A 52,814-nucleotide genomic window follows, 5' to 3' on the forward strand; every position below is an offset into this window, starting at 1 on the left:
GCGCTCGCGAAGTCCTCGCGCCGCCTCAGCCGATTTTCGGGAGACAGCACGACGTCACGACCTGCGTGAGTTACGCGGAGAGGGCAGCGCGGCCCTTGCTGCGGCGGTTCGCCAGGATGGCGCGGCCGGCACGGGTGCGCATCCGCAGGCGGAAGCCGTGGGTCTTCGCGCGGCGACGGTTGTTCGGCTGGAAGGTGCGCTTGCTCACTCGGGGGCTCCAGAGAATGAATCGTTGTGGCGGGACATCGCCTGGCTGTCACCGTGCGCCCACGAGGAACTCGCGTGTTCGCCCGAGTGGCACCGCTCAACGACCACGATCAGTGATCCTCGCCCATCGGTAGGCAGGCGGCAGCAGCCATCGACAACTCGACCTCGTTACGGTACGCGCGGCTACGCCATCCGGTCAAACCGAGGCGACGCCGTCCCGCGCTGTACACAGGCTGTGGACAACGACTTGAACCCTACCGGTCGCGCTGACTACCGTTGTCTGACCCCGGATTTTTGTCCCGACCGTCCCAAAGAACCACACATTCGTGGGACCCCCTGTGAGAGAGCGTGCCCTGTGGCTGACGTACCTGCCGATCTTGCCGCAGTGTGGCCACGGGTGCTCGAGAAGCTCCTGGGGGAAGGACAGCAGGCGGTCGAGCCGAAGGACCAGCAGTGGGTCGAGCGCTGCCAGCCCCTGGCCCTCGTCGCCGACACCGCGCTGCTCGCCGTACCCAACGAGTACGGAAAGCGCGTCCTCGAAGGCCGTCTGGCGCCGCTGATCAGCGATGCGCTCAGCCGTGAGTGCGGCCGCCCCATCCGTATCGCCATCACCGTGGACGACTCCGTCGGCGAGCCCGCGCCGCCGCCGGCCCCGCCCGCCCCGCAGCGAGGCGAGTCGTACGAGCCGTACGGCGGCCCGCGCCCCGGCGGCCACCACGGTCCCGGGCCGGGCGACGACCAGCTGCCCACCGCGCGCCCCGCGTACCCGGACTACCAGCAGCAGCGCCCGGAGCCCGGCGCCTGGCCCCGTGGCGGCCAGCAGGACGACTACGGCTGGCAGCAGCCGCGCCACGGCGGCTTCCCCGAGCGCGACCCGTACGCCTCCCCGCAGCCGGGCTACCTCCAGCAGGCCGAGTCCGGCGGCTACGACCAGGGCTCCTACGAGCCTCAGCCGTTCGAGTCCTCCCCGTACGAGTCGCCGTACGAGCCGTCGGGCCCCCGCCCGGGGCCCGGCCGGTCCGCGCCCCCGCCGGCCCCGTCCGGGGGCTCCACCTCGGGTCCGCCGGAGCCGACCGCCCGGCTGAACCCGAAGTACCTCTTCGACACCTTCGTCATCGGCGCCTCGAACCGCTTCGCGCACGCCGCCGCGGTGGCCGTCGCCGAGGCGCCGGCCAAGGCCTACAACCCGCTCTTCATCTACGGGGAGTCGGGGCTCGGCAAGACGCACCTGCTGCACGCCATCGGGCACTACGCGCGGAGCCTCTACCCGGGCACCCGCGTGCGGTACGTGAGCTCGGAGGAGTTCACCAACGAGTTCATCAACTCCATCCGAGACGGCAAGGGCGACGCCTTCCGCAAGCGGTACCGCGAGATGGACATCCTGCTCGTCGACGACATCCAGTTCCTGGCGAGCAAGGAGTCGACTCAGGAGGAGTTCTTCCACACCTTCAACACGCTCCACAACGCCAACAAGCAGATCGTGCTGTCCTCCGACCGGCCGCCCAAGCAGCTGGTCACCCTGGAGGACCGGCTCCGCAACCGCTTCGAGTGGGGCCTGATCACCGACGTCCAGCCGCCCGAGCTGGAGACCCGTATCGCGATCCTGCGCAAGAAGGCCGTACAGGAGCAGCTCAACGCCCCGCCGGAGGTACTGGAGTTCATCGCCTCCCGCATCTCGCGCAACATCCGCGAGCTGGAGGGGGCGCTGATCCGGGTCACGGCCTTCGCGAGCCTGAACCGGCAGCCGGTCGACCTCGGGCTGACCGAGGACGTCCTCAAGAACCTGATCCCCGGGGGCGAGGACTCCGCACCCGAGATCACGGCCTCGGACATCATGGCGGCCACGGCCGACTACTTCGGTCTGACGGTGGACGACCTGTGCGGCTCCTCGCGCAGCCGCGTCCTGGTCACCGCCCGGCAGATCGCGATGTACCTGTGCCGGGAGCTCACGGACCTGTCCCTGCCGAAGATCGGGGCACAGTTCGGCGGGCGGGACCACACCACCGTCATGCACGCGGACCGCAAGATCCGCGCTCTGATGGCCGAGCGGCGCTCGATCTACAACCAGGTCACCGAGCTCACCAACCGCATCAAGAACGGCTGAGCCGCAGCACCCGGAACCTGACACCCGCCACCCGGAACCTGACACCCGGCACCCGGCACTCAGCAGCCAGCACTCAGGGCCCGGCACACCCGGCACCGAGCACCCGCCGTCCGCATCCGCATCCGCATCCGCATCCGACGGGCCGTCAACGGCCCTTCGGCGCTTCGCCAAACGCATCCACGGGGCGCTTCCGGAGTAATCCGGGGGCGCCCTTCTTCATGTGCGCGCCCCTGGTCTGTTCGAATACGCCCCCTGTGGAGCAACTTGTCCACAGATTGCGGAACTTTCTTCCGTCCACAGGCTGGGGACTGGCTTGCTCGCCCACAATCTGTCCACAGGGCTTCTGACTGAGGACCCATCAGGCCAGGTCACAGGCCTGTGGAATTGTGCGTGAGGGATATCCACAGACTGTGGACGGGCGATTCATCCACAGGCCCGTCCACCGTGTTGTCCACCGCTCACCCACAGGTTGCCCCATCCTGTGCACAGGTTCCGACGGGTTACCCACATCGCTGTCCACTGTTCGGCAACCAGGCGCCCCTCTTCACCGCCCGGAGTGAAAGCCGTCACACGGAAGTCGACGTTTGGGCTGTGGAGTACTTGGGGAAAGCTGGGGACACACCTGTGGAGTAGTCCGGGTCACCTGGGGATGGCCTGTGCAGAACTTTCTGTTCTCCACAGCACCCCCCTGTTGTCCACCGGTGCCACCCACAGGGCATGGGGATAAAAAACAGTGCCTGACCTGCAGCGACGGGCTTATCCACCGTTTCCACAGGCCCTACTACTACCCCCATGGACAGTTAGGCCGGATTCGGTTTTCAAGCAGGTGCTGTGCACAACGTGGTCGAGAGGCCTCCCCGACACCTCGCTCCCGATTTGACGGGCGGCAGCACCAGCTGTCGGCGCCGTACGTCAGACTGGTTCCCGGCATCGAGGCCCCCAGCCCTCCAAGGCACCGGGCCCGACGGGCCGACGACGAAGGCCGGCAGACGGACGAGCGAGCAACAGCAGGAGGCGGTTCCGGTGAAGATCCGGGTGGAGCGCGACGTACTCGCGGAGGCGGTGGCCTGGGCTGCCCGCAGCCTCCCGGCCCGGCCGCCGGTCCCCGTACTCGCGGGCCTGCTGCTGAAGGCCGAGGACGGCACCCTGTCCCTCTCCGGCTTCGACTACGAGGTCTCGGCCCGCGTCTCCGTCGAGGCGGACGTGGAGGAGGACGGCACCGTCCTCGTCTCCGGCCGGCTCCTCGCCGACATCTGCCGCGCCCTCCCCAACCGGCCGGTGGAGATTTCCACAGACGGTGTGCGGGCGATCGTGGTCTGCGGCTCCTCGCGGTTCACCCTCCACACCCTGCCCGTGGAGGAGTACCCGGCCCTGCCCCAGATGCCGACCGCGACCGGCACGGTCTCCGGCGAGGTCTTCGCCGCTGCCGCGGCCCAGGTCGCCATCGCCGCCGGCCGCGACGACACGCTGCCCGTCCTCACCGGTGTCCGCATCGAGATCGAGGGCGACCGCGTCACCCTGGCCTCCACCGACCGCTACCGCTTCGCGGTCCGCGAGTTCCTGTGGAAGCCGGAGAACCCGGACGCCTCGGCCGTGGCCCTGGTGCCCGCCAAAACCCTCCTGGACACCGCCAAGTCCCTGACCAGCGGCGACACCGTCACCCTGGCGCTGTCGGGCTCCGGCGCGGGTGAGGGCCTGATCGGCTTCGAGGGCGCCGGCCGCCGCACCACCACCCGCCTCCTCGAGGGCGACCTGCCGAAGTACCGCACGCTCTTCCCGACGGAGTTCAACTCCATCGCCGTGATCGAGACCGCCCCGTTCGTCGAGGCCGTCAAGCGCGTGGCCCTGGTCGCCGAGCGCAACACGCCGGTCCGCCTGAGCTTCGAGAAGGGCGTGCTGACCCTGGAGGCCGGCTCCTCCGACGATGCACAGGCTGTGGAGCGCGTCGACGCCTCCCTGGAGGGCGACGACATCTCGATCGCCTTCAACCCGACCTTCCTGCTGGACGGCCTCAGCGCGATCGACTCGCCGGTCGCCCAGCTCAGCTTCACGACGTCCACCAAGCCGGCGCTGCTCAGCGGCCGCCCCGCGGTCGACGCCGAGGCGGACGAGGCCTACAAGTACCTGATCATGCCGGTGCGCCTCTCCGGCTGACACCCGTTGTCCACAGGGCCCGGTCCCGCAGTCCGCGGAACCGGGCCCGACGGCGTTCACGTCCCGGCCCTCCGGCATTCCCCGCGCCGCCCGCAGCGCCGCCGGGTGCCGCGCCCGGCCCCCGTACGGCGGGTGCCTGGAGCGCCCGTGGCGCCGGGCGGCACCGCCCGGCGTAGGCTCGGAGCCGGGTCTCCCCGAGAATCGGGGCAATCCGGCACAAACGGCCACAACGCTTAAGGAACCACCTGATGGAGCTCGGTCTCGTCGGTCTCGGCAAGATGGGCGGCAACATGCGCGAGCGCATCCGCCGCGCAGGCCACACCGTCATCGGATACGACCGCAATCCGGACCTCGCCGATGTCCACAGCCTGTCGGAACTTGTGGACGGCCTGCAGGCCCCCCGCGTGGTGTGGGTGATGGTCCCGGCCGGTGCCGCGACCCAGTCCACCGTCGACGAACTCGCGGAGCTGCTCTCGCCGGGCGACATCGTCGTGGACGGCGGGAACTCGCGCTGGACCGACGACGAGAAGCACGCCGAGGAGCTCGCCGCCAAGGGCATCGGCTTCGTCGACTGCGGTGTCTCCGGCGGTGTGTGGGGCCTGGAGAACGGCTACGCGCTGATGTACGGCGGCGAGAAGGAGCACGTCGCCGCGGTCCAGCCGATCTTCGACGCCCTCAAGCCGGAGGGTGATTTCGGCTCCGTGCACGCCGGCAAGGTCGGCGCGGGCCACTTCGCGAAGATGGTCCACAACGGCATCGAGTACGCCATGATGCAGGCCTACGCCGAGGGCTGGGAGCTGCTGGAGAAGGTGGACTCGGTCACCGACGTCCGCGAGGTGTTCCGGTCCTGGCAGGAGGGCACGGTCATCCGCTCCTGGCTGCTCGACCTGGCCGTCAACGCACTGGACGAGGACGAGCACCTGGAGCAGCTGCGCGGCTTCGCGCAGGACTCGGGCGAGGGCCGCTGGACGGTGGAGGCGGCGATCGACAACGCCGTGCCGCTGCCCGCGATCACCGCCTCGCTGTTCGCGCGGTTCGCCTCGCGCCAGGACGACTCGCCCCAGATGAAGATGATCGCCGCGCTGCGCAACCAGTTCGGCGGCCACGCGGTGGAGAAGAAGTAGCCGCCGCTGCGGGCGCGGTACCGCGCCCGCAGCACACAGCAGTACCGCAGTACAGAGCAGAACAGCAGGAAGCCGGGGGAGGTCGGCGCCGCATGCATGTCTCGCATCTCTCGTTGGCCGACTTCCGCTCGTACGCCCGGGCCGAGGTTCCCCTCGACCCGGGCGTCACGGCTTTCGTGGGCCCCAACGGCCAGGGGAAGACGAACCTGGTCGAGGCGATCGGCTACCTGGCGACGCTCGGCAGCCACCGGGTGTCCTCGGACGCCCCCCTCGTGCGGATGGGCGCGCAGCGGGCCGTCGTCCGCGCGGCCGTCCGGCAGGGCGACCGGCAGCAGCTGGTCGAGCTGGAGCTCAACCCCGGGCGGGCGAACCGGGCCCGCATCAACCGGTCCTCGCAGGTCAGGCCGCGGGACGTGCTGGGGATCGTACGGACGGTGCTCTTCGCACCGGAGGACCTGGCTCTCGTCAAGGGCGATCCGGGCGAGCGGCGGAAGCTCCTCGACGAGCTGGTCACCGCCCGCTCGCCGCGGATGGCGGGGGTCCGGTCGGACTACGAGCGGGTGCTGAAGCAGCGGAACACCCTGCTCAAGTCGGCCGCCATGGCGCGCCGGCACGGCGGCCGCTCCATGGACCTGTCGACGCTGGACGTGTGGGACCAGCACCTGGCGCGCGCGGGCGCGGAGCTGCTGGCCCACCGGCTGGATCTGATCGCCTCCCTGCTGCCGCTGGCGGACAAGGCGTACGAGCAGCTCGCGCCCGGCGGCGGGCCGCTGGGCCTGTCCTACCGGTCCTCGGCGGGCGAGGCGGTGGACGCCGGAGCGGCGCGGACCCGGGAGGAGCTGTACGCGGCGCTGATCGACGCGCTCGCGCAGGTGCGCAAGCAGGAGATCGAGCGGGGCGTGACCTTGGTGGGCCCGCACCGGGACGACGTGCTGCTGCGGCTCGGGGAGCTGCCGGCGAAGGGGTACGCGAGCCACGGGGAGTCGTGGTCGTACGCGCTGGCGCTGCGGCTGGCCTCGTACGAGCTGCTGCGCTCGGAGGGGGCCGAGCCGGTGCTGATCCTCGACGACGTCTTCGCGGAACTGGACGCCCGGCGCCGGGAGCGGCTGGCCGAGCTGGTGGCACCGGCCGAGCAGGTGCTGGTGACGGCAGCTGTGGACGATGACGTTCCGGATGTCCTGGCGGGAGCGCGGTTCGGGGTGTCCGGCGGTGAGGTGACCCGGCTGTGAACGAGGAAAAGCGGAATGCGCAGGAGCCGGGCGGTCCCCACCCTGGGCGCAAGGTTCCGGAGCTGTCGGGTGTGGACCTCGCGCGCCAGGCGCTGGCGGCGGCCCGGGAGCAGGCGCGGGCCCGCGGCACCGCGGCCGGCGGGCGGAGCGGCCGGCACCATCCCGGCCTGCGCTCGGGGGCGCGGGCGGACGGACGGGATCCGATGCCGCTGATGGCGGCGCTGGACCGGCTGCGGACGGAGCGCGGCTGGGAGATGCCGATGGCGGTGGCCGGCGTGATGGAGCGCTGGCCGCAAATCGTCGGCCCGGAGATCGCGACGCACTGCGAACCGGAACGCTACGAGGACCGTGAGCTGGTCGTGCGGTGCGACTCCTCGGCGTGGGCCGCGCAGCTGAAGCTGCTGGCCCCGCAGCTGGTGGCCCGGCTGAACGCGGACCTCGGCCAGGGCACGGTCCGGCTGATCAAGGTGCAGGGCCCGGGCGGTCGGCCGAGGCGGCACGGCCCCTGGCGCGCACCCGGCAGCACGGGTCCGGGCGACACCTACGGCTGAGGCCCGGCCGGCTGTCCCGATCTGCCGACCCGGCCGGCTTCCCGGCCGGCCGACCCGGTCGAACCGGCCCGCCACGGCGCCCGCCTGTCCGCCGCGCACGTGGCATCCACCCCGACCGGCGCGGCCAGTACCGACCGCAGCCGCACCAGCAGTCACATCCACCACATCAGCCACGGCAGACCCTTGGCGGAGCCCGTGTAGAGCCTTGGCCAAGGCTCCGCGGGCGGGCCCGCGCATCCCCCTGCCCGGGTGGCGTCCCTCACGGTAGTGGAAGGTTGACAGCCCGAAGCGCTGGATGCCCGCGTGAGCCTCTTTGAGCCCCGGTCCGAATATGGGGAGTCGGAGAGAGGAGGTTCAGGGCGGCACATGCGTACTCAGGTACCGGCAAACCCCCATTCATGTCCGTGGTGCCGGTAGACTGAAGCGAATCCCGCCTCGCCGCGGGATCCCGAAGAAAACACGCTGACAACGCAGATCGACGCAGCCGCTCCTCACCCGGCAGGCCTGCCGGCCCGGAGTCCGGCCTGTGCTGTGCCAGAAAGGGCGCTTCGTGGCCGATTCCGGCAACCCCAACGACAACCAGTCCACAGCCGGCGAGAACGGGGAGGTCACCGCCTCGTACGACGCCTCCGCGATCCAGGTGCTGGAGGGCCTGGACGCGGTACGCAAGCGGCCCGGCATGTACATCGGCTCCACCGGTGAGCGCGGCCTGCACCACCTCGTCTACGAGGTGGTCGACAACTCCGTCGACGAGGCACTTGCCGGTCACGCGGACACCATCGACGTGACCATCCTGGGCGACGGCGGCGTGCGCGTGGTCGACAACGGGCGCGGCATCCCGGTCGACATCGTCCCCTCCGAGGGCAAGCCGGCGGTCGAGGTCGTCCTGACGGTGCTGCACGCGGGCGGCAAGTTCGGCGGCGGCGGCTACGCCGTCTCCGGCGGTCTGCACGGTGTCGGCGTCTCCGTGGTGAACGCCCTGTCCACGAAGGTCTCGGTCGAGGTCCGACGCGACGGCTACCGCTGGACCCAGGACTACAAGATGGGTGCTCCCACCGCGCCGCTGGCCCGGAACGAGGAGACCGTCGACCACGGGACCTCGGTGACCTTCTGGGCCGACGGGGACATCTTCGAGACCACCGAGTACTCCTTCGAGACGCTGTCCCGGCGCTTCCAGGAGATGGCCTTCCTCAACAAGGGCCTGACCATCTCGCTGACCGACGAGCGCGAGTCGGCGAAGGCCACCGCGGGCGCCGACGACCCGGAGGCGGACACGGCCGAGCCCGTGGCGCGCACCGTCCGGTACCACTACGAGGGCGGCATCGTCGACTTCGTGAAGTACCTCAACTCGCGCAAGGGCGAGCTGATCCACCCGACCGTCATCGACGTCGAGGCCGAGGACAAGGAGCGGATGCTCTCGGTCGAGATCGCGATGCAGTGGAACTCGCAGTACAGCGAGGGCGTGTACTCCTTCGCCAACACGATTCACACGCACGAGGGCGGCACCCACGAGGAGGGCTTCCGCGCCGCGCTGACCTCCCTGGTCAACCGCTACGCGCGCGACAAGAAGCTGCTCCGCGAGAAGGACGACAACCTCACCGGCGACGACATCCGCGAGGGTCTGACCGCGATCATCTCGGTCAAGCTCGGCGAGCCGCAGTTCGAGGGCCAGACCAAGACCAAGCTGGGCAACACGGAGGCGAAGACCTTCGTCCAGAAGGTCGCTCACGAGCACCTGGCCGACTGGTTCGACCGCAACCCGGTCGAGGCCGCGGACATCGTCCGCAAGGCCATCCAGGCGGCCACGGCCCGCGTCGCGGCCCGCAAGGCCCGCGACCTGACGCGCCGCAAGGGCCTGCTGGAGAGCGCCTCGCTGCCGGGCAAGCTGTCGGACTGCCAGTCGAACGACCCGACCAAGTGCGAGATCTTCATCGTCGAGGGTGACTCCGCCGGCGGCTCCGCGAAGTCCGGCCGCAACCCGATGTACCAGGCCATCCTGCCGATCCGCGGCAAGATCCTGAACGTCGAGAAGGCCCGTATCGACAAGATCCTCCAGAACACCGAGGTCCAGGCGCTCATCTCCGCCTTCGGCACCGGTATCCACGAGGACTTCGACATCGAGAAGCTCCGGTACCACAAGATCATCCTGATGGCGGACGCCGACGTCGACGGCCAGCACATCAACACCCTGCTGCTGACCTTCCTGTTCCGCTTCATGCGCCCGCTGGTCGAGGCCGGCCACGTCTACCTCTCCCGCCCGCCGCTCTACAAGATCAAGTGGGGGCGCGACGACTTCGAGTACGCGTACTCGGACCGCGAGCGCGACGCCCTGGTCGAGCACGGCAAGCGCCAGGGCAAGCGGATCAAGGAAGACTCGATCCAGCGCTTCAAGGGTCTCGGCGAGATGAACGCCGAGGAGCTGCGCGTCACCACCATGGACGTGGACCACCGCGTCCTGGGCCAGGTCACCCTGGACGACGCTGCCCAGGCCGACGACCTGTTCTCGGTGCTGATGGGTGAGGACGTCGAGGCACGGCGCTCCTTCATCCAGCGCAACGCCAAGGACGTTCGCTTCCTCGACATCTGAGTCGGCTCTTCACGGCCGCCCGAAAGGATTTCTGACCAGCAATGGCCGACGAAACCACCCCCACCGCCGAGAACACCGCGGAGGAGCAGCAGATGCGCATCGAGCCCGTCGGGCTCGAGACGGAGATGCAGCGCTCCTACCTCGACTACGCGATGTCCGTCATCGTGTCCCGCGCCCTGCCCGACGTGCGCGACGGCCTCAAGCCGGTGCACCGCCGCGTCCTGTACGCGATGTACGACGGCGGCTACCGGCCCGAGAAGGGCTTCTACAAGTGCGCCCGCGTCGTCGGCGACGTCATGGGCACGTACCACCCGCACGGCGACTCCTCCATCTACGACGCCCTGGTCCGCCTGGCACAGCCGTGGTCGATGCGGATGCCGCTGGTGGACTCCAACGGCAACTTCGGCTCCCCGGGCAACGACCCGGCGGCCGCCATGCGCTACACCGAGTGCAAGATGGCGCCGCTGTCGATGGAGATGGTCCGCGACATCGACGAGGAGACCGTCGACTTCACGGACAACTACGACGGCCGCAACCAGGAGCCGACGGTCCTGCCGGCCCGCTTCCCGAACCTCCTGGTCAACGGATCCGCCGGCATCGCCGTCGGCATGGCGACCAACATCCCGCCGCACAACCTGCGCGAGGTCGCCGAGGGTGCCCAGTGGTACCTCGCCAACCCGGAGGCCCCGCACGAGGAGCTCCTCGACGCGCTCATCGACCGCATCAAGGGCCCTGACTTCCCGACCGGCGCCCTGGTCGTCGGCCGCAAGGGCATCGAGGAGGCCTACCGCACCGGCCGCGGCTCCATCACGATGCGCGCCGTGGTCGAGGTCGAGGAGATCCAGAACCGCCAGTGCCTGGTGGTCACCGAGCTCCCGTACCAGGTGAATCCGGACAACCTCGCGCAGAAGATCGCCGACCTGGTGAAGGACGGCAAGATCGGCGGCATCGCCGACGTCCGCGACGAGACCTCCTCGCGCACCGGCCAGCGCCTGGTGATCGTGCTCAAGCGCGACGCCGTCGCCAAGGTCGTGCTGAACAACCTGTACAAGCACACCGATCTGCAGACCAACTTCGGTGCGAACATGCTGGCGCTGGTCGACGGCGTGCCGCGCACGCTGTCGCTGGACGCGTTCATCCGCCACTGGGTGCACCACCAGATCGAGGTCATCGTCCGGCGGACGAAGTTCCGCCTGCGCAAGGCCGAGGAGCGCGCCCACATCCTGCGCGGCCTGCTCAAGGCCCTGGACGCGATCGACGAGGTCATCGCCCTCATCCGGCGCAGCCAGACCGTCGAGGTCGCCCGCGACGGCCTGATGGGCCTGCTGGAGATCGACGACATCCAGGCCAACGCGATCCTCGAGATGCAGCTGCGCCGCCTGGCGGCCCTGGAGCGGCAGAAGATCGTCGCCGAGCACGACGAGCTCCAGGCGAAGATCAACGAGTACAACTCGATCCTCGCCTCGCCGGAGAAGCAGCGCGCGATCGTCAGCGAGGAACTGGCGGCGATCGTCGACAAGTTCGGCGACGACCGCCGGTCGAAGCTGGTGCCGTTCGACGGCGACATGTCCATCGAGGACCTGATCGCCGAAGAGGACATCGTCGTCACGATCACCCGTGGCGGCTACGTCAAGCGCACCAAGACCGACGACTACCGCTCCCAGCGGCGCGGCGGGAAGGGCGTGCGCGGGACGAAGCTGAAGGAAGACGACATCGTCGACCACTTCTTCGTCTCCACCACGCACCACTGGCTGCTCTTCTTCACCAACAAGGGCCGGGTCTACCGCGCCAAGGCGTACGAGCTGCCGGACGCCGGACGCGACGCCCGCGGCCAGCACGTGGCCAACCTGCTGGCCTTCCAGCCGGACGAGCAGATCGCCGAGATCCTCGCGATCCGCGACTACGAGGCGGCCCCGTACCTGATCCTGGCCACCAAGGCCGGCCTGGTGAAGAAGACGGCGCTCAAGGACTACGACTCGCCCCGGTCGGGCGGCGTCATCGCCATCAACCTGCGGGAGCGGGACAACGACGCCGAAGGCACGGCCGACGAGCTGATCGGCGCCGAGCTGGTGTCCGCAGAGGACGACCTGCTGCTGATCAGCAAGAAGGCGCAGTCGATCCGCTTCACGGCGACCGACGAGGCGCTGCGCCCCATGGGCCGCGCGACCTCCGGTGTGAAGGGCATGAGTTTCCGCGAGGGGGACGAACTGCTTTCCATGAGCGTGGTCCGTCCCGGTACGTTCGTCTTCACCGCGACCGACGGCGGCTACGCCAAGCGGACGCCGGTCGACGAGTACCGCGTCCAGGGCCGTGGCGGTCTGGGCATCAAGGCCGCCAAGATCGTGGAGGACCGCGGTTCGCTCGTCGGCGCGCTCGTGGTCGACGAAACGGACGAGATTCTCGCCATCACGCTCGGCGGTGGTGTGATCCGTACGCGAGTCAACGAAGTCAGGGAGACCGGCCGTGACACCATGGGCGTTCAGCTGATCAACCTGGGCAAGCGCGATGCCGTGGTAGGTATCGCCCGTAATGCCGAGGCCGGTCAGGAAGCTGACGAGGTCGAAGAGACCGAGGCAGTCGAAGGACAGGCCGCCGAGGCCGCCGAGGGTGTGGAGCCCTCGGCCGGGGAGCACGAGGAGTAAGTCGTGAGTGGAGCCACGGGCGCCGGACCGGCCAGAACCGAGGAGGACGGTGCCCGTGGCCCCGCCGCGGACTCCGAGGGCGGTGCCGGCGCCTCCAAGGGCGGGGGGACAGCGGTGACGGACACGCGAGGGCCGGAGCAGAAGCCCAAGGCCAAGCAGAAGCCGAAGCCGAGGCAGGAGAAGCAGGGCGCCGAGCCGTACCACCCGCCGCAGGCGTACGCGGCCCCCTCGGGCCCGGGCGCGCCCCGGGGCGCAGGGGACACTGCTGCGCAGCGCAAGCCGCGTACAGGAGCCCGTGTGACGCCCAGGACGCGCAAGGCGCGGCTGCGGGTGGCCAAGGCCGATCCGTGGTCGGTGATGAAGGTCAGCTTCCTGCTGTCGATCGCGCTGGGCGTCTGCACCGTCGTGGCGGCGGCGGTGCTGTGGATGGTCATGGACGCCATGGGCGTCTTCTCCACCGTCGGTAGCACCATCAGCGAGGCGACCGGTTCGAGCGAGAGCAACGGCTTCGACCTCCAGGCGTTCCTGTCGCTGCCGCGGGTGCTGATCTTCACCTCGGTGATCGCCGTGATCGACGTCGTGCTGGCGACGGCGCTGGCGACGCTGGGCGCGTTCATCTACAACCTGTCGGCGGGCTTCGTCGGCGGTGTGGAGCTCACGCTCGCGGAGGACGAGTGACCGTCTGATGACCTGCGGGGACGTCTCCGTGCAGCGTCCGCAGGGGCTGCGTCCCCGGGGATTTTGGCGGGACCGTGTCTGTGCGCTAATCTTCAGGAGTCAGCGCGCAGCGCGGAGGGGCTATAGCTCAGTTGGTTAGAGCGCATCCCTGATAAGGATGAGGCCACAGGTTCAAATCCTGTTAGCCCCACAGTGTGGAAGACCCCCAGGCCGGATGGCCTGGGGGTCTTCGCCGTATGGCCTCCCGGGGGCTTCCCAGGTCACCGAACGGTATCGATCGGTGTGTATTGTTGGCCGCCGGAAGTACCCAACGACGATGAAGGACGAGGTCGCGCGGTGAAGAAGCTGCTCCTGGTCGCACTGGCCGCCATCGGCGGTCTCCTCGTGTACCGCCAGATCCAGGCGGACCGCGCCGAGCAGGACCTGTGGACGGAGGCTACCGACTCCGTGCCCTCCGGTTCGGGCGTGTGAGACCCCAAGGCTGATCCATGAAGCCCCGGCTGCCACTGCGGCCGGGGCTTCATGCTGTTCCGATTTGTAAAGATTTGCGGTGCTTGGGCAAAACCGGGGGTGGGTGTGATGGGGCGGATGCGGACTGCGGTGCCGGCCACGGCAGCGGTGACGGCGGCTCTGGGGCTGGTGGTGGGACTGCCGGGGGCCGGGTACGCAGCCGCCGAGCCGCTGCCCCCCTACCGGCCGGCGCAGGGCGCTCAGAAGGTGCAGGGCGCCGCGATCACGGCCGACGCACCGCAGGTGGAGCCCGGGAAGGTCTACACGGACACCCTGGCACCCGGTGAGCGCTTCTACCGGCTCAACCTGGACGACAGGTCCACCGTGTACGTCTCCGCGGTCCTGCAGCCCTCCCCCGGCGCGAGGATCGACTCCAGCGGCGACGGCATCAAGGTCAGCATCATGACCACCGGCGGCGGGGACTGCCCGGGCAGCTCCGGCAAGGCGGACTTCGGGTACGGCAGCGGTGGCCGCCCGATCGGCGCCGCGGGCGTGCGCAGGCTGGCGGAGGACGCCGAGTGCCAGCAGGCCGGCGTGTACTACGCGAAGGTCACCCGGGAGGCCGCCAAGGGCTCCGACCAGACGCCGTGGCCCGTGGAGCTGAAGGTGACGCGCGAGCCCGGCCTGAAGACCGGCAGCGCGCCCCTGCCCGCGCCGAGTTCCTGGCCGTCCGCCCCGCCGGTGGCCCCGGGCAGCGAGGCGGTTGCGCGGGAGGGCGGCACCGGCTTCAACGACGCCCGCGCGTTGGGGGCCGGGGTGTGGCGCGACGGACTGCGGCCGGGGCAGACGCGGTTCTACCGGGTGCCCGTGGACTGGGGGCAGCAGTTGGCGGTGAGCGCGGAGCTGGCGGGCGCGAAGCGGACCAAGGAGTACGCGTCGGCCAGCAGGGGGCTGCTGGTCAGCGTGTACACCCCGTACCGCGGCCTGTTGGCCGACAAGGACGGCAGCTACGACGGCAAGCAGGCGAGCCTGGCCCTGCCGCCGACGGCACCGGTGGCCTACGAGAACCGGTTCGCCTCCGGCGACGCGCTGCGCTCGGCGGGGACGGCGGGTTGGTACTACGTGGCGGTCACGCTGGGCCAGAAGGTCGCCGAGTTCACCGAGGACGCCACCCCCGTGCCGCTGACGCTGCGGCTGAACGTGGAGAACAAGGCCGTGCCCGCGCCCCCGTACACGGAGAACCCGGCCAAGGCGGGGTTCGCCGTCGAGGAGGACGACCGCGCGGCCGCCCGGGAAGGGCTGACGGAGCCTGAGGCGCTCGCGGCGGCCGACCGGCGCAGGACCATGGGCGCGGTCGCAGCCGGCGGCTTCGGCACCGGGACGGTGCTGCTGCTCGTCCTCGGCGGCTGGATGCTGCTGGCCCGGCGCGGGCGGAGCGCCTGAGCGGCGGGCAGAGCCGCAGTCGCCGACCCGCCGGCGGTGGTCAGAGCTGGGTGAGGGCCCAGGCACCCACCGCGAAGCACAGCAGCGCGGCGGCCAGGAGGGCCGCGGCGGCCTTCCGCGGCGGCGGGGCGATCCCGCCGGTCCGCGCGGCCGGAGCCGGGGCCGGGGCCGCCGGGTGAGGGGCGGTGACGGGCTCCGGCGGGGCCAGGTGGAAGCTGCCGGTCACGGAAGCGGCAGCGGCCGCCGGGGCGGCCGGGGCGGCCGGGGCCGGGCCCGGCTGGGGGAAGGGGCCGGCCTGCACCGCTGTGGCAGGGGTCGGCGTGCCCCGCGGGTCGGTGCGGGTGGGCTCCGCCGCCACGGTCGCGGCCGTGACCGCCGCCGTCTGGGAGGGCTCGGCAGCGGGAGGCGCCGGCTGCGCCGGCACGGCGGAGGCTGTCGGGGCGCCAGGAGCCGACGGCTCCGAGGGGGCCGGCCCGGCCGCCTTCTGCGGTCCCTGCGGGCCGAAACCGGGCGGCAGGGGACCGAGTTGGTCGAAGACCTCCACCGGGTCGTCGCCGGGCGGGGCCGACGGCAGCAGCTCGACGGCCTCGGTGAGGGCCCTGCGGACCCCTGTGGCGGTCTTGAAGCGGTTCTGGGGGTCCGGCTGCAGGAGGTTCGCGATCACGTCCCAGAGGGGCGTGGGGACGCCCTCGGGCGCGTCCGGGACGCCGTGTGCGAGGAACTGCTCCACGAGCGCCGCGGAATCGGGCTTGCGGCCCGTGAGCAGGTAGAGGGCGACCAGGCCGACGGCGAACAGGTCGGCGGGGAAGTCCGGTTCCGCTCCCTGCAGTTGCTCGGGGGCGAAATAGCCGGGCGTGCCCACCACGTAGTGGGTCTCGGTCAGGCGCGGTTCGCCCTTGCGCATCGAGATGCCGAAGTCGGACAGCCGCAGGTGCGGCCGTCCGGTTCCCGTGGCCTCCATCAGGATGTTGGCAGGCTTGATGTCGCGGTGGATGACGCCCTCCGCGTGCACCGCCGCCAGCCCCGACAGGAGCTGGTCGAGCAGGGTGCAGACAAATCGCGGCGGCAGCGGGCCGTAGTCCCCGATCACGTGCGCGAGGGACCCGCCGGAGACCAGGTCCATCGTGAACAGGACCTTGTCGTCGTCCGCCGCCCAGCTGGCCGGGGCCAGGACGTGGGGGTGGTCGATCCGCAGGGCCTGCTCACGGACGAACCGGAGCAGCGTGTGGGCGTCGCCCTGCTGGAGCACTTTCGCGGCCACGTACCGGCGGCGTCGCTGGTCCCAGGCACGCCACACCGCGCCCGCCCCGCCGCGGCCGATCGGATCGATGAGTTCGTACCGGCCGGCGAAGACCTCACCCATTGCTGCGTCCGTCCCCCGTTGTGCTCGTTCGCCGTACGTGCGCCGGTGCCGTGTGCGCCGCTGCCGTGCGTGTCAGTTCTGGTGGGCCTCGTAGTGGGCCACCGCGTCGGCCGTGCGTCCCGCGCCGTACACCTTGAGGAACTCTGCCAGTTCGGGGTGGGTGGCGGCGAGACTGTTCGCCGCGTCGATGATGTCACCGGCCGCGGAGACCGAGCGCAGCAGCGACTGGATCTCGCGAACGACGCGCTTGACGGTCGGTGCGCCGGAACCGGTGCTGGTCTGACCGCTGTTGATCAGGACGGAGCCCCCCTGGGTCCGCTTGATCTCGTCCATCCGGTCGGTGGCCTCGGCGGCGCTGACGCTTCCGTCCGCCACCTGGCTCGCGAGGTCCTGCAGCGCCTGGACGCGTTGGACCACGGCCGGGTTTCCGATCTTGGCGCGCTGGCCGCTCATCAGCTGGGACAGCATGGGGGCCGAGAGGCCGAGGACGGCAGCGAGGCGGGCCTGGTTCAGGCCGAGGTCGTCTATGAGCCGGCGGAACAGCGCGCCGAGGGGTTCCCCGTACCAACTGCGCTGAAGTTCTCTGGCTCTGGCTGTAGCCTCTTGCTGTACTGCGTCCACGCGTCCTACTCCCCTTCGCTGGTGCGAACCTCGCGAGCATCTTACGGAGAGTGGTCGCGCGGTGGGAGTCCCCAACATTTTGCGGGATGAGGGGGAGGACCCGGTACTCTGTTCTGCGGAACGACCACTCCTTCGCGGGGGATGGGCGTGTCCTCCCTTTCGGGGCTTTAGCTCAGTTGGTAGAGCGCTGCCTTTGCAAGGCAGATGTCAGGAGTTCGAATCTCCTAAGCTCCACTTTTTCACCCCTTCTGACCTGCGGAAACGCAGACCGGAAGGGGTTTTCTCATACCGCTGGGGCGATGTTTCACGTGAAACGACGAGCCCCCGGGGCCGTGCACGTCCCTCGGATGGGCCGTTCGCAGGGCCGGGCGGCGTCTTCTGGCCGACAGTGGGGACAGGCGCCGAGCCAGGGGCCGAGACCACGCCGGAGGTGCACAGCCATGGGACTCTTCGACTTCCTCAGGTCCGAGAAGAAGAAACAGGCCGCCGCCGAGAAGGCGGCCGCGACCCCGACCGCCGACTATGCGACGACGTACGCCGACGCGGTTGCGGCCACCAAGGAGGCCGCCGAGCGCATGGCCGCCGCGGCCGGGTCGAAGGCGGCCCCCGCCCCGCCCAAGGCCGCCCGGGCCCCGCACAGGCCCGCGGCGGTCGGCCACCCGCCGCACACCCCGACGCCCGCGTCCGCCGCGCACAAGGCGGTTCCCGCGGCTCCCGTGCCGGCGGCCGCGGCGGGAGCAGTGAAGCGTACGTACACCGTTCGGGCCGGTGACTCGCTGACCTCGATCGCCCTGCGGGAACTGGGCAACGAGGCCCGCTGGCGCGAGCTCTACGCCATGAACCGGGGCGTGATCGGAGTCAACCCCCATCTGATCCACCCCGGCCAGGTGCTCACCCTGCCCGGCCGGCTGCCGGGTTGACTCACCCGTCAGGCGGTGACACCGCGCGTGGGGCCGGATCCGAGGGATCCGGCCCCACGCGTCACGTTCCCGGCTACTCCTCGTCCGTCTCGCCCGCCTCGCGCTCCTTCGCGGCCAGTTCGTCGTCGAACGTCGCCTGTGCCTCGTCGCGCGAGGACAGTTCGGTCGCCGCGGGCGGCTCGACGAGCCAGTCGGGGTTGGACTGCTGGTCCCACCACCGCCAGGCCAGGTACCCGGCGCCGGCCAGTACGCCGGCCACGACCACGCCCTTGAGCATCCGGTTCCGGCGCTGCAGCCGCTCGTGGTGCCTGACGAGCTTCTTCACCTCCTGGGCCGACATCTGGCCGCGCAGCGCCGCCAGGGCCGCGGCGGTGACCGCCGCGGAGCGCAGCAGGGCCTCCTCGGCCACCGGCCGGCCGGCCGCGATCGCGTTCTCCAGCTTCGGCTGCGTGTAGTCGGCGGCCTGCCGGGCCATGCGCCGCGTCTGGTGCACCGCCTGCGTGGCCGCCCGGTCGACGTTCGGCGGCACGTGGCCGCGCGCTGCGACCATCCGGGGATGCAGGTGGGTGTCGTACGCCGTACGCGCCTGGCGGGAGGCCTGCTGGGCGGCATGCGAGACCTTCGGGGTCAGCCGCTCGTTCGCCTCGTGCGCGTAGTGCACCGCCGCGTCCTTGGCGGTTTCTGCGTACGGCGCCACCAGCTCCGCTGCGTGCCTCATCGTGTCTCGGGCGCTGTCGGCGACCAGGCGCACGCTGTCGTTGCGAGTCACGGGATCCTCCTCCTCGGTGGCGGACACAGTTCACCTTTCCACCCTTTGTCGGATCATGCCTGCCTTGGGGTCGGGCGGCATGCGCGACAGGGCATCCGGGTGGGGGATTTCCGTGACGTACGGCCCTCCGTGGGAGGATCGGGCACCGACAGTGCTGACTATGGAAGGCAGATCCGTGGCCGAGAAGCTCTACGCCACCCTGAAGACCAACCACGGCGACATCGAGATCGAGCTGCTGGAGAACTTCGCCCCGAAGACCGTCCGGAACTTCGTGGAGCTCGCCACGGGCGCCCGTGAGTGGACCCGCCCCACCGACGGCCAGAAGACCACGGACCCGCTCTACGACGGCACCGTCTTCCACCGCGTGATCAGCGGCTTCATGATCCAGGGCGGCGACCCGCTCGGCAACGGCACCGGCGGCCCCGGCTACCAGTTCGCCGACGAGTTCCACCCGGACCTGGCCTTCACCAAGCCCTACCTGCTCGCGATGGCCAACGCCGGCCCGGGCACCAACGGCTGCCAGTTCTTCATCACTGTCGCCCCCACCGCCTGGCTCACCCGCAAGCACACGATCTTCGGCGAGGTCACCGACAAGGGGAGCCGGTCGGTCGTGGACTCGATCGCCGGCCTGCCGACCAACCCGCGCACCGAGCGCCCCCTGGAAGACGTGATCATCCAGTCCGTCTCCGTCGAGAAGCGCTGACCGGGAGCGCCCGCCGGGCGGCTCCCGGCCCGCCCGGGAACCTTCCGCCCGGGAACCTTCCACCCGGCCCGTCCGTCCTGATGGCATACCGGACCGGCGGGTCGTCGCCGTTCCGCCGCTGACCGAGGGGACCGATGGACACCGACCGTCTGCCGGGCTGCTACCGCCATCCGGACCGCGACACGGGGATCCGCTGTACCCGCTGCGAGCGCCCCATCTGCCCCGAGTGCATGATCAGCGCCTCCGTCGGCTTCCAGTGCCCCGAATGCGTCCGCGAGGGCTCCGGAACCGGCCACCGCCAGGCCGCGAACGCTCCGCGCACCCTCGCGGGCGGTGCCGTGGCCGATGATCCCCACCTGGTCACCAAGGTCCTCATCGGGATCAACGCCGCGGTCTTCCTGGCCGGCCTGCTCTTCCCCCCGCTCGTGGTGCAGCTGGAGCTGCTCGGCCGGTACGTCGACTACATCGGCGGCCCCGTCGAGGGCATCTCCACCGGCCAGTACCACCGGCTGCTGACCTCGGTGTTCCTGCACGCGGAGTGGTGGCACATCGCGGGGAACATGCTGGCCCTGTGGGTGATCGGCGGACCGCTGGAAGCGGCGCTGGGCCGGGTCCGCTACCTCGCCGTGTACCTGCTGTCCGGTCTGGGCGCGAGCGCGTTCGTGTACCTGCTGACCGAGCCGAACACCCCGACCCTCGGCGCCTCCGGGGCCGTCTTCGGGCTGCTCGGTGCGACCGTCGTGCTGGCGCGCCGGCTCCGCTACGAGATGCGGCCGGTCATCACGATGGTCGTGCTCATGCTGGTGCTGACCTTCGTGCCCTTCGGCGGCCGGCTGTCGGTGTCCTGGCAGGCCCATGTGGGTGGCCTGCTGACCGGCCTGCTGCTCGGGCTGGCGATGCTGGCACCGGGACCCGGGGGAAAACGGGCCTTCGCCCAATGGGGGACGTGCGCGCTGGTATTCCTGCTGGCAGCGGGCCTTGTCCTGGCCCGGACGGCCGAACTCACCTGATCACACCGGCGTCAACGCTCCACAGAGTTATCCACAGATGGTCTGTCTTTTCCTCAGGTGTGGATGACGCTGTGGATAACTCCTGGGGAGAGCTTGCGGGGCGGCCGCATCCTGTGCTGGCAGCCCCGCCTCACCTCATGAGCCGCTTACTTCCACTGCGTGGAAACGCCGAATCCCGCCGCAATGAACCCGAATCCGACTACAATGTTCCAATTTCCGATGGACTCGATCGGAAGCTGGGTTTCACTCACATAGAACACGACGATCCAGGCCAGGCCGATCAGGAAGAGTGCCAGCATGACCGGAGCGACCCAGCTGCGGTTGGTCAGCTTGATCTGCTGCGCCTTCGTCGGCGGCGGCGTGTAGTCGTCCTTCTTGCGGATACGTGACTTCGGCACGAGGGGCTTCTCCTGTCGATGCGCTGGGGACCTGCCTGCCCCGGGCGTCCGTTAGCGTAGTGGACCTCTGGCGTTGAAGGAGAAGGGTACGTTGAGCAATTCCGACGACTCCTCCGCGGGTCCCCGCCGGCGGTTCCGGCCGGTCCGGCTGCTCACGGCCGCCGTCTTCGCACTCGCGGGCCTGATCTTCATCACCAGCTTCAACACGTCCAAGGGTACGAACATCCGGACGGACGCCTCGCTGCTCAGGCTCTCGGACCTCATCCACGAGCGCAGCCAGAACAACGCGGAGCTGGAACAGACCACCGCGGCCCTCCGCGGCCGGGTCGACGCCCTCGCCGACCGCGACGACGGCAGCACCAAGGCCGAGGACGCCAAGCTGGCCGCCCTGCGCACCGCCTCCGGCACCGAGGCCCTCTCCGGCAAGGCGCTGACCGTCACCCTCAACGACGCCCCGCCCGGCGCCACGGCCCGCATCCCCAACGTGCCCGAGCCGCAGCCCAACGACCTCGTGATCCACCAGCAGGACCTCCAGGCCGTCGTGAACGCCCTGTGGCAGGGCGGCGCCCAGGGCATCCAGGTCATGGACCAGCGGCTGATCTCCACCAGCGCCGTGCGCTGCGTGGGCAACACCCTGATCCTCCAGGGCCGCGTCTACTCGCCGCCGTACAAGGTGACGGCGGTCGGCGACCCGGCCGCCCTGCGCAGGGCCCTCGCGGCCTCCCCGGCCCTGCAGAACTACCAGATGTACGTGACGGCGTACGGGCTCGGCTGGAAGGTGGACGAGCACAAGGAGCTGACACTGCCCGGCTACTCCGGCACAGTGGACCTCCACCACGCGAAGCCGGTCGAGAGCTCCTCCGCGACGAGCACCCCCTGACGCCGGGCCTCTGGCTTTAGTCTGTGTGCGTACCGCCCCCGCGGTGCGTGAGCGAAAGGGACGCGGACGGCATGTACGGCTGGATCTGGCGGCATCTGCCGGGCAACGCGTGGGTGCGCGCGCTGATCTCCCTCGTACTGGTCCTCGCGGTGGTCTTCGTGCTGTTCCAGTACGTCTTCCCGTGGGCCGAGCCGCTCCTTCCGTTCAACGATGTGACCGTGGACGAGGGATCGGGAGCCACTCCGTGAGCGCGCGCATTCTGGTGGTCGACAACTACGACAGCTTTGTCTTCAACCTGGTCCAGTACCTGTACCAGCTCGGCGCCGAGTGCGAGGTGCTGCGCAACGACGAGGTCGCGCTCTCCCACGCCCAGGACGGCTTCGACGGCGTGCTGCTCTCTCCCGGGCCCGGCACCCCGGAGGAGGCGGGCGTCTGCGTCGACATGGTCCGCCACTGCGCCGACACCGGCGTCCCCGTCTTCGGCGTCTGCCTCGGCATGCAGTCGATGGCCGTCGCGTACGGCGGCGTCGTGGGCCGCGCCCCGGAGCTGCTGCACGGCAAGACCTCGCCGGTGGTCCACGACGGGCTCGGCGTCTTCGAGGGGTTGCCGTCGCCGTTCACCGCGACCCGCTACCACTCCCTCGCAGCCGAGCCGCAGACCCTTCCGGACGTCCTGGAGGTCACCGCGCGCACCGAGGACGGGATCATCATGGGTCTGCGGCACCGGGAGCACGATGTGGAGGGCGTGCAGTTCCACCCCGAGTCGGTGCTGACCGAGCACGGCCACCGGATGCTCGCGAACTGGCTCGTCCGCTGCGGTGACAAGGGCGCCGTCGAGCGCTCGGCGGGGCTGGCCCCGGTGGTGGGCAAGGCCGTCGCGTGACCTCGCTCGCGCCGTCCGTGCCCCCCGAGGGCCGGGCTGCGCGGCGCAGGGCCGCCCAGGAGGCCGCGAGACGGGCACGGCGGCGGGGCAGCGGGCGGCGGCGCAAGCAGCCGGCTTCGGGCGGGCCGATCGTCGTCGCGAGCCGGATCCTCGGGGAGCTGTTCATCACGATGGGCGTGGTGATGCTCCTGTTCGTGGCCTACCAGCTCTGGTACACGAACGTGCTCGCGCAGCGCACGGCCGACGGGGCCGCGGGCTCGCTGCTCCAGACCTGGGAGCAGCAGCCGGGGGGAGCCGCCGCCGCGCCGCCGGGGGCCTTCGAGCCGGGGCAGGGCTTCGCGATCCTGCACATCCCGAAACTGGACGTGAAGGTGCCGGTCGCCGAGGGCGTGAGCAAGCCCAAGGTGCTCGACCGCGGAATGGTGGGGCACTACGGGGACGGCGCGCTGAAGACCGCGATGCCGGCCGACAGGCAGGGCAACTTCGCGGTGGCGGGCCACCGCAACACCCACGGCGAACCGTTCCGTTTCATCAACCGTCTGGTGCCGGGCGACCCGATCGTGGTCGAGACCCGGGACGCGTACTACACGTACGAGATGGCCTCGATCCTGCCGCAGACGCCGCCGACCAACGTGGCCGTGCTGAAAGCAGTGCCCGAGGGCTCGGGCTTCACCGCCCCGGGCCGCTACATCACGCTGACGACCTGCACCCCGGAGTTCACCAGCACCTACCGCATGATCGTATGGGGCAGGATGGTGGACGAACGCCCGCGCGGCCAGGGCGCTCCGCCCGCGCTGGCCGCCCGATAGGCCGGTGGCAGCCGCCGCCCCCGCTCGAAGGACGAACCGCCGTGTCCCGTACCGCGCCTCCCCGCCGCAGCAGCGTGCTCGCCGGGTTCCTGAGCCTGCTGGGAGAGTTCCTGATCACGGCGGGCCTGGTGCTCGGCCTGTTCGTGGCCTACTCGCTGTGGTGGACGAACGTGCTCGCGGACCGGCAGGCCTCGGCGCGCGGCGACGAGGTCCGCCGCCAGTGGCAGAGCGCGCCCGCGGCGGGCGCACAGGCGGGGCCCGGCGCGCTGGACACCCAGGGCGGTATCGGCTTCCTGCACGTGCCCGCGATGAAGAGCGGCGAGGTGCTCGTCAAGCGGGGGACGTCACCCGAGGTCCTCAACGACGGCGTGGCCGGCTACTACACGGACCCGGTCAAGGCGGCCCTGCCGTGGGAGAAGCAGGGCAACTTCTCGCTGGCCGCGCACCGCGACGGGCACGGGGCGAAGTTCCACCACATCGACAAGGTCAAGAAGGGCGACGCCGTCGTCTTCGAGACCCGCGACACCTGGTACGTCTACAGGGTCTTCGCGGAGCTGCGCCAGACCTCCAAGTACAACGTGGACGTGATCTCGGCCGTTCCGAAGGAGTCGGGAAAGACGGCGCCGGGCCGGTACATCACGCTGACCACCTGCACGCCCGTGTACACCTCGAAGTACCGGTACGTCGTGTGGGGCGAGCTGGTGCGCACGGAGAAGGTCGACGCGAAGCGGACGCCGCCGGCCGAGCTGCGCTGACCGCTGGAAAGCCACCGGGTCACCGCAGTACCTGAAGCGGTGTCCCCGCGCTCCACGCCTCCAGAAGGCCCCGGTGGACCGCGGTGACGCCGCCCTGGGCGGCGATGGCCAGGGCTTCGCGGGTGAAGGCGCAGGTGGCCACGCAGAGGGCCACGTCGGCGCGGTGCAGGACTTTGGCGGCGCCGAGGAACTTCTGCATCTCACCGCTGGGCACGTGCCGCAAGGATGTGACGTTCTTGCACTGGACGGCGATGGTGCGGCCGTCGGCGGTGCGGGCGGTGATGTCGATGCCGAGTCTGCCGCCCTGGCCGCCGCCGTGCACGTCGACGTCCGTACAGCCGTCGCGGCGGAGCAGGCCCGCGACGTGGAGTTCGAATTCCTGCCGGTTCATGGCGGTGATGGTTTCGATGACCCCGGTGCGGGCCCGAGCCTCCCGGCCGAGCTGGAGCCGGCTGATGGCGATGTCGTGCTCGACGAGCTTCGCCTGGATCCGTGTGACGTCCTGCCGGAGGGAGACCAACTCGCGGCGGTGTTCGCCGGAGGCCTCGATGAGCACGTTGAGCATGGGGACGACCTGCCTGCCGGCGGAGGATCTCCGTGGCCTCCCCACCCGGGGCGGTCCGGGGGAGGAGGTTATCCACAGGATGGGCGCGGACCTCCTGCTCGGTGTCGAGGAGGTATGCACGTACCTGACGTGCGATTTCGCTGTCGCGGAGGAGCATCCCGACGTTCAGGACGGCCCGGCGGGAGAACAGGGCGAGTGCCGCTGTGCGTGACGGTGAGGAACTGAGTGCCTTCAAGGCACTCAGTTCCTCACCGGTCACCACGTGGTAGCCGCTGGCCTCCAGCTCATCGCGATGGTCCGCGACGAGCGAGCGGACCGCGGTCACGCTCACCTCGTAGTAGGCCGCCATCATCGCCGTCGTCACGTGAAGTCCGTCCGGCAGGAGCGACAGCGCCTTCACCTTGTCCAGGACGTGTGTACGGTCCAGGACGCTCGTGCGCAGTGTCCGGGATTCCAGGAGTACCGATTCGTTGACCATCGTTCCGCCTCTCCCGGGCGGAACCCGCTGTCCCACCCCGACCGGATCAACGATTCCCGACATATGAAGACACGATCGGTTTTCGTGGAAATGTGCGGAGGCGGGGCGGAGGGCCCGGACCCTCCTGCCACCGCCCCGCGCTGAGCACGCGAAGGCCCGGCCGCCCTTCCCTCGGGAAGGGCGGCCGGGCCTTCGCGTGCTCAGCGCGGGGCGGTGCCGGGGTCAGCGGCCTCCCAGGCCGGGGAGGATCCCGCCGTTGTTGCCGCCCTGCTGGTTGCCGCCGAACGTCTGCACGTTCACGACCGTGCCCCCGGGGACGGGCGTGCCGGGGTTCGGGTCGCTCCTCACGACGATCGCGTTGTCGTCCGCGGGGCCCGACAGCACCTGGCCGAAGGTCAGTCCTCGGGCTGCGAGTTCTTGTTTGGCCTGGCCGACGGTTCGTCCGGCGAGGTTCGGGACCTGTGTTTGCGGTGCTCCTTTTGAGATGGACACGTTCACCGTGGTGCCCGGGGCCAGCTGTTCGCCCGGGTTGTACTGCTGCTGGACGACCGTCTTCGGCGGGGCGCCGGGGGAGTCGATCTCGGTGGTGCTGCCCAGCTTGAGCTTGGCGTTGGTGAGGCGCTTGACCGCCTCTTCCTTGGTCGCCCCGAGGAGGTCGGGCATCGTGGACTTGGCCGGCTCCTTGGCGACGGTCAGCGTGACCGTCGAGCCCTTCTGGGCCTGGCCGTTCTTGGGGCTCTGGTCCAGGACGGTGCCGGGGGTGCGGTCGGAGTCCTGGGTCTTCTTCTCGACCGCGAAGCCCTTCTCCTTGAGTGCCTTCTCCGCTTCCTCGAAGCTGATGTTGACGACGTTGGGGACGGCTACCTGCGGGGCGCCCGAGGAGATCGTCAGCTTGACCGTGGAGCCCTCGTCGGCCCGGGTGTCGGGCGCGGGGTCCTGCTTGCAGACGTTGCCCTTGGGCTGGTTGTCGCAGGGCTCGTCGGCCGTCTTCTCGACCTTGAGGCCCACGTTGTCGGCGTTCTTCTGCGCCTGCTCGAAGGTCTCGCCGATCAGCTTGGGGACGACGGGCCGGTTGTCGGCGCCGCCGTTGAACAGCGAGCGGCCGATCAGGATCGCGCCGACCAGGACGAGGACGCCGGCCGTGACCAGCAGGATCGTCGAGGCCTTGCTCTTCTTCTGGTTCTGGCGGCGGCCGTGGCCCTGGTCGTACCCTCCGTGGCCCTGGTCGCCGTAGCCGCCGTCGCCCGGGGGCATCGGCGGGAGCATGGAGGTCTGGCCGGCGTCGGAGGGGCGCAGGGCGGCGGTGGGCTGGTCGTAGCCCTGGTGCCCGTAGCCGCTGCCCGGGTCCGGGTAGCCGTAGCCGGAGGTGCCCATGGCGGCGGTCGCGGCGACGGGCTGGCCCTCCAGGCAGGCCTCGATGTCGGCGCGCATCTCGTCGGCCGACTGGTAGCGGTAGTCGGGGTCCTTGACCAGCGCCTTCAGGACGATCGCGTCCATCTCGGGCGTGATCTCGGGGTCGAAGTTCGACGGCGGCTGGGGCTCTTCCCGTACGTGCTGGTAGGCGACGGCCACGGGGGAGTCGCCGATGAACGGCGGGCGGACGCAGAGCAGTTCGTAGAGCAGGCAGCCCGCGGAGTAGAGGTCGGAGCGGGCGTCGACCTGCTCGCCCTTGGCCTGTTCCGGGGAGAGGTACTGCGCGGTGCCGATGACGGCCGCGGTCTGCGTCATGGTCATGCCGGAGTCGCCCATGGCGCGGGCGATGCCGAAGTCCATGACCTTGACCTGGCCGGTCCGGGTCAGCATGACGTTGGCGGGCTTGATGTCGCGGTGGACGATGCCGGCGCGGTGGGAGTACTCCAGGGCCTGGAGGATGCCGATGGTCATCTCCAGGGTGCGCTCGGGCAGCAGTTTGCGGCCCGAGTGCAGCAGTTCGCGCAGGGTGGAGCCGTCGACGTACTCCATCACGATGTACGGGATGGAGATGTTGTCGACGTAGTCCTCGCCGGTGTCGTAGACCGCGACGATCGCCGGGTGGTTGAGCGACGCGGCCGACTGGGCCTCGCGGCGGAACCTGGCCTGGAACGACGGGTCGCGGGCGAGATCGGCACGCAGGGTCTTGACGGCGACGGTACGGCCGAGCCGGGTGTCGTGGGCGAGGTACACCTCGGCCATGCCACCGCGGCCGAGCACGTGGCTCAGCTCGTACCGGCCGCCGAGGCGACGCGGCTCTTCCATAACGTTCCAGCCCTCTCCCGTCAGTCCCGACCGCACCGGTGTGTGGTCCGGCGGTGTGCTGTTCGCGCAAAGGCTACCGGGCGATCGTCGGTGATCGGTTGGTGACCACAGCCTGATACAGGACCGGTACCGTACGCTCGGTTCCGGGCGGGATCAGTGCCCCTCGTCACATCGGACAGGGCCTTCACGCGTCGTCCCGTTGCCATTGTCCGTGCCGCCGGTCAGCTCTTGCTGCCCAGGACGGCTTCCATGACGGCCTTGGCCACGGGGGCGGCGAGGCCGCCACCGCTGATGTCCTCGCGGTCGGCGCTGCTGTCTTCGATCACCACGGCGACCGCGACGGGAGAGCCCTTGTCGGTCTTGGCGTAGGAGATGAACCAGGCGTACGGGCGCTTGGCGTTCTTCTCGCCGTGCTGGGCGGTACCGGTCTTGCCGCCGACCTGGACGCCCTTGATCTTGGCCTTGCCGCCGGTGCCGTTCGGGTTCTCGACGACGTTGACCATCATCTGCTGGAGCTTCTGCGCGTTGGCGGGGGAGAGCGGGCGGCTCATCTCCTGCGGTTCGTGCTTCTCGATGACGTCGAGGTTGGGCGCGGTGAGCTGGTCGACCATGTACGGCTTCATCAGCTTGCCGTCGTTGGCGATGGCGGCGGCGACCATGGCCATCTGGAGCGGGGTGGCCGCGGTGTTGTACTGGCCGATCGCGGAGAGCGAGTTGCTCGGCCGGTCCATCGTCTTGTCGTAGATGCTGGCGAACGCGCGGACCGGGGTGTCGATCTTGTCGTTGTTGAAGCCGAACTTCTGGGCCGTCTCCAGCATCTTGTCCCTGCCCACCTTGTCGGCGACGTTGGCGAAGACGGAGTTGCAGGAGACCTGGAGCGCGAAGTCGAGGGTGGCCTTCTCGCAGTTCTTGGCGTGGTTGACCATCGGGGTCTTCGTGTTCGGCAGGAGGTACGGCTCGGGGGTGTCGGTCGGCGCGTTGATGTCGGTGACGACACCGTGCTCCAGGGCGGCGGCGGCGGTGACGACCTTGAAGGTGGAGCCCGGCGGGTAGGTCTCGCGCAGCGCGCGGTTGACGAGCTTCTTCTCCGGGCTGTCCTTCAGCTCGACCCAGGCCTTCTCGTCCGTCTTGGAGTTGCCGGCGAAGGCGGACGGGTCGTACGAGGGGGTGCTGACCAGGGCCAGGATGGCGCCGGTGCGCGGGTCGATGGCCGCGACCGCGCCCGAGGTGGTGCCGAGCTTGTCGTACGCCGCCTTCTGCACGTCCGGCATCAGCGTGGTGACGACGTTGCCGCCGGCCTTCTTCTCGCCGGTGAACATGCCGATGGTGCGGTCGAAGAACAGCCGGTCGTCGTTGCCGGTGAGGATCTTGTCCTCGAGGGACTCCAACTGCGTGGAGCCGAACGCCTGCGACGCGTAGCCGGTCACCGGGGCCCACATGGGGCCTTCGTTGTAGACGCGCTTGTACTTGTAGTCGCTGCCCGGCGTCTCGACGGAGCCGGTGATGGACTGCCCGCCCTTGACGATGATGTTGCCGCGCTGGGTGGCGTACTGGGCGATCTGGACCCGTCGGTTCTCCTTGCGGGTGCTCAGCTCCTCGGCCTGGACGTACTGGAGCCAGTTGGTCCGGATCAGCAGGGCGAGGACGAGCAGTCCGCAGAAGAGCGAGATGCGGCGCAGCGGCTTGTTCATGACGGGCGGACCACCTGGGTCATCTCGGAGTCGGGGGACGGCGCGGGGGCCGGCGCGGGGCGGCGGGCGGTGTCGCTGATCCGGATGAGGATGCCGACCAGGGCCCAGTTGGCGAGGACGGAGGAACCGCCCGACGCCAGGAAGGGCATGGTCATGCCGGTGAGGGGGATGAGGCCCATGACGCCGCCGGCGACGACGAAGATCTGGAGCGAGAAGGCGCCGGAGAGCCCGATGGCGAAGAGCTTGCCGAAGGGGTCGCGGGCGGCGAGCGCGGTGCGCACGCCCCGCTCGATGATCAGGCCGTAGAGCAGCAGGAAGGCCATGACGCCGGCCAGTCCGAGCTCTTCGCCGACGGTGGAGAAGATGAAGTCGGAGTTGGCGGCGAAGCCGATGAGGTCCGAGTTGCCCTGGCCCCAGCCGGCGCCGAGAACGCCGCCGGAACCGAAGCTCATGATCGACTGGCCGACCTGCTCGCAGGCGCCGGACGTGGTGTAGCAGCCGAAGGGGTCGAGCCAGGCGTTGACACGTGCCTGCACGTGGCTGGCGAACGTGCCGACGACGACGGCGCCGCCGACGCTCATGAGCAGGCCGATCACGATCCAGCTGGTGCGCTCGGTGGCGACGTACAGCATGATCACGAACATGCCGAAGAACAGCAGCGAGGTGCCGAGGTCGTTCTCGAAGATGAGGACGAGCAGGCTCATCGCCCAGATCATCAGGATCGGGCCGAGGTCGCGGCCGCGCGGCAGGTAGAGGCCCATGAAGCGGCGGCTGGCCAGGGCCAGCGCGTCGCGCTTCACCATGAGGTAGCCCGCGAAGAAGATCGCGATGACGATCTTCGCGAACTCGCCGGGCTGGATCGAGAAGCCCGCGACGCTGATCCAGATCTTGGCGCCGAAGACGTCCGCGCCCAGACCCGGGATGACCGGCAGGATGAGCAGGACCAGCGCGCCCGCCATCGAGATGTACGTGAACCGCTGCAGGGTGCGGTGGTCCTTCAGGAGCAGCAGCACGGCCGCGAACAGGGCGATGGCCACCGCGGTGTACATCATCTGGCGCGGCGCGGACTCGGAGAAGTTGCCGAAGCTGCGCTTGGCGAGGTTCTGCAGCCGCTCGGACTGGTCCAGCCGCCAGATCAGCACGCAGCCGAGCCCGTTCAGGAGGGTCGCGATGGGCAGCAGCAGCGGGTCGGCGTATTTCGCGTAGCGGCGTACGACGAAGTGGGCGATGCCCGCGAGCACGGCGAGGCCGCCGCCGTAGACGAGCATGCCGGGGGGCAGCTCGCCGTGGATCGCGAGCCCCACGTTGGCGTAGGCGAAGATCGAGATGACCACGGCGAACACGAGCAGCATCAGCTCGGTGTTCCGCCTGCTCGGCAGCTCGATGGCGCCGATGGTGGTCGTGTTGGTGACAACGCTCATGGTGTGGCGGGCCCCCTGTGCCCGCGTATGACTACTGCTTCCCGCACAGGCCCACCAGCTGCTGCTCTGCCGCAGTCAGGCTGCCGGGGCCCGGTGTCTGGCTGTTCTGCTCCGCGTTGCGGCGCTCCTCGTCCTTCTTACACGCAGAAACCTGCACGCCGAGTTCATCGATCTTCTGGCGGGCTCCGTCGAGGCTGGTTTCGCTGATGGTCGCCTCGACCTGCTTGCGCTTGAAGGGCGGCAGGTACTTCAGTTCGATGTCGGAGCGGTCGGCCTCCACCTTGGAGAGCTCCAGCGGGCCGAGCTTCTGGCTGATGCCGCGGAAGAGCGCCACGTGGTCGCCCTTGACGCCGACGTAGTACTGGGTCTGCGTCCAGCGGTGGGCGGCGTAGAGGCCGCCCCCGACGACTCCGGCCACGATCAGCAGGATCAGGGTGCGGACGGTCCACTTGCGCCCTTTGCTCCGCCGCCTGCGGGGGTGGTCGTAGGTGTCGTCGAAGCGGGCGTCGTCGTCGTACGGCTCGGGGTCGCCGAAGCTGCCGTACGCGCCGCCCTGGCCGTGGCTCTGGTCGGGGTAGCCGTAGCCGGGGGCGTCGCCGCTGCCGGGCGGCCCGAAGGCGCCGGCGGGCGGCGGGACCTGGCGGCCCAGGCCCGCGGCGCGGCCCGCCGGGGTCTGCATGGCGCCGCCGTCGAAGAGCTGGTGCTGGTTCTCGGCGACCGCGCCGACGACGACCGGGGTGTCGTTCAGCTGGGCGGCGAGGGTGTCCCCGCTGTCGGTGTCGAGGACGTCGGCGACGATGCAGGTGATGTTGTCCGGGCCGCCGCCGCGCAGGGCGAGCTGGATCAGGGACTGCACCGTCTCGTGGGGGCCGTGGTAGTCGGCGAGGGTCTCCTCCAGGGTCTGGTGGGAGACGACGCCGGACAGGCCGTCGGAGCAGATCAGGTAGCGGTCGCCGACGCGGACCTCGCGGATGGACAGGTCCGGCTCGACGGTGTCGCCGCTGCCCAGGGCGCGCATCAGCAGGGAGCGCTGAGGGTGGGTGGTGGCTTCCTCTTCGGTGATCCGGCCCTCGTCGACGAGGCGCTGCACCCACGTGTGGTCCTGGGTGATCTGCGTCAGGACCCCGTCGCGCAGCAGGTAGGCGCGGGAGTCGCCGACGTGCACCAGGCCGAGGCGCTGACCGGTCCACAGCAGGGCGGTCAGGGTGGTGCCCATGCCTTCGAGCTGGGCGTCCTCCTCGACCATGAGGCGCAGCTGCTCGTTGGCGCGCTGCACGGCCGTGCCGAGCGAGGTCAGGATGTCGGAGCCCGGGACGTCGTCGTCGAGCTGCACGAGCGAGGAGATCACCTCGGAGCTGGCGACCTCGCCTGCGGCCTGGCCGCCCATGCCGTCGGCGACCGCGAGGAGACGGGGGCCGGCGTAGCCGGAGTCCTCGTTGCCCTCGCGGATCATGCCCTTGTGTGATCCGGCGGCGAACCGCAGGGACAGACTCATGTGCACCTGCCCTGTCGACGCTTCCTGGGGGTACAACCGGTCTCGAGCCACACTGCCCACCCTCCGGTCGGGAGCGCGCCCGGGTCCGCGTCCTGCACGGGACGGACTGCCGCGGCTCGCTCGCTCCGCTCGCTCATTCTCGTACTACTTCCGCAGCTCGATGACGGTCTTGCCGATGCGGATCGGGGCGCCCGGCGGAATGGGCGTCGGGGTGGTCAGCCGGGTCCGGTCGAGATACGTGCCGTTCGTGGACCCGAGATCCTCGACGATCCACTGGCCGTCCCGGTCGGGGTAGATCCTGGCATGCCGGCTGGAGGCGTAGTCGTCGTCCAGCACGATCGTGGAGTCGTGGGCGCGGCCCAGGGTGATCGTCTGGCCGGCGAGGGCCACCGTGGTGCCCGTCAGGGTGCCCTCGGAGACCACGAGCTTCGTGGGCGCCCCGCGGCGCTGGCGCTGCTGCGGGGGCGTGGCGGCCTGCCGGCCCGCCTGCTGCGGCGCCCCGCCGCTGCTGCCGCGGCGCGAGCCGCGCTGGGTGACGCGCGTACCGAAGAGGTCGCTGCGGATGACCTGGACGGCCACGATGACGAACAGCCACAGAACGGCCAGGAAACCCAGCCGCATGACCGTCAGGGTCAGCTCTGACATTGCCCCCGCTTCACCCTTCGGCTTGCCGGTAAATGATGGTGGTGCTGCCCACGACGATCCGCGAGCCGTCGCGGAGCGTAGCGCGGGTGGTGTGCTGCCCGTCCACCACGATGCCGTTGGTGGACCCGAGATCCTGGATCGTCGAGGGCGTTCCGGTCCGGATCTCACAGTGCCGGCGCGAGACGCCGGGGTCGTCGATCCGCACGTCGGCCTCGGTGCTCCGGCCGAGTACGAGGGTGGGGCGGGAAATCTGGTGACGGGTGCCGTTGATCTCGATCCAGTGGCGCTTGGGGGCGCCGCCCGGGGGCACGGGGCCCGGTCCGCTGGCGGCCGGCCTGCGGCCCGGCGCGCCCGGAGGCGGCCCGGCGGGCATCGGCGGCGCGGCGACCGGCGGGTAGCCGTAACCGCCGCCGCCCTGCTGGCTCCGCTCCGGCTGCGGCTGGGAGGTGCTGGCGGCCAGGGTACGGCTGCGGACCCGGTAGAGGCCGGTGTCGAGGTCCTCGGCCTTCTCCAGGTGGACCTTGATCGGTCCCATGAAGCTGTAGCGCTGCTGCTTCGCGTAGTCGCGGACGAGGCCCGCGAGCTCGTCGCCGAGCTGCCCGGAGTACGGGCTGAGGCGCTCGTAGTCGCCGGCGCTCAGCTCGACGATGAAGTCGTTGGGGACGACCGTCCGCTCACGGTTCCAGATCGTGGCGTTGTTGTCGCACTCCCGCTGGAGTGCGCCTGCGATCTCGACGGGCTGGACCTCGGACTTGAAGACCTTGGCGAAGGTGCCGTTCACCAGACCTTCGAGTCGCTGCTCGAACCGCTTCAGAACTCCCATGGGGCACCTCCTCCGTCGTTGTCGCCCTGTACTGCTTACTGATCGTATCCACGCGTGGCGGATTCGGGTGGTTCCCCCTGGGTCCTGTCCGGACGAGTGTTGGTCCTCACAAGGGATCGTAGGGGTGCGCAAGGGACAGTGTCCCGCACCGGGAGTGCTGTGCGGGAGGGGCGTTCGCGGCGGGATCGGGGAGCCCGGGGAAAGCGATGTGAATCCACCCCCGATGACGTGCTAATGTTTCGTTCGTCGCCAGGGGGACGGACCGAAAGGGAAGAACCACTGGGACGCTGCTCGGGCGAGTGGCGGAACGGCAGACGCGCTGGCTTCAGGTGCCAGTGTCCTTCGGGACGTGGGGGTTCAAATCCCCCCTCGCCCACAGATGGAACCCCCGCTTCGGAGAAATCCGAAGCGGGGGTTCTTCGTTGTGCCGGGACGGGATCCGACGCCGGGCCAACTTCCGTACCGTGCCGAAGACTTTCGTCGGCACGGCCGCGACGAAAGGCGGCATCGCCGCCGTGGCCGGAATGCCTAGGGTCGTCGCGTGGATGCGACGGCGAAGATGCGGGCGGCCCGGAACTGGCTGCAGGGGCCCGAGCCGTGGACCCGGCGGATGCTCGCCGGCGATCTGGCGATTGCGGCAATGGTCACTCTGCTCGGGCTGGGCGTCGAGGTGGTGGACACCGGCAGCACGCTGCGCATGGTCGCCGGCGGCGCGGCCGTGTTCGCCCTGGTGCTGCTGCGGCGCCGGCTGCCCGGCACGACCCTCGTGGTCAGTGCGGCGGTGTCGTCGTTCCTGCCGGGCACGGTGCTGGTGACGATACCGCTGGGCTGGTCCGCGGGCCGCCGGATCATCGGCGTCGGGCGCGCGCTGAGCGTCTTCACCCTGGCCTTTCTGGCCTCGGTGGGCTTCTCCGTGGTGACGCAGTGGTCCCAGATGAAGCCGCTGCTGGTGATCGTGTTCACCACGCTCATGTTCCTCGTCACCACCGCGATGCCCGGCCTGGCCAGCCGGTACTGGTCGCAGCGCCGGACCCTGCTGCGGGCGCTGCAGGAGCGCAACGGGCAGCTCATGCGGGAGCGGGCCATGGTCGCCGGGCAGGCCCGGCTGCGGGAGCGGCAGCGGATCGCCCAGGACATGCACGACAGCCTGGGCCACCAGCTGGCGCTGATCGCCGTGCACACCGGCGCGCTGGAGGTGGACCCCCAGCTCACCGACCGCCAGCGCGAGGCCGTGGGCGTGCTGCGGCAGGCCTCGGTGTCGGCCATGCACGAACTGCGCGAGGTCGTCGGGATCCTGCGCGACGGGGTGGAGGCCGCGGCCCCCGTGGAGGAGGCGCAGGCGCAGCCCGCTGCCCGCGGTGTGGCCGGTATCGCGGGGATCGTGGAGGCGGCGCGGGCCGGGGGGACCGACGTGCGGCTGCTGGCCGCGCAGGGGAGGCCGAGGCCGCTGGCGGCAGCCTGCGACCACGCGGCGTACCGGATCGCGCAGGAGGCGCTGACGAACGCGTACAAGCACGCCCCCGGCGCCGCCATCACCGTCGAGCTGCGGTACGAGGACGACTCGCTCGTCGTGGAGATCGCCAACGGCCCCGCTCCGGTGCGGGCGGCGGCCGGCGAGGTGGTCTCGGGCGGGCAGGGCCTGACCGGGCTGCGGGAGCGGGCCCGCCTCGTCGGCGGGATGGTCCACGCGGGCGGCACCGAGGACGGCGGGTTCCGGGTGGCCGGTGTACTGCCGTACGGGGCGGAGCCGGCCGGGGTCGAGGACGTCGCCGACGACTTCGGGCAGCAGGCCCAGGCGCTGGCCGCGGCGGCCGCCGGGCCGCCGATGGACTGGGCGGCCGTGGACCGGGAGCTGGTGGTGCGCGGGCGCACCCGGACCGGCGGGATCGCCCTGGGCTGCGGTATCGCCTTCGCGGCGCTGGTGGTGTTCGTGATCGTGATCGGGGCGGTCACGACGCTGCTGCTGGGCTCGGTGACCAAGGCGATGATGAGCCCGGAGGAGTACGAGCGGGTCCGGATCGGCGAGAGCGAGCAGGCGGTGCGCGACCGGCTGCCCTCGGGGGAGAGCTTCCTGACCGAGGGACTGGACCGCAAGGGCCCGCAGAAGCCAGCCGGTTCGGCGTGCGTGGCCTGGCTGTCGTCGGCGAACGACGAACTCGACGGCGATACGGTTTTCCGGTTCTGCTTCAAGGACGGCAAGCTCGTCGACAAGCAGTCGTACGAGGTCAAGCAGTAGGAGCGCGGGTGACAGCCAAGGTGATCCGAGTGGTGATCGCTGACGACGAGCCGCTGATCAGGGCCGGGATCAGGATGATCCTGACGTCGGCGCCGGACATCGAGGTCGTCGCCGAGGCGGCGAACGGTCGGGAGGCCGTGGAGCTGGCCCGCTCGCACGCCCCGGACATGGTGCTCCTCGACATCCAGATGCCCGTCATGGACGGCCTGACCGCGCTCGGGGAGCTGGGCAGGTCCGTGCCCGAGGTGCGGGCCCTGGTCCTGACGACCTTCGGGGAGAAGGAGAACGTGCTGCGGGCGCTCGGCCAGGGCAGCGCCGGGTTCCTGCTCAAGGACTCCGCGCCGGGCGAGCTGATCGGGGCGGTCCGGGCGGCCGCGGCGGGGGACGCGTACCTCTCGCCGGGGGCGACGCGGCACGTCGTCGACCAGTTGGCGTCGGGCCGGGCGGTGGCGCGCAGCGAGGAGGCCAGGCGGCGGATCGCCGAGCTGAGCGAGCGCGAGTGCGGGGTGCTCGCCCTGCTGGGCGAGGGGCTGTCCAACGCCGACGCGGGCCGGCGGCTGCACATGAGCGAGGCGACGGTGAAGACGTACGTGAGCCGGATCCTGGCGAAGCTGGGCTGCGAGAACCGCGTGCAGGCGGCCCTGCTGGCCAGGGACGCCGGGCTCTAGATACGGTCGGGCACCGGAACGACGTCGGGCGTCGGCCCGGAACGACGAAGACGGAACGACGGAACAACGGAACAACGGAACACCGGGAAGACGCCGGCAGGCGTCTTCCCGGTGCTCACGGGCGGGGGCGGCAGCATGGCGATGGCGGAACGGCGCGCGGCGTACGCGGCGGGCACTGCGGGCATGGCGGACACGGCGGACTGCGAAGGCCGGCTGCCGGACGTCCTGGGGTTCGCCCCGCGGACTGAGGACGGCTCGCCCAGGGAGGCGGGCAAGGCGCTGCGGGGCAGGGTGCCGCGCGCGGCGCACGCACGCTTCGAGGCGCCCGCCGGGCGGCCGGACGCGGTGCGCGCGGTGGAGGAGTCCAACGCCGGGCGGGTCCGCGAGCTGACGCCGATACGAGTGGGCCGGATGTCCGCGAACCCCTTCGCGTTCCTGCGCGGGGCCGCCGGACTGATGGCCCACGACCTGTCCGCCGGCCCCGTGACCGGCATCGGGGCGCAGATCTGCGGTGACGCGCACGCCGGGAACTTCGGCCTGTACGGCGACGCCCGCGGCCGCCTCGTCATGGACCTGAACGACTTCGACGAGACCGTCCACGGGCCCTGGGAGTGGGACCTGAAGCGGCTGGCGACCTCGCTGATCCTGGCCGGCCGGGTGGCCGGCACGGACGAGGACACCTGCCGGGCCGCTGCGCTCGACGCCGTCGGCACCTACCGCCGCACCGTGCGGCTGCTGGCCAAGCTCCCGGCGATGGACGCCTGGAACGCGATCGCGGACGAGCAGCTCGTCACGCACGCCGACGCCCGCGACATGCTCGGCATCCTCCAGCGGGTGGCGGACAAGGCCCGCAGCAACACCTCGGCGCGGTTCGCCGCCAAGTCGACCGAGCCCTGCCCCGACAGCGGGCGTCGTTTCGTGGACGCCCTGCCGGTGCTGCGCCGGGTCGGGGACGCGGAGGCGGCGGCCGTGGCGGCCTCGCTGGGCCCGTACCTGCACACGCTGCAGGGGGATCGGCTGCCGCTGCTGGCCCGGTACGCGATCCACGACGTCGCGTTCCGCGTGGTCGGCACCGGCAGTGTCGGCACCCGCTCGTACGTGGTGCTGCTGCTGGACCACCGGGGCGAGCCGCTCGTGCTCCAGGTCAAGGAGGCGCGGCCGTCGGTGCTGCTGCCGCACCTCCCCGCGGTGGGCTTCGAGGCCAGGGCCGAGGAGCACGAGGGCCGCCGCGTGGTGGCCGGGCAGAAGCGCATGCAGGTCGTCTCGGACATCCTGCTGGGCTGGACCACGGTCGAGGGGCGCCCGTACCAGGTCCGCCAGTTCCGCAACCGCAAGGGCAGCGTGGACCCGGCGGCGCTCTCCGCGGACCAGCTCGACGACTACGGCCGGATGACCGGGGCCCTGCTGGCCCGGGCGCACGCGCACAGCGCCGACCCGCGGCTGCTGGCCGGGTACTGCGGCAAGAACGAGGAGCTGGACGAGGCGTTCGCCGCGTTCGCGGTGGCCTACGCCGACCGCACGGAGGCCGACCACGCGGACCTGGTGGCGGCGGTGAAGGCGGGCCGGATCGCCGCCGAGGCCGGGGTCTGAGCGTTCCGGTCGTGTCCTGGCCGAAACCCGGGCCCGGCCGGACCGGGCTTAGGGTGGCCGGGTGAGCGAGCAGCAGAGTGAAGAGACCGCCTCCGCGACCTCCGGCGCCTCCGGTCCGGCCTCCGGCGCCTCCGGCGACGAGCGGCCCGAGGCCCGCCTGGAGCGGGCCGTGCGGGCCGCCGAGCAGGCGCTGATCGAGTTCGAGATCGCGGTGGAGACCTTCCGGGTGGAGGTCGAGAACTTCTCCCGGCTGCACCACCAGAAGCTCGGCCCCATGTACGCACGGCTCGACGAGCTGGACGCGCTGATCGCCGAGGCCAGGGCGGAGCGCAGCGGCGACGCCGAGGACCTGCGGCTGGCCCGGGAGGCGCGCTCGCTGGTGATGCCCATGCCGGGGGTTGACGAGCTGTTCCACGACTGGATGGGCTCCGACGGGATCTCGGACGACGCGGGCGCGATGCTCACCGACCGGCCGGTGCGGCCGCCGCAGCGGGTGCGGCCGACGGAGGAGGTCAAGCGCCTGTACCGCGAGCTCGTCCGGCGGGCCCACCCGGACCTCGCCCAGGACGAAGCCGAGCGGCAGCGGCGCGACGCCTTCATCGCCCGGGTCAACGCCGCGTACGGGCGGGGCGAGGAGCAGCTGCTGCGCGAGCTGGCCGAGGAGTGGGCGGCCGGCCCGGCGGCGCAGGCGGAGCAGCGGCTGAGCGAGAGCGAGGAGTTGTACGCCCGGCTGGAGTGGCTGGCCCGGCGCAAGGAGCTGCTCACGGTGGTGGCCCGCGAGCTGGAGGACAGCGCGATCGGGGCGATGCTGCGGATGGCCCCCGAAGACCCGGACGGGCTGCTGAACGAGATCGCCGAGCAGCTGCTGGCCCAGGTGTCCGAGAAGGAGGCTCAGCTCGCCGCCCTGGCGGCGGGGTGAGTCCGGCCGGCTCGGATAGGTTGGGGGTCCGACCCGTGATGAGAGAAGGCGACGTATGAACTTCGGACCGCTTCCCTCGGTGGACGCCGCCGCGGTGCCCTCCGAAGGCTTTGTGCTGGACGTGCGCGAGGACGACGAGTGGGCCGCCGGGCACGTGGAAGGCGCCCTGCACATCCCGATGAGCGCCTTCGCCGCCCGCTTCGGCGAGCTGACGGAAGCCGTGGAGGACGGCCGCCGGGTGCACGTGGTGTGCCGGGTCGGCGGGCGCTCCGCGCAGGTCACGCAGTACCTGGTGCGCCAGGGCATCGACGCCGTGAACGTCGACGGCGGGATGCAGGCCTGGGACGGTGCCGGGCGACCGATGGTGACCGACAACGGCGGTCCGGCCTTCGTGCTGTAGGCCCCCACCTCCTGCCCCGCAGCGCGTCGGGCGCCCGCGGGGCGCCGCGGGGTGCGCGGGGCGCCTCAGGCGGTGCGTGCGTGCGCGGCCAGCAGGTCGCCCAGCGTTTCCTCGTGTGCGGCGGCCGGGCCGAGCTGGAGCTCCAGCTGCTTGGCCCAGGCGTGGTAGCGGTGCAGCGGGTAGTCGGTGTCGGCGCCGAAGCCGCCGTGCAGGTGCTGCGCCGTCTGCACGACCCGGCGCACCCCCTCCGAGGCCCAGATCTTGGCGACGGCGATGTCCCCGGCGGGCGGCAGCGGGCCGCCGGCCCCGCCGGTCGCCGCGTCGATCCGCCAGGCCGCCTGCCACAGGGTGGCCTCCATGGCGCGCAGGTCGATGTAGCGGTCCGCGGCCTGCACGGCGACCGCCTGGAAGGTGGCCACCGGGAAGCCGAACTGCTCGCGCTTGCCCGTGTACTCGCCGGTCATGGCGAGCACGGCCGTGCCGAGTCCCAACGCGAGGGCGCAGGTCCCGACGGTGAGGAGCCGGTGCAGCCGCTCCCAGGCCGCCGGGGCGGCGATCAGACGGGCCGCGGGCACCCGGACACCGTCCAGGGAGAGTTCGGCGAGCAGTTCCCCGCTGGTGGAGTACTGGTCGGCCAGGGCCAGGCCCTCGGCGTCGCGCGGGACGAGCGCGAGGACGGCGTTCCCGGCGCCGGTGTGGGCCGGTACGGCGATCCAGTCCGCGGCGTGCGCCCACGGCACGGCGGTCTGCACCCCGTCGAGGATCCAGCCGGTGCCCTCGCGGCGCGCGCCGACGGCGAGTGGGGCGGGGTCGTGGCCGCTGCGCCCGTGGGCGGCGGCGGTGAGGACGAGGCTCCCGGTCGCGGCACCGGGCAGCAGCGCGCGGGCGAGTTCGGGGCTGCCGTGCGCCTGGACGACGGCGGCGGTGGCGCAGTGTTCCAGCAGCGGCACCCGGGCCAGCCGCTTCGCCGCCTCGCGCAGCACCAGGCACAGGGCGATGGCGTCGAGGCCGGCGCCCCCGTACTCCTCGGCCAGGGCCAGGCCGATCAGGTCCGACGCGGCGAGCCGGGCCCACAGCGGCCGGTCGAAGTCGTCGGCGACGGCGCCCGGGGTCAGGGCCGGGCTGGGCACGCCGTCCGGGGCGACCCCGGCGAAGACGGCCTTCGCCGCCTCGGCGGCGGCCTGCTGCTCCTCGGTGAAGGTGAAGTCCACTGCCTGTCCTCCCGCGCGTACACCGGTACCAGGGCTGCACACCGGTGCCCGGGCTCCTGGATCTGACGGAGCGTCAAGATAGAGCAGCTTCCGGGAATTGGACAGACCTCCGGCGGCAGCCCCACGGGGGGCCGCCGCCGGAGGGTTCAGCGGACGGAGCCGTTCTCAGCGGTCGAAGTCGATCTCCACTTCCTCGGTCACCGCGTGGGACTGGCAGGCCAGCACGAACCCGGCGTCCGTCTCCTCCGCCTCCAGCGCGAAGTTCCGGTCCATCCGGACCTCGCCCTTCACCACGAACGCGCGACAGGTGCCGCACACTCCGCCCTTGCAGGCGTAGGGGGCGTCCGCGCGGTTGCGCAGCACCGTGTCGAGCAGGGACTCCCCGCCCTGGACGGGCCAGGTGCCCGAGCGGCCGTCGAGGCGGGCGGTGACCCGGCCGTGCACGGGAGCCGCGGCCGCGGCGCGGGCCGGTGCGGCGGCGTCCTCGACGTGGAAGACCTCCTCGTGGACCCGGCCGCGCCCGACGCCGAGCGTGGCCAGGGCCCGCTCCGCGGAGACGACCAGCCCGTAGGGACCGCACAGGTACCAGCCGGTGACGTCGGCGACGGGCAGCAGCGCCGGCAGCAGGCCCTTCAGGCGCTCCTCGTCCAGCCGCCCGGACGGCAGCCCGGCCTCCTGCTCCTCCCGGGACAGCACCGTCACCAGCTGGAAGCGGTCCGGGTAGCGGTCCTTGAGGTCGGCGACCTCCTCCAGGAACATCGTCGAGGCCTGTGTACGGTCGGTGCGGACCAGGCAGAACCGGGCGTCGGGCCGGGCCGCCAGCAGCGTCGCGGCGATCGACAGCACCGGGGTGATGCCGCTGCCGCCGACGATCGCCGCGTAGTGGCCGCCCGCGGGCGCGGCGGCCGGGTCGATGACGAAGCGGCCGGCCGGGACCATCACGTCCAGCGCGTCCCCGGCGGCGACCTCCTTGTGCGCGAAGGTGGAGAACTCGCCGCCCTCGACGAGCCGTACGCCGACCTGGAGCCGCTCCGGGCCGGGACCGGCGGGATCCGGGGCCGGGGAGCAGATCGAGTAGGTGCGGCGGACCTCCGCGCCCTCGGGGGTCGTCCGGCGCAGGGTGAGGTGCTGGCCGGCGGCGTGCCGGTAGTCGGCGCGCAGCCCTTCGGGGACCGCGAGGGTCAGCGCCACGGAGTCGTCGGTGAGCCGGTCGACCGCCGACACCGTCAGCCGGTGGAAGGCGCCGTGGCGCGGGGGACGCGCGGAGCCCGTCGCCGACGCGGGCGACGGCGTGGACGCGGCCATCTACAGCTCCTTGAAGTGGTCGAACGGTTCACGGCACGCGGTGCAGCGGCGCAGCGCCTTGCACGCGGTGGACGAGAACCTGCTGAGCAGCTCGGTCTCGGTCGACCCGCAGTGCGGGCAGCGCACCGACAGGGCGACGGGGACCGGCCCGTCCGCCGCGTGCGGGCGGGGCGGGGCGATGCCGAACTCGGCCAGCTTGCGCCGGCCTTCGGCGCTGATGTCGTCGGTCGACCAGGCGGGCGACAGGACGGTCCGCACCCGGACGTCCGGTATGCCGTGGCCGGTCAGGGCCCGCTCGATGTCGGCGGACATGGCCTCGATCGCCGGGCATCCGGTGTACGTGGGGGTGAGGGTGACCTCGGCGTGGCCGTCCTCGTGCATCCGCACCCCGCGCACGACACCCAGTTCGGCCAGGGTGAGCACGGGCAGCTCGGGGTCGGGGACGGATCCGGCCAGCTCGGTCAGCTCCGCCTCCAGGCGGCTCAGGGCCTCGGGCGCCTCCTGCGCGCGGGTCACCATGTCGCCCCCGGGTGGCTGCGGTGCAGGTGCTGCATCTCGGCCAGCATCCGGCCGAACGGCTCGGTGTGCAGGCCCTGCCGGCCTGCCCCGGCGGCCCAGGCGCCGGTGCGCGGGCCTTCGGGGAGGGAGAGCCCGGCCCGGCCCAGTACGGCGCCCAGCGCGGCCGTCCAGCGGTCCTCCAGCGCGGTCCAGTCGACCCCGTCGAGGCCCTCCACCGGCTGGAACAGCTCGCCGGTGTAACGCCACAGCGCGTCCAGGCCGGCCCGCATGCGCCGGCGGCTCTCCTCGGTGCCGTCGCCGAGCCGCAGCGTCCACTGCTCGGCGTGGTCGCGGTGGTACGCGGTCTCCTTGACGGCCTTGGCGGCCAGGCCGGCGAACGGTCCGTCCCCGGCGGCGAGCTGCGCGTACAGCTCGTGCTGGTACAGGGAGAAGTACAGCTGGCGGGCGATGGTGTGGGCGAAGTCGCCGTTCGGCTGCTCCACCAGCTGCACGTTGCGGAAGGACCGTTCCTCGCGCAGGAACGCCAGCTCGTCCTCGTCGCCGATCATCGACAGCAGGACGCGGGCCTGGCCGAGCAGGTCGAGCGCGATGTTGGCGAGGGCGACCTCCTCCTCCAGCACGGGGGCGTGGCCGGCCCACTCGCCCAGGCGGTGGGAGAGGACCAGCGCGTCGTCCCCGAGGGCGAGGGCGGCCGCAGCCGGCACGGCGATGTCGGTGCCGGTCACAGGTGGCTCACCCCTTCGGGGATGTCGTAGAAGGTCGGGTGCCGGTACGGCTTGTCGGCCGCCGGAGCGAAGAACGGGTCCCGCTCGTCCGGTGAGGACGCGGTGATCTCGGCGGAGGGCACCACCCAGATGGAGACGCCCTCGCTGCGCCGGGTGTAGAGGTCGCGGGCATTGCGCAGGGCCATCTCCGCGTCGGGAGCGTGCAGGCTGCCGGCGTGTGTGTGCGAGAGGCCGCGCCGCGAGCGCACGAACACCTCCCACAGCGGCCAGTTCTGCGTCATACCCCTGCCTCCTCGTTCGTTGCCGCGGCGGCCGGTGCCGCCGCGTGCTTGGCGGCGTATGCCGCGGCCGCCTCCCGGACCCACGCGCCTTCCTCGTGGGCCCGGCGGCGCTGCCCGAGCCGCTGGTCGTTGCACGGGCCGTTGCCCTTGAGCACGTCCCAGAACTCGGTCCAGTCGATCGCGCCGAAGTCGTAGTGCCCGCGCTCCTCGTTCCACTTCAGGTCCGGGTCGGGCAGGGTCAGGCCGAGCGTCTCGGCCTGCGGAACGGCGATGTCCACGAAGCGCTGGCGCAGCTCGTCGTTGGAGTGCCGCTTGATCCGCCACGCCATCGACTGCGCCGAGTGCGACGACTCGGCGTCCGGCGGGCCGAACATCATCAGCGAGGGCCACCACCAGCGGTCCACCGCGTCCTGCGCCATCGCGTGCTGCTCCGGCGTGCCCTGGGAGAGGGCGAGGAGGAGCTCGAAGCCCTGGCGCTGGTGGAAGGACTCCTCCTTGCAGATCCGCACCATGGCGCGGGCGTACGGCCCGTAGGAGCAGCGGCACAGCGGGACCTGGTTGGTGATCGCCGCTCCGTCCACGAGCCAGCCGATCGCGCCGACGTCGGCCCAGGTCAGCGTGGGGTAGTTGAAGATCGACGAATACTTCTGCCTGCCCGTGTGGAGCTTGTCGAGCAGCTCGTCGCGGCTGGTGCCGAGGGTCTCGGCGGCGCTGTACAGGTACAGCCCGTGCCCGGCCTCGTCCTGCACCTTGGCCATGAGGATCGCCTTGCGGCGCAGCGAGGGCGCGCGGGTGATCCAGTTGGCCTCGGGCTGCATGCCGATGATCTCGGAGTGGGCGTGCTGGGCCATCTGGCGTACGAGCGTCGAGCGGTACTCGTCGGGCATCCAGTCCCGCGGCTCGACGCGGTCGTCGGCCGCCACCGCGGCGTCGAAGGCCGCCGCGAGCTGTGCCGCGAGGCCGGCTTCCAGCCCCGCGTCCTGCCCCGCTTCCGGGGTCACTGCCACCATCCCGGCTCCCTGCCAGAGTCTGTTGGACCGCCCGACCGACCGATCGTTCGGTTCGTTCCCTTCAATGGTGAGTCGGCGGCCCGTAGGGTGTCAACCTCTGTGGTCAACCCTGTGGACGCCGAACGATCGGGACGCGATGGAATCGAACGAGCGCGAGACCGCCGAAGCGGACGCTCCGCCCGCCCGCCCGCCGGCCGTCCCGCCGGCTCTCCCACAGGCCGCAGCGCAGGTCCGCCCGCCGGGGATCGCGGGGCTGTCCGGCCCGTACCGGGCCGTCGCCGCCCTCGCCCTGGCCGCGACCGGCCTCGCCGCCTGCGCCCACCTGGCCCTGGTCTTCCTGCACGTCGCGCCGTCCAACACGCTGAGCAAGCGGCACGCGGCGGTGGTCGACGGCTGGATCTACCCGGAGTTCGAGCAGAACTGGAAGCTCTTCGCCCCCAACCCGCTCCAGCAGAACGTCGCGGTCGAGGTCCGGGCGGAATACCGGACCCCCGGCGGGGAGGTGGTCACCGGGCCGTGGCACGACCTGTCCGCCGAAGACGGCGCGGCCATCGAGCACAGCCTGCTGCCGAGCCACACCCGGCAGAACGAGCTGCGCCGGGCCTGGGACTTCTTCACCGGCTCCCACGACGAGGACGACAATCCCAACGGCGAGCGCGGTGAGCTGTCCGAGCAGTACCTGCGGCGGATTGCCCTGAACCGGCTCGGCGGGACCGGGACCGGGACCGGCACCGGGGCGGGGACGACCGGCCGGGACGGCGAGGTCGTACGGATCCAGCTGCGCTCGGCGACGCGCGCGGTACCCGCGCCGGCCTGGAGCGACGAGCGGACCGACACCCGGACGTACTACCGGGAGCTGCCGTGGTGGACGGTCTGAGACGGGCGCGGGCCGGCGCGGCGCGGGTGCTGGCGAGGGTCACGGGGGAGGCGCTCGGTCCCTACCAGAGCGCCGTCGTCCGGATCGGCTTCGCCGGGACCTGGCTGTTCTTCCTGCTGCGCGAGTACCCGAACCGGCACGAGCTGTACGGGCCCGACGGCCCCTGGAGCTGGGAGCTCGCCCGGCAGCTGGTCGAGTCGAACCACGCCTTCACGGTGCTGCTGTGGTCGGACTCGGTGCTGTGGTTCGAGACGGTCTACCTGGCGGCGGTGCTGGCGAGCGCGCTGCTGATGCTGGGCTGGCGGACCCGGGCCACGTCCGTGGTGTTCATGGCCGGGGTGCTGTCCCTGCAGAACCGCAGTGTGTTCATGGGCGACGGCGGCGACAACGTCATCCACCTGATGGCGATCTACCTGGTGCTCACGCGGTGTGCGCAGGTGTGGTCGCTGGACGCTCGGCGGGCGCGGCTGCGAGGGTCCGCCTCTGCCGGGGCGGCCGGGCCGGTGCTGTGGGGCGTGCTCGGTGCCGTGTCCGCGTACGGGGCCCTGACCGGGCGGTTCGGGCTCGGCTGGTCGGCGGCGTTCACCGCGCTGTGGGTGGCTGCCGCTCTGTGGTGGATGGCCGGGCGCAGCGAGGGCCTCGCGGCCGGGGAGGGCGCCGGGCGGAGCGAGGGGCGGGCCCTTCTGGACGTGCTGGCCAATGCGGTGCACAACGCCGGGATGCTGGTGATCATGGCGGAGGTCTGCCTGATCTACGCCACGGCGGGCTGGTACAAGGTCCAGGGGTCGCGGTGGCAGGACGGGACCGCGTTGTACTACCCGCTCGGGCTGGACTACTTCAGCCCCTGGCCCGGGCTGTCGGCGCTGCTGGCGGGCAGCGGGACGCTGGTGATGCTGCTGACCTACGGGACGGTCGTGCTGCAGGTGGCGTTTCCCTTCACGGTGTTCCACCGGCGGATCAAGAATGTGCTGCTCGGTGTGATGATGCTGGAGCATGCGGGAATTGCGGTGTTGCTGGGGCTGCCGTTCTTTTCGTTGGCGATGATCGCCGCTGATGCGGTGTTCCTGCCGACCGGGTTCCTGGTGGGGGTCGGGGCTGTGGCCGGGCGGCTTCGCCGTCGACCGGGGGCGGGGGTGGCTTCGGCCGGGGCGCCGCCGGTGGCCTTGCCCGCGCCGTCCCGGGATGCCGACCCGGACCCGGCTGCGGCTGTCGGCCCGGATGCCGGCCCGGACCCGGCTGCGGCTGCCGGTTCGCGGTAGATGCCGCTGCGCGGAGCAGCTCACCGCCCCGCCCCTCTTGACGTTCCCCGGGCTCTGCCGGGACCCACGCCCCGATCGCCGGCGGGCCTGGATTCGCGCGGGTCGTAGGCTCGCTGCATGAGTGAACAGACGGTGCGGGAGTGGCATGCGGCTGCGGAGGGCGGCGATCTCGTCCTGCTCGACGGGTTCCATGCGCTGAAGCACGCGCTGCGGTTCGGTGCCGATGTGCGGGTCGCCGTGGCCGATGACCCGGGGGCGGTGCGGGCGCTGGCCGCGCAGCTGGCTTCGGATGTGGAGGACGACGTCGCGCGGCTCGTGCGCGCCGCCGAGCTGCGGACGCTGCTCCCCCGCGTGCACCCCACCGGGGTCGCCGCGCTCGCCGTGCGGCCCGATGCCGCCGAGGGGAGGGCCCTGCTGGATCGGACGCCGCGGACCGCGCCCATCGTCGTGCTCGACAACCCGCGGAACCTGGGCAACGTCGGCGCCGTCGTGCGGCTCGCCGCCGGATTCGGGGCGACGGGCGTCGTCACCCGGGGCGACCTGGACCCGTGGCATCCGAACGTGGTGCGGGCCGGGGCCGGGCTGCACTACGCCACCACCGTGCAGTCCGTGAGCCTGGAGACCCTCCCCGAGGGGCCCGTGTACGCGCTCGACCCGGAGGGCGAGGACATCCGAGCCCTCGCCCTCCCGGACGACGCGCTGCTGGCCTTCGGCTCGGAGCGGCACGGGATCTCGCCCGAACTGCGCGCCCGGGCGGACCACCTCGTTTCCCTGCCGATGCGGCCGCAGGTGTCCAGCTACAACCTGGCGACCAGCGTGGCCATGGCCCTGTTCCACTGGGGAGGGCCCCACCCCGGCTGAGCCGCCGCCGTCACGCCTGGCGGCGGACCTCCACCATGCGGAAGCGGTTCGCGACGAACGCCCCGTCGCACAGCGCGGCGTTCGCGGCCGGGTTGCCGCCCGAGCCGTGGAAGTCGGAGAACGCGGCGGTCTGGTTGACGTACACCCCGCCGGTCAGGTTCAGCGAGAGCTGCGCCGACTCCTCCAGGCAGACCTCCTCGACGGCCCGCTCGGTGTCCGCCGAGGTGGTGTACGCGCCGACCGTCATCGCGCCCTTCTCGCGCACCGTGCGGCGCAGCAGGTCGAGGGCGTCCGACGTGCTGTCCACGGCCACCGCGAAGGAGACCGGGCCGAAGCACTCCGAGAGGTAGGGCGCGGAGTCGTCCGCCTTGCCGGCGTCCAGCTTCACCACGACCGGGGTGCGCACCACGGCGTCCGGGAACTCGGGGTTGGCCACCTCGCGGGAGGCCAGCGCGACCTCGCCGAGGCCGGCGGCCGCCTCCAGGCGGGCCTTGACGTCCGGGTTGACCAGCGCGCCCAGCAGCGCGTTCGCGCGGGCATCGTCGCCGAGCAGGCCGCTGACCGAGGCCGCGACGTCGGCGACGACCTCGTCGTACGTCTTGCGGCCGGCGTCGGTGTCGATGCCGTCCCGCGGGATCAGCAGGTTCTGCGGGGTGGTGCACATCTGGCCGCTGTAGAGCGACAGGGAGAAGGCGAGGTTCGCCAGCATGCCCTTGTAGTTGTCCGTGGAGTCGATGACGACCGTGTTGACGCCGGCCTTCTCCGTGTACACCTGGGCCTGGCGGGCGTTGGCCTCCAGCCAGTCGCCGAACTCCGTCGAGCCCGTGTAGTCGATCACCTTGATCTCGGGGCGGACGGCCAGCTCCTTGGCGATGCCCTCGCCCGGGCGGTCGACGGCCAGGGCCACCAGGTTCGGGTCGAAGCCCGTCTCCTTCAGGACCTCACGGGCGACCCGCACCGTCAGGGCGAGCGGGAGGACGGCCCGCGGGTGCGGCTTGACCAGCACCGCGTTGCCGGTGGCGAGGGAGGCGAACAGACCCGGGTAGCCGTTCCACGTCGGGAAGGTGTTGCAGCCGATCACCAGGGCGACGCCGCGCGGGACCGCCGTGAAGGCCTTGTCCAGCTGCAGCGGGTCCTTCTTGCCCTGCGGCTTGGACCAGTCCGCCCGGCCCGGGACGCGGGTCTGCTCCGCGAACGCGTACGCCACGGCCTCCAGGCCGCGGTCCTGCGCGTGGGGGCCGCCCGCCTGGAACGCCATCATGAACGCCTGGCCGCTGGTGTGCATGACGGCGTGGGCGAACTCGTGCGTCCGCGCGCTGATGCGGGCCAGGATCTCGACGCAGACCAGGGCGCGGGCCTCCGGCCCGGCGTCCCGCCAGGCGCCCATGCCGGCGCGCATCGCGGGCAGCAGCACGTCCGGGTCGACGTGCGGGTACTCGATGCCCAGCGAGGGGCCGAACGGGGAGACCTCGCCGCCCGTCCAGCCGTCGGTGCCCGGCTGGTCGAGGTCGAAGCGGGTGCCCTGGAGGGCCTGGAAGGCGGCGAGGCCGTCGGCGGGGGCGGTCTCGCCGTACGCCTTGGGGTGCTCGGGGTGCGGGGACCAGTAGGCACGGCTGCGGATGGCTTCCAGCGCCTGGTCCAGGGTGGGCCGGTGCTTGGCGGACAGCTCCGACAGGGCGGACGACTGGGGGACGGTGGGCTCGGCGGCCATCAGGGACCAACTCCTCGTTGAGCCGGGCAAGATCAGCTGGATCGCAGACCGGGATCAGGCAGGGGCGGGTGAAGAAGAGCAGACTGGAGTTAGAGTAACCGAACGATCGGTCGGGACAAGAGGGCCCGGCGGACCTGTGGAGAACTCGGTGCGGGAGGATCAGGACATGACAGCAATCGAACGGTCCCGCACCGTTGCGGTGGTCGGCGCCGGCACCATGGGCCAGGGCATCGCCCAGGTCGCGCTCCTCGCAGGCCACCGGGTTCTGATCTACGACATCAACGCCGCCCTCGCCGCCGACGGCGTCGCCATCGTCCAGGACCGCGTCGACCGCATGGCCGCGAAGGGCCGCCTGGAGCCCGCCGAGGCCGAGGCCGCGAACGGCCGGATCCTCGCGGCCTCCGCCCTCTCCGACCTCGCGGACGCCGCGCTCGTCGTCGAGGCGATCGTCGAGGACACCGGCGTCAAGCGCGCGGTCTTCGCGGCACTCGAAGAGGTGCTGGCCGCGGACGCCCTGCTGGCGACCAACACCTCCTCCCTCTCCGTCACCGAGCTGGCCGGGGGCCTCGCGCACCCCGGCCGCTTCCTGGGCCTGCACTTCTTCAACCCGGCCCCGCTGCTCCCCCTCGTCGAGGTGGTCAGCGGCCACGCGACCGACCCGGCCGCCGCCGAGCGCGGCTACCGCACCATGCTGAGCTGGGGGAAGACGCCGGTCCGCTGCGCCGACACCCCCGGATTCATCGTCAACCGCATCGCCCGCCCCTTCTACGCCGAGGCCTTCGCGGTGTACGAGGAGCAGGGCGCCGACCCGGCCACCATCGACGCCGTGCTCCGCGAGTCCGGCGGCTTCAAGATGGGCCCGTTCGCGCTGACCGATCTGATCGGCCAGGACGTCAACGAGGCCGTCACCCGGTCGGTGTGGGAGTCCTTCTGGCGCAGCCCCAAGTTCACCCCCTCGCTCGCGCAGCGCCGGCTGGTCCAGTCGGGCCGCCTCGGCCGCAAGTCGGGGCACGGCTGGTACCCGTACGGCCCGGACGCGCCGGCACCGGTCCCGCACACCGCCGCCCCCGCGGAGGCCCCGGAGAAGGTCACCGTCGTCGGCGACCTCGGCCCCGCCGCGGACCTGGTGGACCTGATGGAGGAGGCCGGGATCGCGGTCACGGCGGCCGGGACCGGGGGCCCGTACATCCAGCTGCCCGGCGAGGGGCAGCTGGTCCTCGCGGACGGCAAGACCTCCGTCGAGTTCACCGACGTCGTCTACTTCGACCTGGCGCTCGACTACCGCGGGGCCACCCGCATCGCGCTCTCCGCCGGAGAGGACACGAGCGAGCAGACCCTCGCCGAGGCCGTCGGGCTGTTCCAGAAGCTCGGCAAGCAGGTCTCGGTCATCGGCGACGTCCCGGGCATGATCGTGGCCCGTACGGTCGCGATGCTGATCGACCTGACCGCCGACGCCGTCGCCCGCGGCGTGGCCTCCGCCGAGGACATCGACACGGCGATGCGGCTCGGCGTCAACTACCCGCTGGGGCCGTCCGCATGGCACGAGCGGCTCGGCGCCGACTGGGCGTACGACCTGCTGCACAACCTCGACGAGCGCTGCCCGGGCGGCCGCTACGCGCCCTCGCTGGCGCTCTTCAAGCTCGGCTACGCGGAATCGCCAGAGGACGCCGAGGACGCAGAGGACGCCCACGAGGAGGCTCCCGAGGACGCCGCCACGGCGGAGGAGAGCGCATGACGACCGCCAGGCGGGACACCTACACCCCCGAGTCGCTCCTGACGGTCGCGGTCCAGGTCTTCAACGAGCGCGGCTACGACGGCACCTCCATGGAGCACCTCTCCAAGGCGGCGGGCATCTCCAAGTCCTCGATCTACCACCACGTCGCGGGCAAGGAGGAGCTGCTCCAGCGCGCCGTCAGCCGCGCGCTCGACGGGCTCTTCGCCGTGCTCGACGAGCCGGGAGCGGTGCAGGGACGGGCGGTCGAGCGGGTCGAGTACGTCACGCGCCGCACGGTGGAGGTCCTGGTCGGGGAGCTGCCGTACGTCACGCTGCTGCTGCGGGTGCGGGGCAACACCCGGACCGAGCGCTGGGCGCTGGAGCGCCGCCGGGAGTTCGACCACCGGGTCGCGGAGCTCCTCCAGGCCGCCGCGGCCGACGGGGACCTGCGGGCGGACGTGGACATCCGGCTGGCCACCCGCCTGCTGTTCGGGATGGTCAACTCCCTGGTGGAGTGGTACCGCCCGCACCCCGGCACCACCCCGGACCAGCTGGCCGACGCCGTGGTCCACATGGCCTTCGACGGGCTGCGGACGGTCCGCGGCTGATCCGCTGGAACGGATCGCCGGGCTTGCGGCGATTTTGGAGTCCCGGATGGCGACCGGGCCGACCCGATGGCAGCCTGGGTAAGAAGTTCCCGGCGACCGGTCGCCACCTCCGCACCGCTGTACACACAGTTCCCCGCGGGAGGTGGACCCTCGTGACAAGCCGTGCTTCTCGAACCCGCTCTCTTCTCGGCCCCCTCGTGGCCGCTGCCCTCTCCGCCGCGCTGGTACCCGTCGCTGCGCCCCCGACCGCGGCCCAGGGCTGCGACACCTCCGTGGTGTGCCTGATCAACGCCCAGCGCACCAGCCGAGGGCTGCCGGCCCTCACCGTCAACGGACCGCTGACGAACGCGGCCCGGCAACACGCGGTCGCCGCCGTCCAGCAGAAGTGGTGGGGTCCGGGCAAGGACCCGCACACCAACCCGCAGACGGGTTCCACGCCGCACAGCCGCATCACCGCGGCCGGCTACTGCCCGAACCCGCGCTCGTGGGCGTTCGGCGAGATCGCCTACACCGGCTGGGGCACGGGAGGTTCTCCCAAGGCCGCCGTCAACTGGTGGATGAACAGCCCGGGCCACCGCGCGCTCATCCTCGACGGCTCCATGCGCGACATCGGCAGGTGGGCGCAGCCCGGTTCGGCCGACCCGGCCGGGGCCGGCGCGAGCAACGCCTGGACCTATGTGGTGACCTTCGGCCGCTGCCGGCAGTGATCCGGCCGGATCCGTCCGTGGTCCGGCACCGTTCTCGCGCCGTCCGGCCCGTCCTCGGCGGGCGCCGCCGGCCTGCCGTCAGTCCTCCGGGAGGGCCGGGCCGGCTCCTGCGGCCCCCGGGGCCGAGTCGAGCAGGTCCGTCTCCTCGAAGACCAGCAGCGTGCGCGTGGAGAGCACCTCCGGAATGGCCTGGAGACGGGTGAGGACCAGCTCCCGAAGGGTCCGGTTGTCGGGGGTGTGGACCAGCAGCAGGACGTCGAAATCGCCGCTGACCAGGGCGATGTGCGCAGCGCCCGGCAGCTCGCGGAGCTTCTCGCGGACCGTGCGCCAGGAGTTCTGCACGATCTTCAGAGTGATATAGGCAGAGGCGCCCTGACCTGCCCGTTCGTGGTTGACGCGGGCCGTGAAGCCGCGGATCACCCCGTCGTCGATGAGCCGGTTTATTCGGGCGTAGGCGTTCGCGCGCGACACGTGGACCTGCTCGGCGACCGACCGTATCGAGGCCCGGCCGTCCGCCTGGAGCAGCCGCATGATCGACCGGTCGATGGGGTCCAGCGGGCGGGGAGGGGCGGACGGGGTC

The 52,814-nt window shown here is 71.4% G+C and carries 49 protein-coding genes, 3 tRNA genes and 1 pseudogene (1 of these 53 cut by a window edge); 32 read left to right on the top strand and 21 right to left on the bottom strand.

Annotated features, from left to right (window positions below; all coding sequences use genetic code 11):
- Both rnpA and rpmH read right to left on the bottom strand, forming a co-directional pair.
- Positions 1 to 50: the beginning of a ribonuclease P protein component gene (gene rnpA / locus HYE82_RS00275; protein WP_179171825.1), read on the bottom strand. 325 nt of this gene lie to the left of the window's left edge; 50 of the gene's 375 nt are visible here — the first part of the coding sequence; the start codon lies at positions 48 to 50; its stop codon lies beyond the left edge, outside the window.
- Positions 51 to 70: 20 nt separating this feature from the next.
- Entirely contained in the window at positions 71 to 208 is a 138-nt protein-coding gene (rpmH, locus tag HYE82_RS00280) for a 50S ribosomal protein L34 (RefSeq protein WP_018547628.1), read from the bottom strand.
- A gap of 354 nt (positions 209 to 562) precedes the next feature.
- On the opposite strand from rpmH, the gene dnaA reads away from it, so the two are divergent.
- The 11 genes from dnaA to HYE82_RS00335 all read left to right on the top strand — a co-directional run bounded on the left by dnaA (position 563) and on the right by HYE82_RS00335 (position 15,169).
- Positions 563 to 2,311 carry a chromosomal replication initiator protein DnaA gene (dnaA, locus tag HYE82_RS00285; RefSeq protein WP_179171826.1) on the top strand — a complete coding sequence of 583 codons (1,749 nt, stop codon included), beginning with the start codon at positions 563 to 565 and terminating at the stop codon, positions 2,309 to 2,311.
- 1,023 nt (positions 2,312 to 3,334) lie between these two features.
- Positions 3,335 to 4,465, top strand: coding sequence for a DNA polymerase III subunit beta (dnaN, locus tag HYE82_RS00290; protein ID WP_179171827.1), 1,131 nt, complete (start codon positions 3,335 to 3,337; stop codon positions 4,463 to 4,465).
- Between the two features lie 248 nt (positions 4,466 to 4,713).
- Entirely contained in the window at positions 4,714 to 5,589 is an 876-nt protein-coding gene (gnd, locus tag HYE82_RS00295; protein ID WP_179171828.1) for a phosphogluconate dehydrogenase (NAD(+)-dependent, decarboxylating), read from the top strand.
- Positions 5,590 to 5,681: 92 nt separating this feature from the next.
- Complete coding sequence (recF, locus tag HYE82_RS00300) at positions 5,682 to 6,818, top strand: DNA replication/repair protein RecF (protein WP_179171829.1); 1,137 nt, start codon at positions 5,682 to 5,684, stop codon at positions 6,816 to 6,818.
- Positions 6,815 to 7,369 (top strand): DUF721 domain-containing protein, encoded by a 555-nt coding sequence (locus tag HYE82_RS00305; RefSeq protein WP_309144144.1) that lies wholly within the window; start codon positions 6,815 to 6,817, stop codon positions 7,367 to 7,369. The genes recF and HYE82_RS00305 overlap by 4 nt, the downstream gene beginning before the upstream one ends.
- Before the next feature lie 526 nt (positions 7,370 to 7,895).
- On the top strand, positions 7,896 to 9,956 hold the full coding sequence (gene gyrB, locus HYE82_RS00310) for a DNA topoisomerase (ATP-hydrolyzing) subunit B (RefSeq protein WP_309144145.1): 2,061 nt from the start codon (positions 7,896 to 7,898) through the stop codon (positions 9,954 to 9,956).
- A 41-nt stretch (positions 9,957 to 9,997) separates the two neighbouring features.
- Entirely contained in the window at positions 9,998 to 12,598 is a 2,601-nt protein-coding gene (gyrA, locus tag HYE82_RS00315; protein WP_179171831.1) for a DNA gyrase subunit A, read from the top strand.
- 3 nt (positions 12,599 to 12,601) lie between these two features.
- Positions 12,602 to 13,276 (top strand): DUF3566 domain-containing protein, encoded by a 675-nt coding sequence (locus tag HYE82_RS00320; protein WP_179171832.1) that lies wholly within the window; start codon positions 12,602 to 12,604, stop codon positions 13,274 to 13,276.
- Positions 13,277 to 13,392: 116 nt separating this feature from the next.
- Positions 13,393 to 13,466 (top strand) — tRNA-Ile (locus HYE82_RS00325).
- Between the two features lie 146 nt (positions 13,467 to 13,612).
- Positions 13,613 to 13,747, top strand: coding sequence for a DLW-39 family protein (locus HYE82_RS37195; RefSeq protein ID WP_208809277.1), 135 nt, complete (start codon positions 13,613 to 13,615; stop codon positions 13,745 to 13,747).
- 117 nt (positions 13,748 to 13,864) lie between these two features.
- Positions 13,865 to 15,169, top strand: coding sequence for a hypothetical protein (locus tag HYE82_RS00335; RefSeq protein WP_256986785.1), 1,305 nt, complete (start codon positions 13,865 to 13,867; stop codon positions 15,167 to 15,169).
- Between the two features lie 40 nt (positions 15,170 to 15,209).
- Here HYE82_RS00335 and HYE82_RS00340 read toward each other — a convergent pair whose 3' ends face one another.
- Together HYE82_RS00340 and HYE82_RS00345 are read right to left on the bottom strand one after the other, a co-directional pair.
- Positions 15,210 to 16,532: a serine/threonine-protein kinase gene (locus tag HYE82_RS00340; protein WP_179171834.1), complete on the bottom strand. Its 1,323-nt coding sequence runs from the start codon at positions 16,530 to 16,532 to the stop codon at positions 15,210 to 15,212.
- A gap of 72 nt (positions 16,533 to 16,604) precedes the next feature.
- Positions 16,605 to 17,153, bottom strand: a complete 549-nt coding sequence (locus HYE82_RS00345; protein WP_179171835.1) for a DNA-binding protein — start codon at positions 17,151 to 17,153, stop codon at positions 16,605 to 16,607.
- 161 nt (positions 17,154 to 17,314) lie between these two features.
- On the opposite strand from HYE82_RS00345, the gene HYE82_RS00350 reads away from it, so the two are divergent.
- Positions 17,315 to 17,387: transfer RNA gene (locus HYE82_RS00350), tRNA-Ala, on the top strand.
- 206 nt (positions 17,388 to 17,593) lie between these two features.
- Positions 17,594 to 18,073 (top strand): LysM peptidoglycan-binding domain-containing protein, encoded by a 480-nt coding sequence (locus HYE82_RS00355; protein ID WP_179171836.1) that lies wholly within the window; start codon positions 17,594 to 17,596, stop codon positions 18,071 to 18,073.
- Between the two features lie 73 nt (positions 18,074 to 18,146).
- Here HYE82_RS00355 and HYE82_RS00360 read toward each other — a convergent pair whose 3' ends face one another.
- Positions 18,147 to 18,842 (bottom strand): DUF5324 family protein, encoded by a 696-nt coding sequence (locus HYE82_RS00360; protein ID WP_179171837.1) that lies wholly within the window; start codon positions 18,840 to 18,842, stop codon positions 18,147 to 18,149.
- A gap of 175 nt (positions 18,843 to 19,017) precedes the next feature.
- On the opposite strand from HYE82_RS00360, the gene HYE82_RS00365 reads away from it, so the two are divergent.
- Both HYE82_RS00365 and HYE82_RS00370 read left to right on the top strand, forming a co-directional pair.
- Complete coding sequence (locus tag HYE82_RS00365; RefSeq protein WP_179171872.1) at positions 19,018 to 19,545, top strand: peptidylprolyl isomerase; 528 nt, start codon at positions 19,018 to 19,020, stop codon at positions 19,543 to 19,545.
- A gap of 134 nt (positions 19,546 to 19,679) precedes the next feature.
- On the top strand, positions 19,680 to 20,555 hold the full coding sequence (locus tag HYE82_RS00370) for a rhomboid family intramembrane serine protease (protein ID WP_179171838.1): 876 nt from the start codon (positions 19,680 to 19,682) through the stop codon (positions 20,553 to 20,555).
- A gap of 146 nt (positions 20,556 to 20,701) precedes the next feature.
- Here HYE82_RS00370 and crgA read toward each other — a convergent pair whose 3' ends face one another.
- The gene (crgA, locus tag HYE82_RS00375) at positions 20,702 to 20,953 is read right to left on the bottom strand and encodes a cell division protein CrgA (protein ID WP_179171839.1); all 252 of its coding nucleotides are present in this window, start codon (positions 20,951 to 20,953) and stop codon (positions 20,702 to 20,704) included.
- A gap of 91 nt (positions 20,954 to 21,044) precedes the next feature.
- Here crgA and HYE82_RS00380 point away from each other — a divergent pair, with 91 nt between their 5' ends.
- The 5 genes and pseudogenes from HYE82_RS00380 (at position 21,045) to HYE82_RS00400 (ending at position 24,280) form a co-directional block, all read left to right on the top strand.
- Complete coding sequence (locus HYE82_RS00380; RefSeq protein ID WP_179171840.1) at positions 21,045 to 21,833, top strand: DUF881 domain-containing protein; 789 nt, start codon at positions 21,045 to 21,047, stop codon at positions 21,831 to 21,833.
- Positions 21,834 to 21,880: 47 nt separating this feature from the next.
- On the top strand, positions 21,881 to 22,081 hold the full coding sequence (locus HYE82_RS00385) for a hypothetical protein (RefSeq protein ID WP_179171779.1): 201 nt from the start codon (positions 21,881 to 21,883) through the stop codon (positions 22,079 to 22,081).
- Positions 22,078 to 22,716, top strand: a complete 639-nt coding sequence (locus HYE82_RS00390; RefSeq protein WP_179171841.1) for an aminodeoxychorismate/anthranilate synthase component II — start codon at positions 22,078 to 22,080, stop codon at positions 22,714 to 22,716. The genes HYE82_RS00385 and HYE82_RS00390 overlap by 4 nt, the downstream gene beginning before the upstream one ends.
- Positions 22,717 to 22,850: 134 nt before the next feature.
- Positions 22,851 to 23,525: pseudogene (locus HYE82_RS00395) on the top strand (class E sortase); the annotation flags it as partial.
- Between the two features lie 41 nt (positions 23,526 to 23,566).
- Positions 23,567 to 24,280 (top strand): class E sortase, encoded by a 714-nt coding sequence (locus HYE82_RS00400; RefSeq protein WP_309144146.1) that lies wholly within the window; start codon positions 23,567 to 23,569, stop codon positions 24,278 to 24,280.
- A gap of 19 nt (positions 24,281 to 24,299) precedes the next feature.
- Here the strand turns inward: HYE82_RS00400 and HYE82_RS37440 are convergent, their stop codons facing one another.
- The 7 genes from HYE82_RS37440 to HYE82_RS00435 all read right to left on the bottom strand — a co-directional run bounded on the left by HYE82_RS37440 (position 24,300) and on the right by HYE82_RS00435 (position 33,633).
- Entirely contained in the window at positions 24,300 to 24,845 is a 546-nt protein-coding gene (locus HYE82_RS37440) for a restriction endonuclease (protein WP_256986786.1), read from the bottom strand.
- Positions 24,846 to 25,545: 700 nt separating this feature from the next.
- Positions 25,546 to 27,558 carry a Stk1 family PASTA domain-containing Ser/Thr kinase gene (pknB, locus tag HYE82_RS00410; protein ID WP_179171844.1) on the bottom strand — a complete coding sequence of 671 codons (2,013 nt, stop codon included), beginning with the start codon at positions 27,556 to 27,558 and terminating at the stop codon, positions 25,546 to 25,548.
- Positions 27,559 to 27,779: 221 nt separating this feature from the next.
- A complete protein-coding gene (locus HYE82_RS00415) occupies positions 27,780 to 29,249 on the bottom strand; it encodes a penicillin-binding protein 2 (RefSeq protein WP_179171845.1) in 1,470 nt (489 codons plus the stop codon).
- Positions 29,246 to 30,670, bottom strand: coding sequence for an FtsW/RodA/SpoVE family cell cycle protein (locus HYE82_RS00420; protein ID WP_179171846.1), 1,425 nt, complete (start codon positions 30,668 to 30,670; stop codon positions 29,246 to 29,248). The genes HYE82_RS00415 and HYE82_RS00420 overlap by 4 nt, the downstream gene beginning before the upstream one ends.
- Positions 30,671 to 30,701: 31 nt before the next feature.
- A complete protein-coding gene (locus HYE82_RS00425) occupies positions 30,702 to 32,165 on the bottom strand; it encodes a PP2C family serine/threonine-protein phosphatase (protein WP_179171847.1) in 1,464 nt (487 codons plus the stop codon).
- Between the two features lie 144 nt (positions 32,166 to 32,309).
- Positions 32,310 to 32,810, bottom strand: coding sequence for an FHA domain-containing protein (locus HYE82_RS00430; protein WP_179171848.1), 501 nt, complete (start codon positions 32,808 to 32,810; stop codon positions 32,310 to 32,312).
- A 10-nt stretch (positions 32,811 to 32,820) separates the two neighbouring features.
- Positions 32,821 to 33,633, bottom strand: a complete 813-nt coding sequence (locus tag HYE82_RS00435; RefSeq protein ID WP_179171849.1) for a DUF3662 and FHA domain-containing protein — start codon at positions 33,631 to 33,633, stop codon at positions 32,821 to 32,823.
- Positions 33,634 to 33,926: 293 nt separating this feature from the next.
- Here HYE82_RS00435 and HYE82_RS00440 point away from each other — a divergent pair.
- The 6 genes from HYE82_RS00440 to HYE82_RS00465 all read left to right on the top strand — a co-directional run bounded on the left by HYE82_RS00440 (position 33,927) and on the right by HYE82_RS00465 (position 39,446).
- Positions 33,927 to 34,009: transfer RNA gene (locus HYE82_RS00440), tRNA-Leu, on the top strand.
- A gap of 165 nt (positions 34,010 to 34,174) precedes the next feature.
- The gene (locus tag HYE82_RS00445) at positions 34,175 to 35,869 is read left to right on the top strand and encodes a histidine kinase (protein ID WP_309144147.1); all 1,695 of its coding nucleotides are present in this window, start codon (positions 34,175 to 34,177) and stop codon (positions 35,867 to 35,869) included.
- An 8-nt stretch (positions 35,870 to 35,877) separates the two neighbouring features.
- Positions 35,878 to 36,537, top strand: a complete 660-nt coding sequence (locus tag HYE82_RS00450) for a response regulator transcription factor (protein WP_309144148.1) — start codon at positions 35,878 to 35,880, stop codon at positions 36,535 to 36,537.
- A 183-nt stretch (positions 36,538 to 36,720) separates the two neighbouring features.
- A complete protein-coding gene (locus HYE82_RS00455) occupies positions 36,721 to 38,127 on the top strand; it encodes a DUF2252 domain-containing protein (protein ID WP_256986792.1) in 1,407 nt (468 codons plus the stop codon).
- A 157-nt stretch (positions 38,128 to 38,284) separates the two neighbouring features.
- Positions 38,285 to 39,046, top strand: a complete 762-nt coding sequence (locus tag HYE82_RS00460; RefSeq protein ID WP_218782117.1) for a J domain-containing protein — start codon at positions 38,285 to 38,287, stop codon at positions 39,044 to 39,046.
- Positions 39,047 to 39,101: 55 nt separating this feature from the next.
- Complete coding sequence (locus HYE82_RS00465; RefSeq protein ID WP_179171852.1) at positions 39,102 to 39,446, top strand: rhodanese-like domain-containing protein; 345 nt, start codon at positions 39,102 to 39,104, stop codon at positions 39,444 to 39,446.
- Positions 39,447 to 39,511: 65 nt separating this feature from the next.
- On the opposite strand, the gene HYE82_RS00470 is transcribed toward HYE82_RS00465, so the two are convergent.
- The 6 genes from HYE82_RS00470 to paaA form a co-directional block, all read right to left on the bottom strand.
- A complete protein-coding gene (locus tag HYE82_RS00470) occupies positions 39,512 to 40,657 on the bottom strand; it encodes an acyl-CoA dehydrogenase family protein (protein WP_179171853.1) in 1,146 nt (381 codons plus the stop codon).
- Between the two features lie 165 nt (positions 40,658 to 40,822).
- Entirely contained in the window at positions 40,823 to 41,962 is a 1,140-nt protein-coding gene (locus HYE82_RS00475) for a 2Fe-2S iron-sulfur cluster-binding protein (RefSeq protein ID WP_179171854.1), read from the bottom strand.
- Positions 41,963 to 42,481 carry a 1,2-phenylacetyl-CoA epoxidase subunit PaaD gene (gene paaD, locus HYE82_RS00480; protein ID WP_179171855.1) on the bottom strand — a complete coding sequence of 173 codons (519 nt, stop codon included), beginning with the start codon at positions 42,479 to 42,481 and terminating at the stop codon, positions 41,963 to 41,965.
- A complete protein-coding gene (gene paaC / locus HYE82_RS00485) occupies positions 42,475 to 43,206 on the bottom strand; it encodes a 1,2-phenylacetyl-CoA epoxidase subunit PaaC (protein WP_179171856.1) in 732 nt (243 codons plus the stop codon). The genes paaD and paaC overlap by 7 nt, the downstream gene beginning before the upstream one ends.
- On the bottom strand, positions 43,203 to 43,487 hold the full coding sequence (paaB, locus tag HYE82_RS00490) for a 1,2-phenylacetyl-CoA epoxidase subunit PaaB (protein ID WP_179171857.1): 285 nt from the start codon (positions 43,485 to 43,487) through the stop codon (positions 43,203 to 43,205). Before paaB ends, paaC begins: the two co-directional genes overlap by 4 nt.
- The gene (gene paaA, locus HYE82_RS00495; RefSeq protein WP_179171858.1) at positions 43,484 to 44,497 is read right to left on the bottom strand and encodes a 1,2-phenylacetyl-CoA epoxidase subunit PaaA; all 1,014 of its coding nucleotides are present in this window, start codon (positions 44,495 to 44,497) and stop codon (positions 43,484 to 43,486) included. The genes paaB and paaA overlap by 4 nt, the downstream gene beginning before the upstream one ends.
- Positions 44,498 to 44,633: 136 nt before the next feature.
- Here paaA and HYE82_RS00500 point away from each other — a divergent pair, with 136 nt between their 5' ends.
- The 3 genes from HYE82_RS00500 (at position 44,634) to HYE82_RS00510 (ending at position 47,494) form a co-directional block, all read left to right on the top strand.
- On the top strand, positions 44,634 to 45,374 hold the full coding sequence (locus tag HYE82_RS00500; protein WP_306439524.1) for a DUF5819 family protein: 741 nt from the start codon (positions 44,634 to 44,636) through the stop codon (positions 45,372 to 45,374).
- Positions 45,362 to 46,633: an HTTM domain-containing protein gene (locus HYE82_RS00505; protein ID WP_309144149.1), complete on the top strand. Its 1,272-nt coding sequence runs from the start codon at positions 45,362 to 45,364 to the stop codon at positions 46,631 to 46,633. Before HYE82_RS00500 ends, HYE82_RS00505 begins: the two co-directional genes overlap by 13 nt.
- A 117-nt stretch (positions 46,634 to 46,750) precedes the next feature.
- Positions 46,751 to 47,494 carry an RNA methyltransferase gene (locus tag HYE82_RS00510; protein WP_179171860.1) on the top strand — a complete coding sequence of 248 codons (744 nt, stop codon included), beginning with the start codon at positions 46,751 to 46,753 and terminating at the stop codon, positions 47,492 to 47,494.
- 10 nt (positions 47,495 to 47,504) lie between these two features.
- On the opposite strand, the gene paaN is transcribed toward HYE82_RS00510, so the two are convergent.
- Positions 47,505 to 49,205: a phenylacetic acid degradation protein PaaN gene (paaN, locus tag HYE82_RS00515; protein WP_179171861.1), complete on the bottom strand. Its 1,701-nt coding sequence runs from the start codon at positions 49,203 to 49,205 to the stop codon at positions 47,505 to 47,507.
- Positions 49,206 to 49,371: 166 nt separating this feature from the next.
- Here paaN and HYE82_RS00520 point away from each other — a divergent pair, with 166 nt between their 5' ends.
- The 3 genes from HYE82_RS00520 (at position 49,372) to HYE82_RS00530 (ending at position 52,234) form a co-directional block, all read left to right on the top strand.
- Positions 49,372 to 50,940, top strand: a complete 1,569-nt coding sequence (locus HYE82_RS00520; RefSeq protein WP_179171862.1) for a 3-hydroxyacyl-CoA dehydrogenase — start codon at positions 49,372 to 49,374, stop codon at positions 50,938 to 50,940.
- Positions 50,937 to 51,527 carry a TetR/AcrR family transcriptional regulator gene (locus tag HYE82_RS00525; protein ID WP_179171863.1) on the top strand — a complete coding sequence of 197 codons (591 nt, stop codon included), beginning with the start codon at positions 50,937 to 50,939 and terminating at the stop codon, positions 51,525 to 51,527. Before HYE82_RS00520 ends, HYE82_RS00525 begins: the two co-directional genes overlap by 4 nt.
- Before the next feature lie 152 nt (positions 51,528 to 51,679).
- Positions 51,680 to 52,234 carry a CAP domain-containing protein gene (locus tag HYE82_RS00530; protein ID WP_309144150.1) on the top strand — a complete coding sequence of 185 codons (555 nt, stop codon included), beginning with the start codon at positions 51,680 to 51,682 and terminating at the stop codon, positions 52,232 to 52,234.
- 78 nt (positions 52,235 to 52,312) lie between these two features.
- On the opposite strand, the gene HYE82_RS00535 is transcribed toward HYE82_RS00530, so the two are convergent.
- Complete coding sequence (locus HYE82_RS00535; protein WP_256986795.1) at positions 52,313 to 52,789, bottom strand: Lrp/AsnC family transcriptional regulator; 477 nt, start codon at positions 52,787 to 52,789, stop codon at positions 52,313 to 52,315.
- Positions 52,790 to 52,814: the final 25 nt, after the last annotated feature.

The organism is Streptomyces sp. BR123 (assembly GCF_013401435.1).
GTDB lineage: Bacteria > Actinomycetota > Actinomycetes > Streptomycetales > Streptomycetaceae > Streptomyces.

What these genes read in the sequence shown, in the direction of transcription:
- HYE82_RS00425 (WP_179171847.1), bottom strand. Translation starts at nt 32,165, where the DNA reads ATGAGTCTGTCCCTGCGGTTCGCCGCCGGATCACACAAGGGCATGATC.
- HYE82_RS37440 (WP_256986786.1), bottom strand. Translation starts at nt 24,845, where the DNA reads ATGCTCAACGTGCTCATCGAGGCCTCCGGCGAACACCGCCGCGAGTTG.
- HYE82_RS00455 (WP_256986792.1), top strand. Translation starts at nt 36,721, where the DNA reads ATGGCGGACACGGCGGACTGCGAAGGCCGGCTGCCGGACGTCCTGGGG.
- gyrA (WP_179171831.1), top strand. Translation starts at nt 9,998, where the DNA reads ATGGCCGACGAAACCACCCCCACCGCCGAGAACACCGCGGAGGAGCAG.
- HYE82_RS00525 (WP_179171863.1), top strand. Translation starts at nt 50,937, where the DNA reads ATGACGACCGCCAGGCGGGACACCTACACCCCCGAGTCGCTCCTGACG.
- HYE82_RS00500 (WP_306439524.1), top strand. Translation starts at nt 44,634, where the DNA reads ATGGAATCGAACGAGCGCGAGACCGCCGAAGCGGACGCTCCGCCCGCC.
- HYE82_RS00355 (WP_179171836.1), top strand. Translation starts at nt 17,594, where the DNA reads ATGGGACTCTTCGACTTCCTCAGGTCCGAGAAGAAGAAACAGGCCGCC.
- gnd (WP_179171828.1), top strand. Translation starts at nt 4,714, where the DNA reads ATGGAGCTCGGTCTCGTCGGTCTCGGCAAGATGGGCGGCAACATGCGC.
- HYE82_RS00510 (WP_179171860.1), top strand. Translation starts at nt 46,751, where the DNA reads ATGAGTGAACAGACGGTGCGGGAGTGGCATGCGGCTGCGGAGGGCGGC.
- HYE82_RS00430 (WP_179171848.1), bottom strand. Translation starts at nt 32,810, where the DNA reads ATGTCAGAGCTGACCCTGACGGTCATGCGGCTGGGTTTCCTGGCCGTT.
- paaD (WP_179171855.1), bottom strand. Translation starts at nt 42,481, where the DNA reads ATGGTGACCCGCGCGCAGGAGGCGCCCGAGGCCCTGAGCCGCCTGGAG.
- paaB (WP_179171857.1), bottom strand. Translation starts at nt 43,487, where the DNA reads ATGACGCAGAACTGGCCGCTGTGGGAGGTGTTCGTGCGCTCGCGGCGC.
- pknB (WP_179171844.1), bottom strand. Translation starts at nt 27,558, where the DNA reads ATGGAAGAGCCGCGTCGCCTCGGCGGCCGGTACGAGCTGAGCCACGTG.
- HYE82_RS00475 (WP_179171854.1), bottom strand. Translation starts at nt 41,962, where the DNA reads ATGGCCGCGTCCACGCCGTCGCCCGCGTCGGCGACGGGCTCCGCGCGT.
- recF (WP_179171829.1), top strand. Translation starts at nt 5,682, where the DNA reads ATGCATGTCTCGCATCTCTCGTTGGCCGACTTCCGCTCGTACGCCCGG.
- HYE82_RS00370 (WP_179171838.1), top strand. Translation starts at nt 19,680, where the DNA reads ATGGACACCGACCGTCTGCCGGGCTGCTACCGCCATCCGGACCGCGAC.
- HYE82_RS00420 (WP_179171846.1), bottom strand. Translation starts at nt 30,670, where the DNA reads ATGAGCGTTGTCACCAACACGACCACCATCGGCGCCATCGAGCTGCCG.
- HYE82_RS00340 (WP_179171834.1), bottom strand. Translation starts at nt 16,532, where the DNA reads ATGGGTGAGGTCTTCGCCGGCCGGTACGAACTCATCGATCCGATCGGC.
- HYE82_RS00520 (WP_179171862.1), top strand. Translation starts at nt 49,372, where the DNA reads ATGACAGCAATCGAACGGTCCCGCACCGTTGCGGTGGTCGGCGCCGGC.
- HYE82_RS00435 (WP_179171849.1), bottom strand. Translation starts at nt 33,633, where the DNA reads ATGGGAGTTCTGAAGCGGTTCGAGCAGCGACTCGAAGGTCTGGTGAAC.
- paaA (WP_179171858.1), bottom strand. Translation starts at nt 44,497, where the DNA reads ATGGTGGCAGTGACCCCGGAAGCGGGGCAGGACGCGGGGCTGGAAGCC.
- HYE82_RS00335 (WP_256986785.1), top strand. Translation starts at nt 13,865, where the DNA reads ATGCGGACTGCGGTGCCGGCCACGGCAGCGGTGACGGCGGCTCTGGGG.
- HYE82_RS00465 (WP_179171852.1), top strand. Translation starts at nt 39,102, where the DNA reads ATGAACTTCGGACCGCTTCCCTCGGTGGACGCCGCCGCGGTGCCCTCC.
- paaN (WP_179171861.1), bottom strand. Translation starts at nt 49,205, where the DNA reads ATGGCCGCCGAGCCCACCGTCCCCCAGTCGTCCGCCCTGTCGGAGCTG.
- HYE82_RS00415 (WP_179171845.1), bottom strand. Translation starts at nt 29,249, where the DNA reads ATGAACAAGCCGCTGCGCCGCATCTCGCTCTTCTGCGGACTGCTCGTC.